At 72.5% G+C, this 56,063-nt stretch carries 55 protein-coding genes; 22 read left to right on the forward strand and 33 right to left on the reverse strand.

Going from position 1 to position 56,063, the window contains the following annotated elements:
* The first annotated feature begins 299 nt into the window (after positions 1-299).
* Entirely contained in the window at positions 300-563 is a 264-nt protein-coding gene (locus AC069K_RS33465) for a hypothetical protein (protein WP_365114594.1), read from the forward strand.
* A gap of 20 nt (positions 564-583) precedes the next feature.
* Here AC069K_RS33465 and AC069K_RS33470 read toward each other — a convergent pair whose 3' ends face one another.
* Positions 584-1,426, reverse strand: coding sequence for a ferritin-like fold-containing protein (locus tag AC069K_RS33470; RefSeq protein ID WP_478622378.1), 843 nt, complete (start codon positions 1,424-1,426; stop codon positions 584-586).
* 314 nt (positions 1,427-1,740) lie between these two features.
* Between AC069K_RS33470 and AC069K_RS33475 the strand changes: the two genes are divergently transcribed.
* A complete protein-coding gene (locus AC069K_RS33475; RefSeq protein ID WP_478622380.1) occupies positions 1,741-4,014 on the forward strand; it encodes a DEAD/DEAH box helicase in 2,274 nt (757 codons plus the stop codon).
* A gap of 101 nt (positions 4,015-4,115) precedes the next feature.
* Complete coding sequence (locus tag AC069K_RS33480) at positions 4,116-4,985, forward strand: alpha/beta fold hydrolase (RefSeq protein WP_478622382.1); 870 nt, start codon at positions 4,116-4,118, stop codon at positions 4,983-4,985.
* Positions 4,986-5,106: 121 nt separating this feature from the next.
* Here the strand turns inward: AC069K_RS33480 and AC069K_RS33485 are convergent, their stop codons facing one another.
* A complete protein-coding gene (locus AC069K_RS33485) occupies positions 5,107-6,114 on the reverse strand; it encodes an NYN domain-containing protein (RefSeq protein ID WP_478622384.1) in 1,008 nt (335 codons plus the stop codon).
* A gap of 198 nt (positions 6,115-6,312) precedes the next feature.
* Here AC069K_RS33485 and AC069K_RS33490 point away from each other — a divergent pair, with 198 nt between their 5' ends.
* Positions 6,313-6,465, forward strand: a complete 153-nt coding sequence (locus AC069K_RS33490) for a hypothetical protein (protein ID WP_365104832.1) — start codon at positions 6,313-6,315, stop codon at positions 6,463-6,465.
* A gap of 114 nt (positions 6,466-6,579) precedes the next feature.
* Here the strand turns inward: AC069K_RS33490 and AC069K_RS33495 are convergent, their stop codons facing one another.
* From AC069K_RS33495 to AC069K_RS33510, 4 genes are all read right to left on the reverse strand, one after another.
* Entirely contained in the window at positions 6,580-7,185 is a 606-nt protein-coding gene (locus AC069K_RS33495; protein WP_365104830.1) for a MarC family protein, read from the reverse strand.
* Between the two features lie 105 nt (positions 7,186-7,290).
* Entirely contained in the window at positions 7,291-8,154 is an 864-nt protein-coding gene (locus AC069K_RS33500; protein ID WP_478622387.1) for a PHP domain-containing protein, read from the reverse strand.
* 147 nt (positions 8,155-8,301) lie between these two features.
* A complete protein-coding gene (locus tag AC069K_RS33505; protein ID WP_358835407.1) occupies positions 8,302-8,952 on the reverse strand; it encodes a DUF6758 family protein in 651 nt (216 codons plus the stop codon).
* A gap of 143 nt (positions 8,953-9,095) precedes the next feature.
* On the reverse strand, positions 9,096-9,680 hold the full coding sequence (locus AC069K_RS33510; RefSeq protein WP_365104823.1) for a suppressor of fused domain protein: 585 nt from the start codon (positions 9,678-9,680) through the stop codon (positions 9,096-9,098).
* A 427-nt stretch (positions 9,681-10,107) separates the two neighbouring features.
* On the opposite strand from AC069K_RS33510, the gene AC069K_RS33515 reads away from it, so the two are divergent.
* Positions 10,108-11,235, forward strand: coding sequence for a magnesium and cobalt transport protein CorA (locus AC069K_RS33515; RefSeq protein WP_365104820.1), 1,128 nt, complete (start codon positions 10,108-10,110; stop codon positions 11,233-11,235).
* Here the strand turns inward: AC069K_RS33515 and AC069K_RS33520 are convergent.
* Positions 11,213-12,139: a DMT family transporter gene (locus AC069K_RS33520; RefSeq protein ID WP_478622390.1), complete on the reverse strand. Its 927-nt coding sequence runs from the start codon at positions 12,137-12,139 to the stop codon at positions 11,213-11,215. The genes AC069K_RS33515 and AC069K_RS33520 overlap by 23 nt on opposite strands.
* 99 nt (positions 12,140-12,238) lie before the next feature.
* Between AC069K_RS33520 and AC069K_RS33525 the strand changes: the two genes are divergently transcribed.
* Positions 12,239-12,760 carry a hypothetical protein gene (locus AC069K_RS33525; RefSeq protein ID WP_365104818.1) on the forward strand — a complete coding sequence of 174 codons (522 nt, stop codon included), beginning with the start codon at positions 12,239-12,241 and terminating at the stop codon, positions 12,758-12,760.
* Positions 12,761-12,921: 161 nt separating this feature from the next.
* Here the strand turns inward: AC069K_RS33525 and AC069K_RS33530 are convergent, their stop codons facing one another.
* Entirely contained in the window at positions 12,922-13,674 is a 753-nt protein-coding gene (locus tag AC069K_RS33530; RefSeq protein ID WP_365104816.1) for a hypothetical protein, read from the reverse strand.
* A 215-nt stretch (positions 13,675-13,889) separates the two neighbouring features.
* On the opposite strand from AC069K_RS33530, the gene AC069K_RS33535 reads away from it, so the two are divergent.
* The 3 genes from AC069K_RS33535 to AC069K_RS33545 are packed head-to-tail and all read left to right on the forward strand — an operon-like array spanning position 13,890 to position 16,909.
* Complete coding sequence (locus AC069K_RS33535) at positions 13,890-15,161, forward strand: magnesium transporter MgtE N-terminal domain-containing protein (RefSeq protein WP_358835412.1); 1,272 nt, start codon at positions 13,890-13,892, stop codon at positions 15,159-15,161.
* Positions 15,154-15,735: a DUF1003 domain-containing protein gene (locus AC069K_RS33540; protein WP_365104814.1), complete on the forward strand. Its 582-nt coding sequence runs from the start codon at positions 15,154-15,156 to the stop codon at positions 15,733-15,735. The genes AC069K_RS33535 and AC069K_RS33540 overlap by 8 nt, the downstream gene beginning before the upstream one ends.
* Before the next feature lie 40 nt (positions 15,736-15,775).
* The gene (locus tag AC069K_RS33545; RefSeq protein WP_365104812.1) at positions 15,776-16,909 is read left to right on the forward strand and encodes an Mrp/NBP35 family ATP-binding protein; all 1,134 of its coding nucleotides are present in this window, start codon (positions 15,776-15,778) and stop codon (positions 16,907-16,909) included.
* 167 nt (positions 16,910-17,076) lie between these two features.
* Here AC069K_RS33545 and AC069K_RS33550 read toward each other — a convergent pair whose 3' ends face one another.
* The 5 genes from AC069K_RS33550 to sigE all read right to left on the reverse strand — a co-directional run bounded on the left by AC069K_RS33550 (position 17,077) and on the right by sigE (position 22,441).
* Positions 17,077-17,760, reverse strand: a complete 684-nt coding sequence (locus AC069K_RS33550; RefSeq protein ID WP_365104810.1) for a hypothetical protein — start codon at positions 17,758-17,760, stop codon at positions 17,077-17,079.
* Positions 17,761-17,922: 162 nt separating this feature from the next.
* Positions 17,923-18,381 carry a sec-independent translocase gene (locus tag AC069K_RS33555; RefSeq protein ID WP_358835416.1) on the reverse strand — a complete coding sequence of 153 codons (459 nt, stop codon included), beginning with the start codon at positions 18,379-18,381 and terminating at the stop codon, positions 17,923-17,925.
* A gap of 167 nt (positions 18,382-18,548) precedes the next feature.
* Complete coding sequence (locus AC069K_RS33560; protein WP_478622395.1) at positions 18,549-20,606, reverse strand: S1C family serine protease; 2,058 nt, start codon at positions 20,604-20,606, stop codon at positions 18,549-18,551.
* Positions 20,607-20,693: 87 nt separating this feature from the next.
* A complete protein-coding gene (locus AC069K_RS33565) occupies positions 20,694-21,635 on the reverse strand; it encodes a zf-HC2 domain-containing protein (RefSeq protein WP_478622397.1) in 942 nt (313 codons plus the stop codon).
* A complete protein-coding gene (gene sigE / locus AC069K_RS33570) occupies positions 21,632-22,441 on the reverse strand; it encodes an RNA polymerase sigma factor SigE (protein ID WP_358834792.1) in 810 nt (269 codons plus the stop codon). The genes AC069K_RS33565 and sigE overlap by 4 nt, the downstream gene beginning before the upstream one ends.
* 151 nt (positions 22,442-22,592) lie before the next feature.
* Here sigE and AC069K_RS33575 point away from each other — a divergent pair, with 151 nt between their 5' ends.
* On the forward strand, positions 22,593-23,297 hold the full coding sequence (locus AC069K_RS33575; protein ID WP_478622433.1) for an O-methyltransferase: 705 nt from the start codon (positions 22,593-22,595) through the stop codon (positions 23,295-23,297).
* Positions 23,298-23,440: 143 nt separating this feature from the next.
* On the opposite strand, the gene AC069K_RS33580 is transcribed toward AC069K_RS33575, so the two are convergent.
* Entirely contained in the window at positions 23,441-23,608 is a 168-nt protein-coding gene (locus AC069K_RS33580; RefSeq protein WP_009997451.1) for a DUF3117 domain-containing protein, read from the reverse strand.
* Positions 23,609-23,917: 309 nt separating this feature from the next.
* On the opposite strand from AC069K_RS33580, the gene chcB reads away from it, so the two are divergent.
* Complete coding sequence (chcB, locus tag AC069K_RS33585; RefSeq protein ID WP_365104799.1) at positions 23,918-24,718, forward strand: 2-cyclohexenylcarbonyl CoA isomerase; 801 nt, start codon at positions 23,918-23,920, stop codon at positions 24,716-24,718.
* Positions 24,719-24,812: 94 nt separating this feature from the next.
* Here the strand turns inward: chcB and AC069K_RS33590 are convergent, their stop codons facing one another.
* Both AC069K_RS33590 and AC069K_RS33595 read right to left on the reverse strand, forming a co-directional pair.
* Positions 24,813-25,403 carry a DNA-3-methyladenine glycosylase I gene (locus tag AC069K_RS33590; RefSeq protein ID WP_478622401.1) on the reverse strand — a complete coding sequence of 197 codons (591 nt, stop codon included), beginning with the start codon at positions 25,401-25,403 and terminating at the stop codon, positions 24,813-24,815.
* Positions 25,400-25,720: a DivIVA domain-containing protein gene (locus AC069K_RS33595; protein ID WP_478622402.1), complete on the reverse strand. Its 321-nt coding sequence runs from the start codon at positions 25,718-25,720 to the stop codon at positions 25,400-25,402. The genes AC069K_RS33590 and AC069K_RS33595 overlap by 4 nt, the downstream gene beginning before the upstream one ends.
* 148 nt (positions 25,721-25,868) lie before the next feature.
* Here AC069K_RS33595 and folP point away from each other — a divergent pair, with 148 nt between their 5' ends.
* On the forward strand, positions 25,869-26,729 hold the full coding sequence (gene folP / locus AC069K_RS33600; protein WP_478622404.1) for a dihydropteroate synthase: 861 nt from the start codon (positions 25,869-25,871) through the stop codon (positions 26,727-26,729).
* Between the two features lie 45 nt (positions 26,730-26,774).
* Here folP and AC069K_RS33605 read toward each other — a convergent pair whose 3' ends face one another.
* Complete coding sequence (locus tag AC069K_RS33605) at positions 26,775-27,533, reverse strand: LOG family protein (protein ID WP_365104788.1); 759 nt, start codon at positions 27,531-27,533, stop codon at positions 26,775-26,777.
* 79 nt (positions 27,534-27,612) lie between these two features.
* Entirely contained in the window at positions 27,613-28,692 is a 1,080-nt protein-coding gene (dapE, locus tag AC069K_RS33610) for a succinyl-diaminopimelate desuccinylase (protein WP_478622407.1), read from the reverse strand.
* Between the two features lie 108 nt (positions 28,693-28,800).
* Between dapE and AC069K_RS33615 the strand changes: the two genes are divergently transcribed.
* Entirely contained in the window at positions 28,801-29,763 is a 963-nt protein-coding gene (locus tag AC069K_RS33615) for a VldE C-terminal domain-containing protein (RefSeq protein WP_478622409.1), read from the forward strand.
* Between the two features lie 289 nt (positions 29,764-30,052).
* Complete coding sequence (locus AC069K_RS33620) at positions 30,053-30,502, forward strand: ATP-binding protein (RefSeq protein WP_478622411.1); 450 nt, start codon at positions 30,053-30,055, stop codon at positions 30,500-30,502.
* A gap of 104 nt (positions 30,503-30,606) precedes the next feature.
* Here AC069K_RS33620 and dapC read toward each other — a convergent pair whose 3' ends face one another.
* The gene (gene dapC, locus AC069K_RS33625; RefSeq protein WP_478622413.1) at positions 30,607-31,701 is read right to left on the reverse strand and encodes a succinyldiaminopimelate transaminase; all 1,095 of its coding nucleotides are present in this window, start codon (positions 31,699-31,701) and stop codon (positions 30,607-30,609) included.
* A gap of 104 nt (positions 31,702-31,805) precedes the next feature.
* Positions 31,806-32,141 carry a ferredoxin gene (gene fdxA / locus AC069K_RS33630; RefSeq protein WP_067163693.1) on the reverse strand — a complete coding sequence of 112 codons (336 nt, stop codon included), beginning with the start codon at positions 32,139-32,141 and terminating at the stop codon, positions 31,806-31,808.
* 141 nt (positions 32,142-32,282) lie between these two features.
* Here fdxA and AC069K_RS33635 point away from each other — a divergent pair, with 141 nt between their 5' ends.
* Positions 32,283-33,278, forward strand: a complete 996-nt coding sequence (locus AC069K_RS33635) for a GNAT family N-acetyltransferase (protein WP_365104772.1) — start codon at positions 32,283-32,285, stop codon at positions 33,276-33,278.
* Positions 33,279-33,343: 65 nt separating this feature from the next.
* Positions 33,344-34,183, forward strand: coding sequence for a transglutaminase-like domain-containing protein (locus AC069K_RS33640; protein ID WP_365104769.1), 840 nt, complete (start codon positions 33,344-33,346; stop codon positions 34,181-34,183).
* Between the two features lie 13 nt (positions 34,184-34,196).
* On the opposite strand, the gene AC069K_RS33645 is transcribed toward AC069K_RS33640, so the two are convergent.
* From AC069K_RS33645 to AC069K_RS33680, 8 genes are all read right to left on the reverse strand, one after another.
* A complete protein-coding gene (locus tag AC069K_RS33645) occupies positions 34,197-34,802 on the reverse strand; it encodes a response regulator transcription factor (protein WP_365104766.1) in 606 nt (201 codons plus the stop codon).
* A 209-nt stretch (positions 34,803-35,011) separates the two neighbouring features.
* The gene (locus tag AC069K_RS33650; RefSeq protein ID WP_478622417.1) at positions 35,012-36,175 is read right to left on the reverse strand and encodes a sensor histidine kinase; all 1,164 of its coding nucleotides are present in this window, start codon (positions 36,173-36,175) and stop codon (positions 35,012-35,014) included.
* Positions 36,172-36,912, reverse strand: coding sequence for an ABC transporter permease (locus AC069K_RS33655; protein ID WP_365104763.1), 741 nt, complete (start codon positions 36,910-36,912; stop codon positions 36,172-36,174). Before AC069K_RS33655 ends, AC069K_RS33650 begins: the two co-directional genes overlap by 4 nt.
* Positions 36,909-37,829: an ABC transporter ATP-binding protein gene (locus AC069K_RS33660; RefSeq protein ID WP_478622419.1), complete on the reverse strand. Its 921-nt coding sequence runs from the start codon at positions 37,827-37,829 to the stop codon at positions 36,909-36,911. Before AC069K_RS33660 ends, AC069K_RS33655 begins: the two co-directional genes overlap by 4 nt.
* Before the next feature lie 136 nt (positions 37,830-37,965).
* Positions 37,966-40,128: a peptidoglycan binding domain-containing protein gene (locus AC069K_RS33665; protein WP_478622421.1), complete on the reverse strand. Its 2,163-nt coding sequence runs from the start codon at positions 40,126-40,128 to the stop codon at positions 37,966-37,968.
* A 165-nt stretch (positions 40,129-40,293) separates the two neighbouring features.
* Positions 40,294-40,716, reverse strand: coding sequence for a DUF6113 family protein (locus AC069K_RS33670; RefSeq protein ID WP_365104755.1), 423 nt, complete (start codon positions 40,714-40,716; stop codon positions 40,294-40,296).
* Positions 40,716-41,603, reverse strand: a complete 888-nt coding sequence (gene mshB, locus AC069K_RS33675; protein ID WP_478622423.1) for an N-acetyl-1-D-myo-inositol-2-amino-2-deoxy-alpha-D-glucopyranoside deacetylase — start codon at positions 41,601-41,603, stop codon at positions 40,716-40,718. The genes AC069K_RS33670 and mshB overlap by 1 nt, the downstream gene beginning before the upstream one ends.
* 76 nt (positions 41,604-41,679) lie before the next feature.
* Positions 41,680-41,874: an SH2 domain-containing protein gene (locus AC069K_RS33680; protein ID WP_101389912.1), complete on the reverse strand. Its 195-nt coding sequence runs from the start codon at positions 41,872-41,874 to the stop codon at positions 41,680-41,682.
* A 202-nt stretch (positions 41,875-42,076) separates the two neighbouring features.
* Between AC069K_RS33680 and AC069K_RS33685 the strand changes: the two genes are divergently transcribed.
* The gene (locus tag AC069K_RS33685) at positions 42,077-44,206 is read left to right on the forward strand and encodes a prolyl oligopeptidase family serine peptidase (protein WP_478622425.1); all 2,130 of its coding nucleotides are present in this window, start codon (positions 42,077-42,079) and stop codon (positions 44,204-44,206) included.
* Positions 44,207-44,232: 26 nt separating this feature from the next.
* Here the strand turns inward: AC069K_RS33685 and AC069K_RS33690 are convergent, their stop codons facing one another.
* A complete protein-coding gene (locus AC069K_RS33690; RefSeq protein WP_478622427.1) occupies positions 44,233-45,312 on the reverse strand; it encodes a hypothetical protein in 1,080 nt (359 codons plus the stop codon).
* Positions 45,313-45,756: 444 nt separating this feature from the next.
* On the opposite strand from AC069K_RS33690, the gene AC069K_RS33695 reads away from it, so the two are divergent.
* The 5 genes from AC069K_RS33695 to AC069K_RS33715 all read left to right on the forward strand — a co-directional run bounded on the left by AC069K_RS33695 (position 45,757) and on the right by AC069K_RS33715 (position 51,952).
* On the forward strand, positions 45,757-46,785 hold the full coding sequence (locus tag AC069K_RS33695; RefSeq protein WP_365104743.1) for an ABC transporter permease: 1,029 nt from the start codon (positions 45,757-45,759) through the stop codon (positions 46,783-46,785).
* A 29-nt stretch (positions 46,786-46,814) separates the two neighbouring features.
* Entirely contained in the window at positions 46,815-48,596 is a 1,782-nt protein-coding gene (locus AC069K_RS33700) for an ABC transporter substrate-binding protein (RefSeq protein ID WP_365104740.1), read from the forward strand.
* A 64-nt stretch (positions 48,597-48,660) separates the two neighbouring features.
* Complete coding sequence (locus tag AC069K_RS33705) at positions 48,661-49,638, forward strand: ABC transporter permease (protein WP_358836807.1); 978 nt, start codon at positions 48,661-48,663, stop codon at positions 49,636-49,638.
* Positions 49,639-49,703: 65 nt separating this feature from the next.
* Positions 49,704-50,771, forward strand: coding sequence for an ABC transporter ATP-binding protein (locus tag AC069K_RS33710; RefSeq protein WP_358836806.1), 1,068 nt, complete (start codon positions 49,704-49,706; stop codon positions 50,769-50,771).
* A gap of 26 nt (positions 50,772-50,797) precedes the next feature.
* Positions 50,798-51,952, forward strand: a complete 1,155-nt coding sequence (locus tag AC069K_RS33715; protein ID WP_365104736.1) for an ABC transporter ATP-binding protein — start codon at positions 50,798-50,800, stop codon at positions 51,950-51,952.
* Between the two features lie 111 nt (positions 51,953-52,063).
* Here AC069K_RS33715 and AC069K_RS33720 read toward each other — a convergent pair whose 3' ends face one another.
* Genes AC069K_RS33720 through AC069K_RS33735 form a run of 4 tightly spaced genes read right to left on the reverse strand, consistent with a single transcriptional unit; the run spans position 52,064 to position 56,008 of the window.
* Complete coding sequence (locus tag AC069K_RS33720) at positions 52,064-53,092, reverse strand: ABC transporter ATP-binding protein (RefSeq protein ID WP_365104733.1); 1,029 nt, start codon at positions 53,090-53,092, stop codon at positions 52,064-52,066.
* Positions 53,085-54,059: an ABC transporter ATP-binding protein gene (locus AC069K_RS33725; RefSeq protein ID WP_365104731.1), complete on the reverse strand. Its 975-nt coding sequence runs from the start codon at positions 54,057-54,059 to the stop codon at positions 53,085-53,087. Before AC069K_RS33725 ends, AC069K_RS33720 begins: the two co-directional genes overlap by 8 nt.
* A 13-nt stretch (positions 54,060-54,072) precedes the next feature.
* Entirely contained in the window at positions 54,073-55,092 is a 1,020-nt protein-coding gene (locus AC069K_RS33730) for an ABC transporter permease (protein WP_358835999.1), read from the reverse strand.
* Entirely contained in the window at positions 55,085-56,008 is a 924-nt protein-coding gene (locus AC069K_RS33735; RefSeq protein ID WP_358836000.1) for an ABC transporter permease, read from the reverse strand. Before AC069K_RS33735 ends, AC069K_RS33730 begins: the two co-directional genes overlap by 8 nt.
* Positions 56,009-56,063: the final 55 nt, after the last annotated feature.

A 56,063-nucleotide genomic window follows, 5' to 3' on the forward strand; every position in this document is an offset into this window, starting at 1 on the left:
CTTCCTTAGGTTTACAGGAATCTCCCCCCCCCCCCCTTTTCTGTACACTCTCTTCTAGCCTCCCCTCCCCCCCCCCCCCCCCCCCCCCCCCCCACCCCCCAACAACACCCCCCCCCCCCCCCCCCCCCCCCCCCCCCCCCCCTCTCCTGTGCGCGCCGCCCGCACTCCGTGCGCCGGGCGGGCGCTTCCCATGCCTCCGCTGTGCTCCACACGATGAGGTGAGGGTTGCGTTCCGCGAGCCTCGGGTAGGACGGCAGGTGACCCGATAGCCCTGGCCACACACCGCGGGAGGGACGTACATGCTCCTGGAAGCGCTCGGCTCCGTCGTGCTCGGAATCGTTCTCGCCTGGACTGCCGCGTCCCGTCTGCCACACCGTCTGCCAGAGCGGCGAACCGTTTTCGCGGTGGGCTCGCTCGGCGCCCTCTTCGGCGCCTTCCTGACCCACTCCGCGATCGGTCCGGGGCACGCGCTGACCACGATCGTCGGCGCCACCTTCATCGCGGTGGTCGCACTGTCGCTGCTGCTGCGCCCGAGGGGCCGTCTGCGCCGCTCAGCGGCGTAGACGGCGAAGCTCCGGCGTCCCTAGGCGGCGAGGCCCAGCGCGGCCATGCGCTTGGTGTGCGCCTTGGTGATACGGGCGAACATCTCGCCGACCGCGGCCAGATCGAAGCCGTCCGCCATGCCGCCGACCAGCATCGTCGACAGCGCGTCGCGCTCCGCGACCACGCGCTGGGCCTGCGAGAGGGCCTCGCCCATCAGCCGCCGCGCCCACAGCGCCAGCCGGCCGCCGAGCCGCGGGTCGGCCTCGATCGCGGCACGCACCTTCTCCACCGCGAAGTTGCCGTGGCCGGTGTCGTCGAGCACCGCGAGCACCAGGCCGCGGGTGTCGGAGTCGAGCCGGGCCGCCACCTCGCGGTAGAAGTCACTGGCGATCGAGTCGCCCACGTACGCCTTGACCAGGCCCTCCAGCCAGTCCGACGGCGCGGTCTGGTGGTGGAAGTCGTCCAGCGCCTTGGCGAACGGCTCCATCGCGGCGGTCGGCTCCGCGTCGATCTGGGCGAGACGGTCGCGCAGCCGCTCGAAATGGTGGAACTCGGCCGAGGCCATCTTCGCCAGCTCCGCCTTGTCGGCGAGCGAGGGCGCCAGCTTGGCGTCGTCGGCCAGGCGCTCGAAGGCCGCCAGCTCGCCGTACGCGAGGGCGCCGAGCAGGTCCACCACGGCGGCCCGGTACTGCGGCTCGGCCGAGGCCGTCGCCCAGTCCTGGGCGGCGATGCCGGTGGGTCCCGCGGTGGCCCCGGCGTCTCCCGTGTCCTCCGCGGGCCTCGCGTTCTCTGCGGGCTCCGTGCTCTTACCGGCGTCGGCAGCGGGCGCGGCGGCTTCGGTTCCGGCCGCGTTGGCGTTGTCAGGCGTCTCCATGCAGCGCACAATAGCCCGCTCCCGGCAGGGGGGAAGGGCCTGGTCAGCCAGAGCGCCCGACCGGTTCCCGGGAATTCGCCCGACACACATGCGCGAATCCGGGGTACAGTGGTAATGAGCCTGCCGAGGATCATGTATTCGGCGGGCGGCTTGATGAATGAGGATGCCCGGTCGGTCGCCCGGTCGGCTCCGACCCGACAGCCCTCCAGTGCGGCACGTGACATTACGTAACCGCAGATGAGGGACCCTCAGCGGCACGAGCGCTTGAGCGACGGCAGTGGTCCCGCGCCACCCGGCCCGGTCGATCCCCGACACCTGGCCGGATGGACCCACGGCACGGTAAGACCCGCCGCGTTCGCCTCCGTACCGCGTCTCACAGAAGAGGCAGCACCCTGACTGCGTTCCGAGACCTCGGGATCCTCCCCGAGACCGCCGAAGCCCTTGAGGCCGTCGGTATCGTGTCCCCGTTCCCCATCCAGGAGATGACGCTCCCCGTCGCGCTCTCCGGCTCCGACGTCATCGGCCAGGCCAAGACCGGCACCGGCAAGACGCTCGGCTTCGGTCTGCCGCTCCTGGAGCGCGTCACCGTCCCCGCGGACGTCGAGGCGGGCCGGGCCAGGCCCGACCAGCTCACCGACGCCCCGCAGGCGCTCGTCGTGGTCCCCACCCGCGAGCTCTGCACCCAGGTCACCAACGACCTGCTGACCGCCGGCAAGGTCCGCAACGTCCGCGTGCTCGCCATCTACGGCGGCCGGGCGTACGAGCCGCAGGTCGAGGCCCTCAAGAAGGGCGTCGACGTGATCGTCGGCACCCCCGGCCGGCTGCTCGACCTGGCGGGCCAGCGCAAGCTGGACCTCTCGCACGTCCGCGCGCTCGTCCTCGACGAGGCCGACGAGATGCTCGACCTGGGCTTCCTGCCCGACGTCGAGAAGATCATCAACATGCTTCCGGCGAAGCGCCAGACCATGCTGTTCTCGGCGACCATGCCGGGCGCCGTCATCGGCCTGGCCCGTCGCTACATGTCGCAGCCCACGCACATCAGCGCCACCTCGCCGGACGACGCGGGCGCCACCGTGGCCAACACCACGCAGCACGTCTTCCGCGCCCACTCGATGGACAAGCCGGAGCTCGTCGCGCGCATCCTCCAGGCCGAGGGCCGCGGACTCGCGATGATCTTCTGTCGTACGAAGCGGACGGCCGCCGACATCGCCGAGCAGCTCGCCAAGCGCGGCTTCGCCTCCGGCGCGGTCCACGGCGACCTCGGCCAGGGCGCCCGCGAGCAGGCGCTGCGCGCCTTCCGCAACGGCAAGGTCGACGTGCTGGTCTGCACCGACGTCGCCGCCCGCGGCATCGACGTCGAGGGCGTGACGCACGTCATCAACTACCAGTCGCCCGAGGAGGAGAAGACCTACCTCCACCGCATCGGCCGCACCGGCCGCGCGGGCAAGAAGGGCATCGCGGTCACGCTGGTGGACTGGGACGACATCCCGCGCTGGCAGCTGATCAACAAGGCGCTGGACCTGGGCTTCCCCGACCCGGTCGAGACGTACTCGACGTCGCCGCACCTGTTCGAGGAGCTCAACATCCCGGCGGGCACCAAGGGTGTCCTGCCCCGCGGCGAGCGGACCCGTGCGGGTCTGTCCGCCGAGGTGCTGGAGGACCTGGGCGAGACGGGCGGCCGCGGCCGCAAGTCCGCCGCCGCCGCGCCGGTCGCCACCGAGGAGCGCGCGCCGCGCACCCCGCGCCAGCGCCGCCGCACCCGGGGTGGCTCGTCGGCCGAGACGGACGCCCAGGCGCCCGTGGCCGCGGAGCCTGCCGCCGCGCCGGAGGCCGAGGCCGCCGCAAACACCGCGCACACCGAGAACACTGCGACCACCGAGAGCGCCGAGCCGCGCACCCCGCGCCGCCGTCGCCGCACCCGTGTGGGCGTGGCCCCGGTGGAGGCGGCTCCGGCCGCCGAGACCGTGACCGCCCCGGTGGCCGTCGCCGAGCCGGTGGCAGCACCGGCCGCGGAGGCCGTCGTGGAGGCCGCCGAGGCCGACACCAAGCCGCGCCGCACCCGGACCCGCAAGGCCGCGGCCGTCGCCGAGCCGGTGGCAGCACCGGCCGCCGAGGCCGTCGTGGAGGCCGCCGAGGCCGACACCACGCCGCGCCGCACCCGGACCCGCAAGGCCGTCGCCGAGGCGCCCGTCGTCCCGGCGCCCGCCGCCGAGGCTCCGCTCCCCGCCGCCGAGCCGGTGGCCGCCGCCCCGCGCCGCCGTACCCGCAAGGTGGCGGAGCAGGTCGTGGAGGCCGTCGTCGAGGCGCCGGTCAAGCCCCGTCGCCGGGTGCGCAAGGTGGCGTCCTCCTCCGAGGTCGGCTTCCTGACCCCGGAGTCGGCCGCCCTGGAGATCGCCGCCGCGAAGGCCGCCGAGGCCGCCGCCCCGGCCCGCTCGCGCAAGAAGGCCGCCGCGGCCGAGCCGGAGGCGTCCGTCGCCGCCGAGCCCAAGCCGCGTCGTACGCGCGCGAAGAAGACCGCGGAGGCCGCCCCCGAGGCGGCGGCGGAGCCCAAGCCCCGCCGTACCCGCACCCGCAAGGTCGCGGCGCCCGAGGCGTAAGCACACCGCTCGGTCGGCCCGGCATCCCCCACGGGGTGCCGGGCCGACGTGCGTCCCGGGGCGGTCCTCCGGAGCCCCCGCACCCCGGTTACGCTCGGCATATGAGCAAGCCCCGGTCCCTGGCCCTGCCCTCGGGCACCCGCGCGTACCCGCTGGAGACGCCCCGCGGCCGTTTCGCCGTACTCGACTGCGAGCCGTTCGGGACCCGGCTCGGGACGGCGCTGCTGCTGCCCGGTTTCACCGGCAGCAAGGAGGACTTCCTCGCCCTCCTGGAGCCGCTCGCGCGCGCCGGGTACCGGGCGGTGGCGGTCGACGGGCGCGGTCAGCACGAGAGCGCCGGGCCGCGCGGCGCGTCCGGCTACACGCCGCGCACCCTCGCCGAGGACGCCGTGGCCCAGGCGACGGCGCTCGGGGACGGGCCCGTGCACCTGGTCGGCCACTCCTTCGGCGGCCTGGTGGCGCGCGCGGCCGTCCGCCTCGCCCCGCGCTCCTTCGCGTCCCTGACGCTGCTGGCGTCCGGGCCCGGGCACGTCGGCCCCGAGCAGCGCGCCAGGATCCGGCTGCTGCGGGCCGCGCTGCCGGTGCTGCCACCGGCGGTGGTGTGGGCGGCGACGCGGTGGCTGGACAGCCGGGACCCGGCGTACGAGCCGGACACGGAGGAGGTCGCGGAGTTCCTGCGGCGGCGCTGGTTCAACACACGGCCGGGCCAACTCATCGCGGCGGGGCGCCAGTTGCGTACGGAGCCGGACCGCACCGAACAGATCGCCGCGCTTCCCGTGCCGCTGCATGTGGCGTACGGGGACGAGGAGATGGTGTGGACGGTGGAGGAACTGGCGGCGCTGGCCCGGGACACGGGGGCGCACCACACGGTGATCCCGGGCGCGGGCCACTCCCCCAATGTGACGCACGCGGAGGGGCTGGCGGGGGCCTTGACGGAATTCTGGGCGGGGGGGCGCGTGGGTTGCCGGTGACCCCGGCCCTGGGTGGGCTTCCGCCTGCGGGACGACTTCGACTGCGGGCCGGGGGTGGGCTGCCCGCCGGCAACGGGCAAGGGGCAAGAGCAAAGGACAGGCACCCCGTCCCGCCGGCCCCCTAGTACTGCGACTGCAAATGCTGCCAGAACCCGTCCCGCAGTGCCCGCCGCAGATCCGCGTGGCCCCGCAGCGACCGTTGGAGCAGGCGTTCCGCCTCCACCAGGAGGTCCTGGTCGACCGGGCCGGGGAGGTACGGGTGGCCCGGCAGCAGCTGGGCCAGGGACGCCCGGCCCCGCTCCGACAGCCACGTCGCCGCGATCCGCGCCCCCACGAACCGCACATCGTCCCGCGTCGGCGCCGGCCCGCTGTCCTCGTACATCGTCACCGGCCGCCGCGTGACGTACGGCTTGCAGAAGTCCAGGTCGAACGTGCGCTGGCTGTCGACCTCCCACAGCAGCGGCTCCGCCTGGTTGCGCCCCTCCGCCGCCTCGATCCCCCACAGGTGGACCCGCGCCCCGTACCCCTGCGCCGCCTCGACCGCCGAGACGAGGTCCTCGTCGCCGCCGATGAGCGCCGCGTCGCTGATCGCGCGGTGGCGGGCGAGGGACTCCAGGTCGGAGCGGATCAGGGAGTCGACGCCCTTCTGCTGGTTGTTGGCGTTGAGGTTGCCCAGCCGCACCTTCACGTCCGGCAGCTCGGCGATCGACTGCTGCTCGTTGGTGTGGATGCGCCGGCGCGCGCCGTCGTACCAGTACACCCGGAGCAGCCGGCTGTCCGCGAAGATCGTGCGGGCCTTGTCGATGAAGGCCTCGATCAGCCCCTCGGCGTCGAGGTCGAAGGCCCGGCGGTCCTCCGTCCCGGTGACCAGGAGGCCCGCCGCCGCGTAGACGTACCCCGCGTCCACGAAGATCGCGTGGGTGGAGGGCGTCTTCGCCACCTCGGCGAGCATCCGCCGCAGCAGCTGGTTGGTGCGCTCCAGCTGCGCGCCGATGCCGGCCAGACCGGGGCCGGGGGTGGGGGCGTCCGGACCACCGCCGGTGCCGCCCGGGACGCCCGGGACGCCCGGGACGCCGGGGCCGCCGACGCCGGGGATCTCGCTGCCTGAGGTGTCGCCTGCTTCGCTCATCGCCCCCATTCTCAGGGGCGTGAGCGAGCTCTCACAACCGGTGCCTTACCCGCCAGTATTTAGTTCGTGAAAAAATTTCCTTAGCGTAGGGAATGTTTGCCAAGGGCAACCCGTTGTAACAGTCGTAACGGGGCCCGCTCCCCGTACCACCAGCACCAAGCAGTTCTCCTTCAGGAGGATCAGACGAAGGGAGAAGCCATGCGCTTCGAAATCATGCGCCTCAACGACGTGGACGGCTCCGCCGTGGACAGCACCGTCGTGGACGCCGCCTCCGTCAACCGGATCGTGCAGCAGGCCGCCGCAGTCGGCCAGCGCATCTACATCCGCCCGGCCGAAAGCTCGGCTTCGTAACGCGTAAGGATCTTCTACGCGGCAAGCCGAAGCGCCCCCGCACCGGACACCGGTACGGGGGCGCTTTTCGCTGCGCGGGTGCGCGGCTGCGTGGCTGCGCGGCTGCGCGTGCGGTCACCCGCCCCGGATCACCTGGGTGACGCCGTTGATGATCTGCTGCACCGCGAGCGCGGAGAGCATCATGCCCGCGAGCCGCGTCACCAGGACCACCCCGCCGTCCTTGATGACCCGGATGATCAGCAGCGAGTACCGCATGACCAGCCACAGCACGACGTGCATGGCGAGGATCGCGGTCCACACCGCGACCTGCCCGCTCAGCGTGTCGTGGTTCTGGACCGCCAGGATCACCTGGACGATCGCGCCGGGACCGGCGAGCAGCGGCATGCCCAGCGGCACCAGCGCCACGTTGACGTCCTTGGTCTGCTTCGGCTCCTCCATCTTGCCGGTGAGCAGGTCGAGGGCGATGAGCAGGAGCAGCAGACCGCCCGCGATCATCAGCGCGGGCACCTCGATGTGCAGATACGCCAGGATCTGGTTGCCCACCAGGCCGAACACGGTGATCACGCCGAGGGCGACGGCAGCGGCCTGCCACGCCATCCTGCGCTGCACCTTGGCGGCGCGCCCGGAGGTCAGCGCGAGGAAGATCGGGGTGATCCCCGGGGGATCCATGATGACGAACAGAGTGAGGAAGAGGGAGCCGAAAACGGCAGCGTCGAACACGGTGGTGCCTTGCGGGAGAGGGTGTACGGAGCAGGGGAGGGCGCCGCACGGAGCGGAGCCCTATGGGGGAGGGTGAGGGGAAGGCGACGGGGGCCGGGGCCCGGGCTAGCGGCCGGTTCCGCCCGCGCCCGGGACGGGGAACGCGCCCGTCGCCCGGCGGGTGATCTCGCCGTAGATCTCGGGGTCGGTGGTGCACTCACCGAGCCGCACGGCCTTGCGGTCGCCGTGGTAGTCGCTGGAGCCGGTGGTCAGCAGGCCGAGTTCGGTGGCGAGCGAGCGCAGCTTCGCGCGCGAGGGCGCGTCGTGGTCGGTGTGGTCAACCTCGATGCCGTCGAGGCCGGCCGAGGCGAGCTCGGCTATCACCGACTCGGGCACGACCCGGCCGCGCTTGAGCGCCAGCGGGTGGGCGAGGACGGTGACTCCTCCGGCGGCCTTGACCAGCCGGATCGCCTCGAACGGGTCGAGCTCGTGCTTGCCCACGTACGCGCGTCCGCCGTCCGCCAGCCACTCGGGCACGAACGCCTCCGAGACCGACCCGACGACGCCCAGCTCGACCATCGCCTCGGCGACGTGCGGGCGGCCCACCGAGCCGTCGCCCGCGATCCGCGCCACCTGCTCCCAGGTGACCGGGACGCCCAGCTCCTGGAGCTTGGCGACCATGCCCCGGGCGCGCGGCACCCGGTCGTCGCGGACCAGCTCGCGCTCGCGCGCCAGCTCCGGCTCCTCGGGGTCGAAGAGGTACGCCAGCATGTGCAGGCCGATGCCGTCGATCCGGCAGGAGAGCTCGGCGCCGGTCACCAGGGTCAGGCCCGCGGGCAGCGCCGCGGCGGCCTGCGCGTGACCGCGGGTGGTGTCGTGGTCGGTGAGCGCGATGACGTCCAGTCCGGCGGCGGCCGCGTTGCGGACGAGCTCGGCCGGGGTGTCCGTGCCGTCGGACGCGGTGGAGTGGGTGTGCAGGTCGATGCGCACGCGTGACTCCAGGGCGTAAGGGCGGACGGTGGGGACAGTCAAGGATAACGGTGCGTGGCCCCCGTCCCGCCCGCCACGGCTGTGGCGGTCACCGCATCCCGGCCGACACGGCTGTGGCGGTCACCGCAGCCCGTCGCCCGGCACGGCTCACCGCATCCCGCCCGACAGGATGCGCGGCGAGAGCGCCCCGCACGGGACCAGCTCGACCTCGGCGCCCGCGTCGCGCAGATCGGTGAGGACCAGCTCGTCGTAGAGCAGCAGCCCCGACTGCTCCGGCCAGACGATCGCCCACAGCCACAGGCCGCGCGCCTCGCCCGCGAAGACCGCGCGGTCGTCGGGCGTGGCGGTGACGTGCCAGAGCGGGGTGGGGCGTCCGGCCGCGAGGACCTTGGCGTGGGGCGGTTTGTCGACGCTCATGTACGGGCCGGGGTCGGGGCCGTCGATGCCCGCGTACCGCGCGCCCAGGCCCACGCCCAGCTCCTCCGCCACGAGCAGCAGCTCACCGATGCCGCCGAGCGGCGCGGGGCCCGAGCAGGCCACGGCGGTCGCCCGCCCGCCGCTGCGGTCGTCGCCCGCGCACGCCACGCCGGTGAAGAGCCAGCCGATCGGCAGCGGCCACGGCATCCAGACGGGCACCTTCGCCCGGTGCACCGCGACGCCGAGCGCCTCGACGCTCGGCGGGACGACGGGCTGGAGCGGATGCACCGTGCCGTGCACGTCGCACTGCCAGGTGTCGGCGAAGAGACCGGGCGCCCGGACCCGGCCTCCGCACTTCGGGCAACTGGGTTCGCCCCTCATACATGCCAACGGTCCTCCCCGTCCCGCGCCGCGTCAAGGACGATCACCCGTCCGGCGTGTGGCAGAAGGGGCGGACGGGGGCGCCGGCACGCGCCCGCCCCGGCGCACCGGGGCGCCCTCGGTCCAGGCGGACGGCGGTATGCCTAGTCCAGGCGGACGGCGGTACGCAGCGGGTCGCGCAGGTCGGTCCCCTCGGCCAGCCAGCGCTCCTCCAGCTCGCGCGCCCCGTGCACCCGCTTCCAGGCCGCCTCGTTCGCCGTCATCGGCAGCAGCGGCAGGAAGCGGACCGGGTCCATCGGGTCGTCGAGTTCCAGGTCCTCGACCAGCCCGCCCGGCTCCGCGACCAGGACCGAGCTGAACGGCGCGCCCGGCCACAGCGGTTCCCCGATGTCCAGGGAGGCGCCGGGGGCCACCACCACGCCCTCGACCTGCGGGGTGGAGGCGAGGACGGCGAGCGGGCGCAGGACCTTGTCCGTGTCGGCGAGCCCGGCCCGTACGGACAGGACCAGCTCGGCGCGCGGGCCCTCGACCGGGTCGGCGAGGGCGGCGGCCGGGTCGGTCATCGGCCGGGCCGACATGCCGAGCGTGGCGTAGCGCACGATGTCCCCGTCGGCGAAGCGCAGCACCTCGACGCGGTCCGTACCGAGGAAGGTCACCGCGGCGCGCGCGTCCGGTTCACCGAGGGCGGTGCGCAGCCTGGCCTCGACGAGAGCAAGAACATCAACCATGAGTTGAGCATAGAAGCCGTATCGAACGGGCAAAGTACGGACTTGACACCTGCGCCGACTGATAGTCTTGGCCGCTGTTCAGGGCAGAAGTACGTCCCTCACGGGGGACCGGCCGGAGGAGGTGGGGCTGCGATGGATCGAAGTCGGCCTGGCAGTACCAACCGCTCTTCCGTGCGCCTTCGTTGTTCCCTGTGATCGAGACCTCCATACCCGGCCGTATCCCCGGGAAACATCCGAGTCTCATGGCATGTCGCACGGCGGAAGAGCATCTCGCCTCGCCCAGTCCGTTTCAGTAGCGAACGCCGTCACCGCACTCGCGGTGCCGCCCGCTTTGCGGACGTACGCAGATGTACGCAGTTCTCGCGTCACGTCCCCATTCCGGGCAGTGCCACGCTCGCCGGCGGCCTCTCCGTGAAGGAGTCCTGCCATGTCCATGATCCGTGACCTGCGCGCAGCGGTCCGCCCCTCCCTGCGTCCTTCGCTGCGCAAGAGCACCGCCCCGCACAACTCCTACGACCCCACCCGGGACCCCTCCGCGAGCAGCGCCGTCGTCGACTGCGCGGTCTACCGCGACGGACTGCGCAGCCAGGCCGACGCGTGCCTCACCCCGCGTGAGGCGATGCGGTACGTCCAGGAGGAGGGCGGCTTCGCCTGGATCGGACTGCACGAGCCGACCGAGGCCGAATTCGCCGGTATCGCCGCCGAGTTCGGGCTGCACCCGCTGGCCGTGGAGGACGCCGTCCACGCCCACCAGCGGCCCAAGCTGGAGCGGTACGACGACACGCTCTTCACCGTCTTCAAGACCGTCCACTACGTGGAGCACGCCGAACTCACCGCCACCAGCGAGGTCGTGGAGACCGGCGAGGTCATGTGCTTCACCGGCCGGGACTTCGTGATCACCGTCCGGCACGGCGGCCAGGGGTCGCTGCGGGCGCTGCGCAAGCGCCTCCAGGACGACCCCGAGTTGCTGGCCAAGGGCCCCTCGGCCGTGCTGCACGCCATCGCGGACCAGGTCGTGGACGGCTATCTGGCGGTCGTGGACGCGATGCAGGACGACATCGACGAGGTCGAGATCGACGTCTTCTCGGCGCCCTCCAAGGGCAGCCCGCGCGGCACGGACGCCGGCCGGATCTACCAACTCAAGCGCGAGGTACTGGAGTTCAAGCGGGCGGTCTCGCCGCTGCTGCGGCCCATGCAGCTGCTCAGCGAGCGGCCGATGCGGCTGGTCGACCCCGACATCCAGAAGTACTTCCGCGACGTGGCCGACCACCTCGCGCGCGTGCAGGAGCACGTGGTCGCCTTCGACGAGCTCCTGAACTCGATCCTCCAGGCCAATCTGGCGCAGGCGTCGTTCGCGCAGAACGAGGACATGCGCAAGATCACCTCATGGGCGGCGATCATCGCCGTACCGACGATGGTGTGCGGCGTGTACGGCATGAACTTCGACCACATGCCGGAGCTGCACTGGAAGTACGGCTACCCGATCGTGCTGGCCGCCATCGTCGGCAGCTGTCTGACCATCCACCGCACGCTCAAGCGGAACGGTTGGCTCTGACGACGAGGGCGAGCCCGCCGAGGATCACGACCAGGGCGGCCCAGGCCAGGGCGGGCGGTATCTGGCCCAGCCAGAGCGCGGCGATCAGCGCCGCGCCCGGGGTCTCCAGGAGGATCGCCGTGGACGTCACGGAGGCGCCCAGGCCCCGCACCACCCGGTTGAGCAGCGAGTGGCCCAGCAGCTGGGCCGCGACGGTGAGCGCGGCCAGCTTCGCCCAGGTCGCCCCGGAGTAGGAGCCGAGGTCCGCGCCGCTCGCCAGACAGGCGGCGAGCAGCCCGGCGGCGGCCGTCCCGTAGCAGAGGTAGGTGTACGGGACGGTGTCGACGGTCCGCCGGACCTCGGCCCCGAGCAGCACGTAACCGGCGGCGGCGACACCGCCGCCGAGCGCGAGGGCGTCACCCGCGAGGGCGCGCGGCGAGGTGGTCAGGTCGACGCCGGTGAGCATCACCACGCCCACGCACGCGACCAGCGTCCCGGCCCAGACCAGGGCGGGCGGGCGGTGGCCGCGCAGCCGCAGGGCGAGCGTGGTCCAGATCGGGGTGGTGGTGCACAGCGCGGTCGAGGAGGCCACCGACGTCATCCGCAGACTCGGCAGCCAGAGCCCGAAGTGCACCGCGAGCAGCGCCCCCGCGGCGACCGCGAGGCCCGCCTCCCGGCGGGTCAGCCCCCGCAACCGCTCCCGGTACCTCACCGCGACCAGCGGGGTGAGCGCGCCGACCGCCATGGCGTTGCGCCAGAACGCGATGGCCAGCGCGGGGGCCGCCGTCGCGGCGATCAGCGGCGCGGAGAGCGACACGCTGGCGATGGCGACGGCGAGCAGCGCGAAGTCGACCCGGGGGGCGGCCGCGGCGGCGGCCGGAGCCGGGGTCGCGGGTGCTGTGGTGGTGGGCGCGGTGGTGGGCACGGCATGAGGGTAAGGCGCTAAACATATTTTCGGAACTGTCGGACCATGCTGTGGACAACACCGTGGGCCGGGCCGGGGCCGTCCCATAAAGTGGCCCCCATGACACCTGCGCTGCTGGATCGGGCCCTCGTCGAGGAGGCCACCAAGAAGTCCGGGCTGATCTGGGTGCGGGGCACCGGGACCGCCGACCGCGCCCTGTGGCACGTGTGGCACGAGGGCGCGGCGTATGTGGTGGGCGGCGGCCCCGGCGAGCAGCCGCTGGAGGGCCTGGCCGACGGCGGCACCGCGGAGGTGACCGTCCGCAGCAAGGACAAGGGCGGGCGCCTGGTCGCCTGGACGGCCGCGGTGAGCGAGGTCGCGCCGCGGAGCGAGCTGTGGGAGGCGGTGGCCGCCGAGCTGAAGGCCAAGCGGCTGAACGCGCCGGACGGCGAGGCGGTGACGGGGCGCTGGGCGCGGGAGTGCCGGGTGCTGCGCCTGGCGCCGGCCGAGGTCCGCACGGAGATGCCCTCGGGCTCGCTGGCCGCGCCGCCCGTGGAGACCCCGGCCACCACGCGCGAGCCGGTCCCGGCGGCGCTGCCGCGCCTGCTGATGAAGCGCAAGCGGGGCCGCAAGCGGGGCTGAGGGGTGCCCGCTCCTCCCGGAGGCCGGTCCTCGTCTGCGAGCTGTGTGCGGCTGAGCGCGCGGTTCCCCGCGCCCCTGACTGCCCAGGGGCGCGGGGAACTGCGCGAGCAACCCACCACGGTCCGCAGGGGCCACGACACCGCATCCGGCACCGCGCGGCCCTACGTCTTGGGGAGCCTGCTCCCGTAGTCCACCGTCGCCCCCTTGGACGGCGCCGCCAGCGGGAAGTCCTGGTTCCAGTCGCCCAGTTCGAGCACGCCCGCGCCGCCCGCCCGCTCGAAGCGCAGCGGATAGGGCGTGCCCTGGAGCGAGACGTCGAGCGTGCCGCCCTCGCCGTCCTTGCCGGCCCTGACGCGGATGGTGCCCACCTCACCGACCTTGGACCGGTCGCCCTTGGAGAGCTCGCCCTGGAGCCCGAGCATCCCCTTCAGCAGCGCGCTCTTGTCCGTGAAGCCGCGCAGCTCCTGGTACGCGGGGTCGCCCGAGGGCACCTTGACGTACTTGTCGTCGAGCTGTCTGCCCGCGGCCGACGCGCTCCCCGAGCCGTGCTTGCCGTCCCGGTGCGCCCAGAACCCGGCGTCGGCCTTCAGATAGAGCTCGTCACCCACCCGCAGCAGCCCGAACGTGGTGTTCTTGGAGGTGACCGTGCCGGTGGCGCCGTTCTTCTTCAGCCGCATGTCGATCTTGTACGTGCCGCCCTTGCTGACCAGCGTGCCGCTGAGGTGCACCGCGTCGGCGCCGTCGGCCGCCGTGCGGGCCTTGCCCTCGATCTCGGTCGCGGAGAGCTTGCCGACGCCGTTGGTCCCCTCGTCCGGGTCCGAGGAGCACGCGGTGACGGCCGCGGCGAGCCCCGCGCAGAGCGCGACGGGCAGCGCGGCCCGGCGCGCCCGTACGGACAGGGAGCGTGTGGTCACCGGCACAGCCTTTCGTCGAAGCGCGCCGCGTGGGGGCGCGAAGTCGGGGTCGGCAGACCGCACCCTACCCGGGCCGTCCACCCCGCCCCGCGGAGAGCCGTACGGACCCCCCACAAGGGCGTACCGCGAGGGCACCGGCTAGCCTGAATCAGATATTCAGCGTCGTATTTCCGGCCGGGACAGGGTCGGACCACGCCCCAGAGGAGGCGCTCGGCATGGCGGCAGGCGCCCCCCGGATCTTCGTCTCGCACCTCTCCGGCGTCGCCGTCTTCGATCCCAACGGCGACCAGGTGGGCCGGGTGCGCGATCTGGTGGCGATCCTGCGCGTCGGCCGCCGTCCGCCCCGGCTGCTCGGCATCGTCGTCGAGGTGGCCGGCCGCCGGCTGATCTTCCTGCCGATGACCCGGGTCACCGGCGTCGAGTCCGGCCAGGTCATCACCACCGGCGTGGTCAACCTGCGCCGCTTCGAGCAGCGCCCCACCGAGCGCCTCGTCCTCGGTGAGCTGCTGGACCGCCGGGTCACCGTCGTCGAGAGCGGCGAGGAGGTGACGGTCCTGGACGTGGCCATCCAGCAGCTGCCCGCGCGCCGCGACTGGGAGATCGACAAGGTCTTCGTCCGCCGCGGCAAGGGCGGCGCCCTGCGGCGCAAGGGCGAGACGCTGACCGTCGAGTGGTCCGCCGTCACCGGCTTCTCGCTGGAGGAGCACGGCCAGGGCGCCGAGAACCTCCTCGCCACCTTCGAGCAGCTGCGCCCCGCCGACCTCGCCAACGTGCTGCACCACCTCTCCCCCAAGCGCCGCGCCGAGGTGGCCGCCGCCCTCGACGACGACCGGCTCGCGGACGTCATGGAGGAGCTGCCGGACGACGACCAGGTGGAGATCCTCGGCAAGCTGAAGGACGAACGGGCCGCCGACGTCCTGGAGGCGATGGACCCCGACGACGCCGCCGACCTGCTCTCCGAGCTGCCCGAGGAGGACAAGGAGCGCCTGCTCACCCTGATGCAGCCGGACGACGCGGCGGACGTGCGCAGGCTCCTGTCGTACGAGGAGCGCACCGCGGGCGGTCTGATGACCACCGAGCCGATCGTGCTGCGCCCGGACGCCACGGTCGCCGACGCCCTCGCGCGCGTACGCCAGCAGGACCTCTCGCCGGCGCTGGCCGCGCAGGTGTACGTGTGCCGGCCGCCCGACGAGACGCCGACCGGCAAGTACCTGGGCACGGTGCACTTCCAGCGGCTGCTGCGGGACCCGCCGTTCACCCTGGTCTCCTCGATCGTGGACACCGACCTGCCGCCGCTCTCCCCCGAGGCGCCGCTGCCCGCGGTGACCGCGTTCCTCGCCGCGTACAACATGGTCGCCGCGCCCGTCGTGGACGACAGCGGCTCCCTGCTGGGCGCGGTCACCGTCGACGACGTCCTCGACCACCTGCTGCCCGAGGACTGGCGCGAGGCGGAGTTCCACGGCGCCGAGGGGGGCACGGATGGCTGACCGCACCGAGGAGCGCGAGCGCACGCGCGCGGTGGGCGCGAGCGCCCTCTCACGCGGCCCGCGCGCCCGCCTGGACCAGCCGCGCGCGCCCCGGCGGCGGCTGCTGCCCGAGTACGACCCGGAGGCGTTCGGCCGGTTCTCCGAGAAGATCGCCCGCTTCCTGGGCACCGGGCGGTTCATCGTCTGGATGACCCTGGTGATCATCCTGTGGGTGGTCTGGAACATCTTCGCGCCGGCCGCGCTGCGCTTCGACGAGTACCCGTTCATCTTCCTGACGCTGGCCCTGTCCCTCCAGGCCTCGTACGCGGCCCCGCTGATCCTGCTCGCGCAGAACCGGCAGGACGACCGCGACCGGGTCAACCTGGAGCAGGACCGCAAGTCCAACGAGCGCTCCATCGCCGACACCGAGTACCTCACCCGGGAGATCGCCGCGCTGCGGATGGGCCTCGGCGAGGTGGCCACCCGCGACTGGATCCGCTCGGAACTTCAGGACCTGATCAAGGAGATGGAGGACCGGCGCGTGGTATTCCCGCCGGAGGCCCCGCACGGAAGTGACGAATCAGACCGCCGCTAGGGCTTTCCGGGGGCGGCACCCCGCGCCGTACCATCTCCGTATGGTTACGGATGACGCGGTGCGCGAGGCACTGGCGACGGTGAACGACCCAGAGATCCACCGCCCGATCACTGAGCTCGGCATGGTCAAGGCGGTCGAGATCGGGGCGGACGGGGCGGTCGCCGTCACGGTGTACCTCACGGTCTCCGGCTGCCCGATGCGCGAGACGATCACGAAGAACGTGACCGAGGCGGTCGAGCGGGTCGAGGGCGTCACGCGCGTCGACGTCTCGCTCGATGTGATGAGCGACGAACAGCGCAAGGAGCTCGCGGCGTCGCTGCGCGGCGGTACCGCCGAGCGCGAGGTGCCCTTCGCCAAGCCCGGCTCGCTGACCCGCGTCTACGCGGTGGCGTCCGGCAAGGGCGGCGTCGGCAAGTCCTCGGTGACGGTGAACCTCGCCGCGGCGATGGCGGCGGACGGGCTGAAGGTCGGTGTCGTCGACGCCGACATCTACGGGCACTCCGTGCCCCGCATGCTGGGCGTGGACGGCCGTCCCACCCAGGTCGAGAACATGATCATGCCGCCGTCGGCGAACGGCGTGAAGGTCATCTCCATCGGTATGTTCACCCCGGGCAACGCCCCCGTGGTCTGGCGCGGCCCGATGCTCCACCGCGCCCTCCAGCAGTTCCTGGCCGACGTCTACTGGGGTGACCTGGACGTCCTCCTGCTCGACCTGCCCCCGGGCACCGGCGACATCGCGATCTCGGTGGCCCAGCTGGTCCCGAACGCGGAGATCCTGGTCGTCACGACCCCCCAGCAGGCCGCCGCCGAGGTCGCCGAGCGGGCGGGCTCGATCGCGGTCCAGACCCACCAGAAGATCGTCGGCGTCGTCGAGAACATGGCGGGCCTCCCGTGCCCGCACTGCGACGAGATGGTCGACGTCTTCGGCACGGGCGGCGGCGAGAAGGTCGCCGAGGGCCTGACGAAGACGACCGGCACGAACGTGCCGGTGCTCGGCTCGATCCCGATCGACGTCCGCCTGCGCGAGGGCGGCGACGACGGCAGGCCGGTCGTCCTCTCCGACCCGGACTCCCCCGCGGGCGCCGCGCTGCGCGCGATCGCGGGCAAGCTGGGCGGCCGCCAGCGCGGCCTGTCGGGCATGTCGCTGGGGATCACTCCGCGCAACAAGTTCTGATCTGCGGGTTCTGATCCCCGGGTTCTGATCTGCCGGCCGTCTGTGGCTGGTCGCGCGGTTCCCCGCGCCCCTGGGAGGGCCCTTCGGGCCCCTCTCAGGAACGCGGGGGAACCGCGCGAGCAACCGCCCACAAGCTGCGGCCGCAAGTCGCCCCGGCCGACGTGGACCTAGGCGTACGACGTGATGTCCACCACCGCGAACCCGAGCCCGTACGCGCTCATCCCCCGCCCGTACGCCCCCAGGTGCACCCCGCCCCCGGCGGAGCCGGCCAGCACCCAGCCGAACTCGGACTCCCGGTAGTGGAACGGCGTCGCGACCCCGTCGACCGGCAGCGAGAGCGTGGTCCAGTCCGGCCCGGCGAGGTCGTCCGCCAGTTCCCACGCCGCCTCGGTCTGCTGGTCCAGCCACTCGTCGCGCAGCACGTGGTCCATCTGGGCGGGCCAGGTGAAGGAGAGCAGCCCGGACCCGGCCAGCCAGGCCGCGGAGGAGACCGTGGTGGCCTCCAGCACCCCCGTACCGTCGCCGCTGCGGCGCGTGGGGTTGGCCGGGACGCTCACGACCACCGCGAAGCGCTCGCGGTCGGCGGCGGAGCGGTCGGCCGTGTCTTCGCGGGCCGGCCGTATCGACGGCTCGTCGCCGTGGCCGGTGGAGCCGTACTGAACCGTGCCGTCGGCCGCCGTGGCCACCTGCATCAGCCAGCGCGGCCCGGTGAAGGCCTGGTCAAGGCCGTACCAGGCGAACGGTGCCCGCAGATAGCCGTCGACCGTACGCCGGGCCGCCGGCACCCCTTCTGGTGTGGACGGGGTGTCCTCCGTGGACCCCTGTGCCGAAACCCGACTCGTCGTCTCCACTGCCCGGCCGCCTCCTGTCCGTAGGTGTCCGCAGCGGCCCGCCCCCCTCGGGCGTCCTGGCTGCCGGACCTATGGAGGATAGCCACCCCGGTCGCGTCCACCGGGAATGACGGTGCGGACGTGGCTCGGATTGACGTCCCGTACGGAATTCGGGGGGTCGCGTCAGGTCGCGTCGGCGTCGAACGGGGGGCGCTCGCCCGGGTCGAGCTTCTCGCGCTTCTTGACGAGGTCGGGCGCGCCCGGCACACCGGCGGCCGAGCCGTTCGCGGCCGTCGTGGGGGCCGCGGAGGCGCTCTCGCGGCCGTGCACCGCGTCCGCGACCTCCTCCATGTCCTTGCGCAGGTCGAAGCTGTTGCGGATCTCCTTGAGACCCAGGTCGTCGTTGTCGAGCAGCTGCTTGCGCACGAACGTCTTCGGGTTCAGGTCCTCGAACTCGAAGTCCTTGAACTCGGGGCCGAGTTCGGCGCGGATGTCCGCCTTGGCGGTCTCCGAGAAGCTGCGGATCTTGCGGATGAACCCCGAGACGTCCTGGATCAGCTTGGGCAGTTTGTCCGGGCCGAAGACGAGCACGGCGAGGACCACGAGGGTGACGAGCTCCATGGGCCCTATGTCGTTGAACACCTGCTGCTCCTCGTGGCTCTGCTCCCGGGTCCAGTCATGGACCGCTCCACGGTACCCGTCGAAACTGTCGAAACGGTACCTACCCGGTGACCTTTGGCCGTCGCTCGCCCCCCGGGTGACCGATAGGTGACCCGGGGAGCGAGCCGCGGCGGTGGCCCGGGCGCAGGTCAGGACGTGGCGGAGCCCAGGATGAGGGTGAGGCGCTGCTCCTGGCCGCCGCGCCTGAGCGTCAGCTCCAGGCGGTCGCCGGGGCGGTGGGCGCGGATCTTGACGATCAGCTCCTCGGCGCTGTGCACCCGCTGGCCGTCCACCTTGGTGATCACGTCCTCGGGCCTGATGCCCGCGGTGGCGCCGGGGCCGCCGGGGGTCACGGAGGGCTTGCCGTCGGCGGCCTTGGCACCGACCCGGGCGCCGTCGCCGGAGAACTTCATGTCGAGGGTGACCCCGATGACCGGGTGGGTGGCCCGGCCGGTGTTGATCAGCTCCTCGGCGACCCGCTTGCCCTGGTTGACGGGGATGGCGAAGCCAAGCCCGATGGAACCGCCCTGGCCGCCGCTGTCGCTGCTGCCCGCGGCGCGGATCGCGCTGTTGATACCGACGACGTGGGCGCGCGAGTCGAGCAGGGGACCGCCCGAGTTGCCCGGGTTTATCGGGGCGTCGGTCTGGAGCGCGTCGACATAGCTGACGTCGCTGCCGTCGCCCTTCTCGCCGCCCGCCGTGATCGGACGCTCCTTGGCGCTGATGATGCCGGAGGTGACGGTGTTGGAGAGGTCGAAGGGGGCGCCGATGGCCACCACCGGGTCGCCGACCTGGACGTTGTCGGAGTTGCCGAGCGGGAGCGGCTTCAGCCCCGAGACACCGGTCACCCGGACCACGGCGAGGTCGTACCCGGAGTCGCGGCCGACCACCGTGGCGCGGGCGCTCTCGCCGCCGCTGAAGGTCACGCTGATGTCGCCGGACGAACCCGCGGGCTGGACGACGTGGTTGTTGGTGAGGATGTGCCCGGCGTTGTCGAGGACGAAGCCGGTGCCGGTGCCGGACTCGCTCTCCCCGCTGACGTGCAGCGTGACGACGCCCGGGAGGGCGCTGGCGGCGATCCCGGCGACGCTGTCGGGCGCCCGGCCGATGGGCCCCTTGCCGGCCTGCGGCAGGCTGACGTGGGTGGTGCCGGTCCGCTCGACGTACGCGCCGATGCCACCGCCGATACCGCCCGCGACCAGCGCGAGGACGACGGCCCCGAGGACGAGCGCCCCACGCCGGGGCCCGCGCCGGGCCGGTGCCCCCGCGGTGCTGAGCGGCTGCTGCCCGGCCGCGCCCCACGGGTCGTAGTGCACCCACTGGGACGAGGGCGGGACCGGCGGCACGGCCTCCGGTACGACGTACGGAGCCGGGGCCGGGGCCTCCGGCGCCGGGTACGCCCCCTGGGACGGCACGGCCGCGGCGGGCGGCACGGCACCCGGGAGCGGCGCGGGACGCTGCACCGGGGGCGCGGGCGCCCACGGCCCGGGACCGCCGTACGGCGGCGTCCCGTACGGATCGGGCGCGTGCAGGGGCCGCCGGAGCGGCACGGCACCGTCGGGCCCCTGGGCCGGACCGTCGCCGGGGCCCTCGGCCGCCGCCGCCGACGCCTGGGCGGTGGCCTCGGCCGCCGCAGAGGGCGCAGAGGGCTGGGAAGCGGTGGGCTCCGCCGGTGCCGAAGGCTGCAGAGCGGTGGGCTCCGCCGAGGCCGACAGTTGGGGAGCCGTGGGCTCCGCCGGTGCCGGCCCGGGGTCAACACCCTCGACGGGCGTGGGCCCGTGGCCGGGTTCGGCGGCAACCGCCTGCGCGGGGTCGGCCGGCGCCACCGGTCCCGGTTCGGCGGGGACCGCCTGCGCGGGCTCGGCGGGCGCCACCGGTCCGGGCTCGGCAGAATCCGCCTGCACGGGATCGGCGGCAACCGCCTGCGCGGAGTCGGCCGGTGCCGCCGGGGCGGGTGGGGCCAGTCGGTACGCGGACTCTTCCTCGACCGGGGCTCCCGGAGCCAGCGGGTACGGCACGTCCCGGGCGCCGGAACCTTCCGGCGCCGCGGCGGCCGGACCGTCCTGCGCACCCGGAGCGGACGCGTCCGGCGTCCCGCCCTCGGGCGGGGCCAGGTCGTACGTCTCCTCGGCCGCGGAGCCGTCCTCGCGCGGGGTGGGACGGCTCCACCATCTCGCCCTGGGCCCGGTGGGCTTCCCGTCGTTCATGCTCTCCCCGCAAATGTCCCGCGTGCCCCGGGGGCACCCCTCCCGGGGATTCAATCAGGTTTGCCGGGAGGAGCGCAGGGCAGGCGGTCAGTGCCGCGGAGCCGCCAGCCGCGTCGGGGACGAGGACGGACTCGCGCCCGGCAGCGCGGACAGCGGCGCGACCGGCCGTACCGCCGGGGTGGAGAGCACCGGCCGTATCAGCGGAGGCAGGGCCGAGCCGCTCAGCAGCGCCGCGCGGAACGGGTTGCCGAACTGCTGCGGCGCGGGCTGGGGCGGTATGCCGTTGAGCCCGGCCAGCCCCATCGGAGCCGGTGCCGCGCCGGTCTGCGGACCCACCGGCGCGCTCGCCGCGCCGCCGTGTCTGCGCTCCGCGTCCAGGGACAGCGGCACACCCGAAACAGCACCTGCGGGACCGGCCGACGGGCTCTGCGCCCGCACCGGCGTGACCCTGCTGCCCGAGCCCTCGCCCCGGGCGGTGGTGTCCGCCCCGGAGTCCGAGGGGATCGCGCCGCCGAGCGCGATCGCCGCCAGGGAGACCGCGCTGGCCGCGGCGAAGGCGATCCTGCGCCCGCGCCACGGCGAACCCGAACGCTCCTCGGCGCGGGCCACTTCATGGATGCGGAAGCCCCGCCCGGGCAACCCGCCACCGAGGACGGCCGCGTGCGCCCCGCCGGGCGCGTAGCCGAAGCGGCCCGCCGGGTCGCCCGGATCACTCAGGGCGCCGGGGGTGAAGACCCCCTCGGCGAGGCGGCCCCCGCCGAATGGTCCCCGACCGTCGTCGTCACCTCCGGGGCCCCCGGGCAGCCCCTGGAGCCGTGCCAGCAGCCCCTCGGAGGGGGTGGGCTGCGCCGTCTGCGCGAAGACGCTCTTGACGCGGCGCTGGGCGTCGGCCTCGGCCTTGCACTTGGGACAGGTGGCCAGATGCGAAAGGACGCGCTCGCGCGCGTCATGACTGAGCTCGCCGTCGACCAGGGCGGCGAGGCGGTCCCCCAGATGCTGCTCGGCGGGGGTCGGACCTGTGCCGGTCACGCCGTCCCCTCTCCGACCGCCCCCGGGGCGCCGGGCGCCACCCCCGCGAGGGCACGCTGCTGCTCGGCACGGGCCTCGGGCGAACGGTGCTTCAGCGCCTTGCGCAGATGCGAGCGGCCTCGGTGGATCCGGCTGCGCACGGTACCGAGCTTCACGCCGAGGGTGGCGGCGATCTCCTCGTACGACAGGCCCTCGATGTCGCAGAGGACGACGGCCGCGCGGAATTCGGGCGCGAGGGTGTCCAGCGCCTGCTGGACGTCGGCGTCGAAGTGCGCGTCGTTGAAGACCTGCTGGGGGGACGGGTCACGGCTGGGCAGCCGCTCGGCCGCGTCGTCGCCGAGCGCGTCGAAGCGGATGCGCTGGCGGCGGCGGACCATGTCCAGGAAGAGGTTGGTGGTGATGCGGTGCAGCCAGCCCTCGAAGGTGCCCGGCGTATACGTCGACAGGGAGCGGAAGACGCGGACGAAGACCTCCTGCGTGAGGTCCTCGGCGTCGTGCTGGTTGCCCGTCAGGCGGTAGGCGAGGCGGTAGACGCGGCCGCTGTGCGTGCTGACGATCTCCTCCCACGTGGGAGGGGTCCACGCCGGGGATTCCGCGTCGGCGAAGGTCGCGGTGGCTGCGGAAGGTGCGGCGTTGATGGGAGTCCCTCCCAGGCCGTTGAGGCCATGGGGGCGGTCAGCGGTCTCGGTCACGGATTTCGGCTCACCCGCCGACCTGAGAAAGCGCCGGAGCACTCCTCCCCGATCCACAGGCGCAGCCGCACCTCCCCTGTCGGCTCTGGTGGTGTCCAGCGGAGCCCCTACCATAGCCACCTCGCCCGTTAGCTCCGGATAAGAATCTTTACGCGCATTTGGGACCGGCTTCCCGCCCCCGCGACCGCGTTGCTTCCCGGACCCCTCGGAGACCGGGATTTCGTACTCGTCCATGTCACCCCCGCCCTTCATAACGCCTGGTCCCATCTGCGGGTTCCCGGGCGCAGCGGATACAGTCACCGTTGCGCGCCAACTACGGGGACAGGAGAGGGCCATTACCGCCAACCGGCAGACGAGCTGGGCGTTCGCCGACGCCTTTGTCGCCGAGGACGACGCGCTGCGCTGGGCCCGCGAGCGGTCCCGGGAGGCAGGACTGCGTTCGGTGTCCCCGGGGACGGGCGCCGCGCTGCGCCTGCTCGCTGCCACCGCGGACGCCAAGGCGGTGGCCGAGATCGGCACCGGAACGGGCGTCTCCGGGATCTATCTGCTCCAGGGCCTGCGGCCGGACGGCGTGCTGACCACCGTCGACCCCGAGGCGGACCGCCAGCAGTTCGCCAAGCAGGCCTTCCGCGCGGCGGGATTCGCCGGGAACCGGGCGCGCTTCATCCCCGGGAACGCCCTGGACGTCCTGCCTCGGCTGGCCGACGGCGGATACGACCTGGTGTTCTGCGACGGCGACCGGGCGGAGTCCCTGGACTACCTCGCTGAATCGTTGCGCCTGCTGCGGCCCGGCGGAATCGTCTGCTTCGAAGGGGTCTTCGCCGACGGCCGTACGGTCGACTCGGGCGTCCAGCCCGCCGAGGTGCTGCGGCTGCGGGACCTGCTGCGGACCGTCCGCGAAAGCCAGGAGCTGGTCGGGTCGCTGCTGCCGGTGGGCGACGGACTCCTGTGCGCGGTGAAGCGGCCCTGAGAGGGGCATGGGTGCGCCGCGGTTTCCTCGCCCCCTGGTCAGCCCCTGGTCACCCTTTGGTCGGCCCCGGAAAACACTCCGCCCCGGGCCGGTACCTGCGTACCGGCCCGGGGCGGGCACAGATGGGGGTCAAGCCTGCTGAATCAGCCGACGACCTTCTTGAGCGCGTCACCGAGCGCCTCGGCCTCGTCCGGGGTCAGCTCGACCACAAGCCGTCCACCGCCTTCGAGCGGAACGCGCATGACGATGCCCCGCCCCTCCTTGGTCACCTCGAGCGGGCCGTCGCCCGTCCGCGGCTTCATGGCCGCCATGCTGTTTCCCCTTCCTGAAACCAGCTCATCGCAGCCGGCGGCCCCATGACAGGCATGGTGTTACCGGCATCGAACACATTGCTTCCAGGTCATTATCCCGCATGGCAGGACCCGATGACCAACATCGGTCCGCATCGCTTGCGCAACGCGCTCTATCAAAACCACCCAATTCGGCGATCCGCCTGCGATACTTCGCCACCCCCGGTGCGGATGCCGACCGGGATTGTTTGACGCAGGTCACATGTGCGGCGCCGATGATCTCCGCCATGCTGGGCGGACACGACACCGCAACGGAGGGGATCCATCCCAATGGCCGACACCGTGCTCTACGAGGTGACCGACGGGCTCGCGACGATCACGCTCAACCGTCCCGACGCCATGAACGCCATGAACATCGAGGCCAAGGTCGCCCTGCGGGACGCGGTACGGGCGGCCGCGGCGGACCCGGCGGTACGGGCGGTCCTGCTCACCGCGACCGGCCGGGCGTTCTGCGTGGGCCAGGACCTCAAGGAGCACGTGAGCCTGCTCGCGGCGGACCGCGAGGCGGGCACCACGGTCACGATGAGCACGGTCCGCGAGCACTACAACCCGATCGTGCGCGCCCTCACCGAGATGCCCAAGCCGGTCGTGGCGGGGGTCAACGGCGTCGCGGCGGGCGCGGGCCTCGGCTTCGCGCTGGCGGCGGACTACCGGGTGGTCGCGGACACCGCCGCCTTCACCACCTCCTTCGCGGGGGTCGCGTTGACGGCCGACTCCGGCGTCTCCTGGACGCTGCCCCGCCTCATCGGCCAGTCGCGCGCCGCCGACCTGCTGCTCTTCCCGCGCTCGATCTCCGCGCGCGAGGCGTACGACCTCGGGATCGTGAACAAGCTCGTCCCGGCGGACGACCTGGCGGCCGAGGCCGCGGCCGTGGCGCGCGCGCTGGCCGACGGGCCGACCCTCGCGTACGCGGCGCTCAAGGAGTCACTGGCGTACGGGGCCGGGCACAGCTTGGCCGAGGCGCTGGAGAAGGAGGACGAACTCCAGACGCGTGCCGGGGCCTCCGAGGACCACGGCATCGCGGTGGCGGCGTTCCTGGCGAAGGAGAAGCCGAAGTACGTGGGGCGTTGAGCCGTTCGTGGTGACGTGACCTTCCGCGCGGCGGCCGCGGGCCCTTCGGGGCCCGCCGCGCGGCTCACCGCGCCCCTGGGGGCCCCGCCGCCCGTCAGGCGGCGCCGGCGCCGCCCCGGGACACGCAGTTCTCCAGGTGGTCGTCCACGAGCCCGCACGCCTGCATGAGGGCGTAGGCGGTGGTGGGGCCGATGAAGCGCAGGCCGCGCTTCTTGAGGGCCTTGGACAGCGCCGTCGACTCGTCGGTGACCGGGGGGACGTCGGCCAGGGTGCGGGGTGCCGGGCGGGTGGCGGGGTCCGGCGCGTACGACCAGATCAGCTCGTCCAGTTCGCCGGGGGCCCAGTCGGCCAGGACGCGCGCGTTGGCGAGGGTCGCCTCGATCTTGGCGCGGTTGCGGATGATCGACTCGTCGGTCAGCAGCCGCGCCGCGTCCTCGTCCGTGAACGCGGCCACCTCGGCGATCCGGAAGCCCGCGAAGGCGCGGCGGAAGCCCTCCCGGCGGCGCAGGATCGTGATCCACGACAGCCCCGACTGGAAGGCCTCCAGGCACAGCCGTTCGTAGAGGGCGTCGTCGCCGTGGACCGGGCGGCCCCACTCGGTGTCGTGGTAGGCCACGTAGTCCGCGGTGGACAGCCCCCATGGGCAGCGCGGCCGGCCGTCGGGGCCGGGGATGGCGGCGCTCACTGGCGGGGCTCCTCGTCGCGGCGGGCGTGGGCGGCGCTGAGCGCCTGCTGGAGGCCGGCGATCCGGGCGTCGCGCTCGGAGAGCTCCGCGGCGAGACGGCTCAGTACGTCGTCGACCTCGGCCATGCGGTAGCCGCGGGCGGCCACCGGGAGCCGCAGGGCGTCGATGTCCGCTCGCTCCACGGGCCGGTCCTCGGGCAGCGGGTCGGAGAGCCGCTCGGGGCCCGTCTCGGGCAGGACGGCGTCGTCGCCGCCCACCACGGCCAGCGTCACCGCGGCGACCACCACGACCATGGCGATCAGCAAGAACCAGAACACGCGCGAAGCCTCTCCCCGCCAGCCGGAAACCGTCGGGTCCGATCGTGCCATGCGGAGCCGGGAGTTAGGGTCTGTCGGTCGGCAAGGCCCGGCCCACCGGGCACGGAACCAGAGGTCACGGGCTTCTTACCCGAGGAGGAAACAGCGGATGCTGCGGCTGGGACGGCGCGAGTTCGACGCGTACGAGCCGGTGATCATGGCGATCGTCAACCGGACCCCGGACTCCTTCTACGACCAGGGCGCGACCTTCCACGACGAGCCCGCGCTGGCCCGCGTGGAGGAGGCGGTGTCCCAGGGGGCCGCCATCATCGACATCGGCGGGGTCAAGGCGGGCCCCGGCGAGGAGGTGACGGCCGAGGAGGAGGCGCGGCGCACGGTCGGCTTCGTGGCCGAGGTGCGGCGGCGGCATCCGGACGTGGTGATCAGCGTCGACACCTGGCGCCACGATGTCGCCGAGGCGGTCTGCGAGGCGGGCGCGGACGTGCTGAACGACGCGTGGGGCGGGGTCGACCCCAAGCTCGCGGAGGTCGCGGCGCGGTACGGGGCGGGGCTGGTGTGCACGCACGCGGGCGGCGTCGAGCCGCGCACCCGGCCGCACCGGATCGCGTACGAGGACGTGATGGAGGACATCCTGCGGGTCACCGTCGGCCTCGCGGAGCGGGCGGTCGCGCTCGGGGTGCGGCGGGACGGGATCATGATCGATCCCGGTCACGACTTCGGCAAGAACACCCGCCACAGCCTGGAGGCGACCCGGCGGCTCGGGGAGATGACGGCGACCGGGTGGCCGGTCCTGGTCTCCCTCTCCAACAAGGACTTCGTCGGGGAGACGCTGGACCGGCCGGTCAAGGAGCGGGTGATCGGGACGCTGGCCACGACCGCGGTGTCGGCGTGGCTGGGGGCGCGGGTGTACCGGGTGCACGAGGTCGCGGAGACGCGTCAGGTGCTGGACATGGTGGCGTCCATCGCGGGCCACCGGCCGCCCGCGGTGGCCCGGCGCGGGCTGGCCTGACCGGGCCCCGGCGGCACGGCGGCGGTGCGGGCGCGTCCGGCGCCCCTACCGCCCCACCTCCTTGGTCACCAGGGCCACCGCCTCCTCCACGCTGTCCGTGACGTGGAAGAGGAGCAGGTCGCTCTCGGAGGCCTTGCCGCCCGCGACCACCGTGTCGCGGAGCCAGTCGACCAGGCCCGTCCAGTACTCGGAGCCGAACAGGACGATCGGGAAGCGGGTCACCTTGCCGGTCTGGACGAGCGTGAGCGCCTCGAAGAGCTCGTCCAGCGTGCCGAGGCCGCCGGGCAGCACGACGAAGCCCTGCGCGTACTTCACGAACATCGTCTTGCGGACGAAGAAGTAGCGGAAGTTCACGCCGATGTCGACATGCGGATTGAGCCCCTGCTCGAAGGGGAGCTCGATGCCGAGGCCGACCGAGACGCCCCGCGCCTCGCGCGCGCCCCGGTTGGCCGCCTCCATCGCCCCCGGCCCACCACCGGTGATCACCGCGAAGCCCGCCTCGACCAGCGCCTGGCCGATGCGCACGCCCGCCTCGTACTCCAGCGAGTCCACCGGCGTGCGGGCCGAGCCGAAGACGCTGATGGCGCTGGGCAGTTCGGCGAGCGCGCCGAAGCCCTCGACGAACTCGGACTGGATGCGCATCACCCGCCAGGGGTCGGTGTGCACCCACTCCGAGTCGCCCTCGGTGTCCAGGAGCCGCTGGTCGGTGGTTCCGGGCTTCACCTGCTCGCGGCGGCGCAGCACCGGCCCGAGCCGCTGCTCCAGCCGCTGTTCGCCCGGAAACTCTCCCTCGGGATAGGCCATTGCGTGCTCCTTTCCGCTGACTCCAGTCATATGACGCGTCCGGCCAGGGTAGGACGACTTACGTGACGAATGATGAAATTCAGGCAGTCAGCCAGGCGTGAAGTCGCCGTTCGCAGTGGGTGATCCGGTCGACGGCCACGTGTTCGTCGCGCTTGTGCGCGTACAGGGCGTCCCCGGGGCCGTAATTGACGGCCGGGACGCCGAGCGCGCCGAAGCGGGAGACGTCGGTCCAGCCGAACTTGGGCTGCGGGGTGCCGCCGACCGCCGCCATGAAGGCCGCGGCGGCCGGGTGTGAGAGGCCGGGCCGGGCCGCGCCCGAGTGGTCGTCGACGACGAACGCCGTGACGCCGCAGTCCGCGAAGACCTCGTGGACGTGGGCCAGCGCCTCCTCGGCGGTGCGGTCCGGGGCGTAGCGGTAGTTGACGGTGACCGCGCACGCGTCGGGGATGACGTTGGTGGCGACGCCGCCCTCGATCCGTACGGCGTTCAGGCCCTCGTGGTACTCCAGCCCGTCGATCACCGGCCGGCGCGGCTCGTACGCGGCGAGCCGGGCCAGGATCGGGGCGGCGGCGTGGATGGCGTTGGAGCCCATCCAGCTGCGCGCGGAGTGGGCCCGCTCCCCTTCTGTGTGGAGGACGACCCGCAGGGTGCCCTGGCAGCCGCCCTCGACCTGGCCGTCGGAGGGCTCCAGGAGGACCGCGAAGTCGCCCTCGATCCAGTCGGGGTGCGCCTCGGCCACGTGCCCGAGCCCGTTGAGGTGGGCCGCGACCTCCTCGTTGTCGTAGAAGACGAAGGTCAGGTCGCGGTTGGGCTCGGGGACGGTCGCCGCGATGCGCAGCTGCACGGCCACGCCGGACTTCATGTCGGAGGTGCCGCAGCCCCACAGGACGCCGTTGTCGTCCAGGCGCGAGGGCACGTTGTCCGCGATCGGGACGGTGTCGATGTGCCCGGCGAGGACGACCCGCTCGGCGCGCCCCAGGTTCGTGCGCGCGACGACGTTGTTGCCGTGGCGGTCCACGGTCAGGTGCGGCAGCGTCCGCAGGGCCGCCTCGATCGCGTCCGCGAGCGGCTTCTCCGTTCCGCTCTCGGACGGGAAGTCGACGAGCCACGCGGTGAGCGCGGGGCCGTCCAGGGTCAGGTCGAGTGCGCTGTCTGCCATGGCCCCGACCCTAGCGCGCACCCCCCGACCAGGGCCGGGGCGTCCAGAAGCACACGAGTGGCGCCCGGCCCCGGGGGGCTCGCCCCGCCCTCCAGTACGGTGGTCCCCGTGTCCCAGCCCCGCACTCCCGAACGACCCGCACGGCGCGGCCGTCTCTTCCGTTTCGTGGCCGCGGCCGTCGTGCTGCTCGCCGTGGCCGGCTATCTGGTGGTGCAGTACCTGAGCGGGGGGCCGGGGGCGCCGAGATGCACGGTGGGGTCGGGGGACGACACCTACCGGCTCAGCCCCGAGCAGGCCGAGAACGCGGCGACGATCTCCGCGGTCGGCACCACGCGCGGGATGCCCGAGCGGGCGGTCACCATCGCGCTGGCCACCGCGCTCCAGGAGTCGGGCCTGCGCAACATCACGCACGGCGACCGCGACTCGGTCGGGCTCTTCCAGCAGCGGCCCTCGCAGGGCTGGGGCACCGTGCGGGAGATCATGGATCCGGTGTACTCGGCCGGGAAGTTCTACCAGCGCCTGGCCGAGGTGCCCGGCTACTCGCGGCTGCCGCTGACCGTGGCCGCGCAGCGGGTGCAGCGCAGCGGCTTCCCGCAGGCGTACGCCAAGCACGAGCCGGACGCGGCGCTGCTCACGGCCGCGCTCACCGGCCGCAGTCCCGCCTCGCTGACCTGCACCATCGCCAAGGACACCCGCCCGGGCGACCCGGCGCGGGTGCGCGCCGAGCTGACCCGCGCGTTCGGCGCCGGGGTGGTCCCGGACAGGGGCGAGGGGCGCGAGGTGACCGTGCCGGTGCGCACGCCCGCGCGCGCGGGCGCGGACGCCGAGGGCGGCGCCGCGCAGCACGGCTGGGAGCTGGCCCACTGGGCGGTCGCGCACGCCGCGGCCTTCCGGGTGGAGCGGGTGTCGTACGCGGGGCACACCTGGCGCGCGGACGGCTCCCGCAAGGGCTGGCACACCGACGACGCCCGGGCGGACGCGGACGCCACCAGCGGGGACACCGCCGACGCGGCGAACGGCGCGGGGAGTTCCGGCGCCTTCGGCCAGGTCCGTATCCAGCTCACCCCTTAGCGCGCGACAGCCGTTCGGGCGGCCACCCGTACGGGGCACAGACGCCTTTCACGTACACCGTTTCGTACACCCACCCCCGCGCCCTTCCGGAGAAACGTCAATTCCCTTGGGAACACGGGGATGCGGCGGTGCTCGGCAGAGGGGTGCCGCAGCTCGTTTGCCCGTTTTTATCCGAACCCGATAATGCGACGCATTGCGAACTCTTTACCCGGGCCCTCCGCAACCTGAGCCGCACCCCGAGGAGTTGTCACAGCGTCCGAACGCCGTTCCTCCCGTCTCAAGGAGCATCATGTCCCTCCCCCTGACCCGTCGGATCGCCCGTGCCGCGCTGCTCATCGCGGCGGGTGCAGTTCCCGTGGTCGGCGCGGCCGGCGCGGCGAGCGCCGCCGCGCTTCCGGAGACTGCGAACCTGGGCGGTCTGACCGCCCTCGACGGCGCGAACCTCGGCAACACGGTCGACGGTGCCGCGCAGCAGGCCACCGGCCTGGCGGGCGACACCGGCAGCAAGGCCGTCAAGCAGGCCGTCCCCGCCGCGGGCAAGACCGTCGGCAAGACCGGGAAGACGGCGACCCCGGCGGCCCAGAAGACGGCGGGCGACGCCGCGGGCAACGCGGGCGACCTGCTGGGCACCACCGCCAAGTCGGCCAGCCTGGACGGCCTTCCGGCCGGCGGCCAGCTGCCCACCCAGGGCCTGTCCTCCACCGACCAGCTGCCGCTCAAGGGCCTGCCCGTCGGCTGAGCCGCACCGACCGCCGCGCCTCCCGCGCGGGCGACGCCGAAGGGGCCCCGGGATCCTGTCCCCGGGGCCCCTTCGCGGTACCCGTGCTCCGATGTCCGTACGCCCTAGCCCAGGCGCTTCACGGCCGCCTCGACGCGCTCGTCGGTCGCCGTGAAGGCGACCCGTACGAACCGCGCGCCCGCCTCGCCGTAGAAGTCGCCGGGCGCCACCAGGATGCCGAGCTCGGCGAGGTGGGCCACGGTCTGCCAGCAGCCCTCGTCGCGGGTCGCCCACAGGTAGAGGCTGGCCTCGCTGTGCTCGATGCGGAAGCCGTGCTTGACCAGCGCCTCGCGCAGGGCGGCGCGGCGGGCCGCGTAGCGCGCCCGCTGCTCGTGTACGTGGACGTCGTCGCCCAGCGCCGCCACGGTGGCCGCCTGGACGGGCGCGGCGGTCATCATCCCGCCGTGCTTGCGGATCAGGAGCAGCTCGCCGAGGACGGCCTCGTCGCCCGCGATGAACGCGGCGCGGTAGCCGGCCAGGTTGGAGCGCTTGGAGAGCGAGTGGACGGCGACGAGGCCCTCGTACGTACCGCCGCAGACGTCCGGGTGCAGCACCGAGACGGGCTCGGCCTCCCAGCCCAGCTCCAGGTAGCACTCGTCGGAGACGAGCAGGACGCCGTGCTCGCGCGCCCAGGCGACGATCCGGACCAGCTCCTCCTTGGGCAGGACCCGGCCGGTCGGGTTGGACGGCGAGTTCAGCCAGAGGAGCTTGAGCCCGGCCGGGTCGAGCGCGGTCGGGTCCTCGTACGCGACGGGCTCCGCGCCGCAGAGCCGGGCGCCCACCTCGTACGTCGGGTACGCCAGGCGCGGGTGGGCGACCTTGTCGCCCGGGCCGAGGCCGAGCTGGGTCGGCAGCCAGGCCACCAGCTCCTTGGACCCGACCACCGGCAGCACGTTGCGGTGGCCGACGCCGACCGCGCCGAGCCGGCGTCCGAGCCATCCGGTGAGCGCGTCACGCAGCTCCGCGGTCCCCCACACCGTCGGATAGCCCGGCGAGTCCGCGGCCCCGGCCAGTGCCTCGCGGATCAGCTCCGGGACGGGGTCGACCGGGGTGCCCACGGACAGGTCCACGATGCCGTCCGGATGGGCCGCGGCCGTCGCCTTGTACGGCTCCAGCTTGTCCCAGGGGAAGACGGGCAGGCGTGCGGAGACTGCGCCCACGGAAGGTGCTCACTTTCTTCTGCGGAATGCCGTGCCGGGCAAACGCCTCGGTCCCGCAGGGCTAAGGACGCCGTACGGGACCGGGCGGACACGCGGTGCGGGTGTCAGTGCTCGCTGTCGGCGTTGATGTCGGCGGGCAGCGCGGCGATGAAGGGGTGGTCGCGCTCGATCAGGCCGAGCTTGGAGGCGCCACCGGGCGAACCGAGCTCGTCGAAGAACTCGACGTTCGCCTTGTAGTAGTCCTTCCACTCCTCCGGGGTGTCGTCCTCGTAGAAGATGGCCTCGACCGGGCAGACCGGCTCACAGGCACCGCAGTCGACACATTCGTCCGGGTGGATGTAGAGGGACCGCTTGCCCTCATAGATGCAGTCGACCGGGCACTCTTCGATGCATGCCTTGTCCTTAAGGTCGACACAAGGCTCCGCAATGACGTAGGTCACGCTGTCGTTCCTCCTCGATAGGGCGCGGCGGGCCGGTCTGCGGCTCCGTCCACGTGGCGCGCGGGAGCGCGGCGTCGTCGATGCCCACACCTAGTATCTCCGTTCCGGGGCGGGATCCGAACAGGAGGGGCGAAGAGAGCTGTGGAGTTCACCACCGGCGGACGGCTGGTCGTCAGAATCACGCCGGAAGATCAGGGCAAACGCGTATCAGTCAGACACCTGGCGAGGCCGGGGGAACAGGGCGCGAAGTTCACCGACACGGTCGGCGTTCTCACATCGTGGGATGCCGGAGTGCTGTCGATCGTCCGCAGGAACGGGGAGGCGGTCCGCGTCCCGGAGGGCGAGATGGTCGCGGGCAAGGTCATCCCGGCCGAGCCCGCCCGGCGCCGCGGTCCGGCCGCCACCTTCCGGGAGTTGGCGCTGGTCAGCGCACGTGCCTGGCAGCCCGTGGAGAGCGAGGCGCTGGGCGGCTGGACCCTGCGGGCGGCCGGCGGATTCACCCGGCGGGCCAATTCGGTACTGCCGCTGGGCGAGCCCGGGATGCCCCTGGAGGACGCCCTCGCGTACGCGCGCGCCTGGTACACCGCCCGTGGTCTTCCCACCTACGTACAGACGTCCACGGGTGCCGAGGGGACCCAGGAGGCGCTCTGTGTCGATCTTGAAAACTTTGGGTGGGTTCGCGAGGTAAGCGCCCAACTGCGGATCGCCGCACTTGCCCCGATCGGGGACCTCGACGCGGACGTCTCCCAGGTCGTCCTCGGCCGTTCCGTCCAGCCCGGCTGGCTCGCCCGCTACCAGCGCGCCGGCACCCCCGGGCCCCAGGTGCGCGCGGTACTGGAGAGCGGCCCCTCCACGTGGTTCGCCACCGTGGCCGGGGACGGGGAGGTGCCCGCCGCCATCGGCCGGTGCGTCATCGACGGCCGCTGGGCGGGGTTCATGGCCGTCGAGGTGGACCCGGCGCAGCGCCGCCGGGGACTCGCCACGGCCGTGATGACCGCGCTGGCCCGCCAGGCGCTCTCCGAGGGAGCCTCGGCGGCGTGGCTCCAGGTCGAGGCGGACAATGAGGGGGCCCGGGCCCTCTACGACGCCCAGGGCTTCGCCACCCACCACACCTACCACCACTTCCGGCAGGGCTGAGCGCCCCGGGCGGGCCCCGGGTCCGCGCCGGACTTTCCGATCCCACCAACGGGTACGAGGCGGTTATGGACCCCGAAAGCCCCGGCGCCGAGGACTGGCGGCGGCAGTTCACCGAGGAGGCCCGGTCGGTACGGCCGGACCTGGCGACGCTGTGCCTGCTGATCGGCGCGGTGGCCGATCCCGGCCTCGGCCGGCCCGGCCTGGACGCGGCGCAGATGGAGCTGGACCGGCTGGCCGGCCTGCTTCCCCACGGCGTCACCGGGGCCCGCCCCTGGGCGCTGGCCCTGGCCGAACTGCTCGGCGGCGGCTGCGGCTTCCGCGGCGGCCCGGCCGAGTACCAGCGGCTGGAGTCCTCCCTGCTGCCCCAGGTGCTGCGGCGCCGCAGGGGACTGCCGATCCTGCTGTCGGTGGTCTGGATGGAGGTGGCGCGCAGGGCCGGCGCCCCGGTGTACGGGGTGGCCCTGCCCGGCCACTTCGTGGTGGGCCTCGGCAGCCCCGAGGAGCGGGTGCTCGCGGATCCGTTCGACGGGGGGCGGCCGCTGACCGGTGCTGATGCGGAACTCCTGGTGGCCGGGGCCACCGGCGCCCCGCTCGACCCGTCGACGATCACCCCGGCCGACCCGTTGGCGGTCGTGCTGCGCGTCCTCAACAACATCCGCGCCTGGGCCGCGGCCCGCCCGGAGCGCAGCGACGTGGCCCTGTGGGCACTGGACCTGTCCCTGCTGCTGCCCACGCACCCGGCCCGGCTGCGCTACGACCGGGCCGAGCTCCTGGTCCGGCGCGGCGACTACCTCGCGGGCGCGGCGGAGTTCGAGGATTACGCGGACATCCTGGAGCCGGTGGAGCCCGGCACCGCCGAGACCGTCCGGAGCCGGGCGCGGGCGGCGCGGGCGATGCTGAACTGACGCCCGGCCGGGGTCAGAGCCAGCCCTTCTCGCGGGCGATGCCCACCGCCTCCGCGCGGTTGCGGGCCGCCAGCTTCTGGATGGCCATGGAGAGGTAGTTGCGGACCGTGCCCTGGGAGAGGCAGAGGACGCGGGCGAGTTCGGCGTTGGTGGCGCCGTTCGCCGCCGCGCGCAGGACGTCGCGTTCGCGGTCGGTCAGCGGGTTGGCGCCCTCGGCGAGCGCGGCGGCTGCCAGCGTCGGGTCGATCACCCGCTCCCCCGCCAGCACCTTGCGCACCGCCGCCGCGAGCTGGGCGGCCGGGGCGTCCTTCACCAGGAAGGCGGCGGCGCCCGACTCCATCGCGCTGCGCAGATAGCCGGGGCGTCCGAAGGTCGTCAGGATCACGATCCTCAGCTCCGGCAGCTCGCGGTGGAGGACCGCGGCGGCCTCGATGCCGGTCATCCCGGGCATCTCGATGTCCAGGAGCGCCACATCGGGGGCGCAGGCGCGGGCCGCGTCCAGCACCTCGTCGCCCCGGGCCACCTGGGCGACCACGTCGAAGTCCGGCTCCAGGCCGAGCAGGGCCGCGAGGGCTTCGCGGACCATGGACTGGTCTTCGGCCAGGAGTAGGCGGGGCATGGTCGGATTCTAAGGGGGTTGCGGGCTTGCGGTTTTCGGCTGCGGGCCGGTGGCTGGTCGCGCCCACGTGGTGGAGCCACACATGTCACAGCCCCGCGCCCCTATAGGTGCCGCTCCGCGGCAATCCCCTGGGCGCCCCGCAGGGGCGCATCCACGGCCGCGGGGAACTGCGCGAGCAACCCACCACTCACCCGCAGACAAACACCGGGCTAAAGAAGCGGCACCCTCGCCGTCAGCGTGAAGCCCCTGCCCTTGTGCGCCGAGGGCTCCAGGGTGCCGTCCACCTCCGACAGCCGTTCCGCCAGGCCCGTCAGGCCGTTGCCGGCCGTGACGGCGCAGGCGCCCCGGCCGTCGTCGGCGACCTTCAGCTCCAGGAAGCGGCCGTCCAGGGTCTGGCACTCCCCGAGGGTGATGGCGCACCTGCGGGCGGCGCTGTGCCGGACCACGTTGGTGACGGCCTCCCGGACCACCCAGGCCAGCGCCTCCCCCGCGCCCGGGGGCAGGCCGGGCGGGAGGTCGGCCGCCACCGGCAGGTCCGCGGCCACCCCGGCCGCCGTCAACGCGGTGCGCGCGCCCGCCAGTTCCCCGGCGAGGGTCGCCCTGCGGTAGCCGGTGACCGCTTCCCGTACGTCCACCAGGGCCTGGCGGCTGACCTGTTCGATGTCGGCGACCTGCTGGGCCGCCTGGTCGGGGCGGTCCGGGAGCATCCGGCCCGCCAGCTCGCTCTTGAGGGTGATCAGGGAGAGCGAGTGCCCCATCAGGTCGTGCAGGTCGCGGGCGAGGCGCAGCCGCTCCTCGTTGGCCGCGAGCTGCGCCACGGTGGCCCTGGCCTGGCGCAGCTCCACGGTCGTACGCACGAGATGGCGCACCCCGGTCATGGCGAAGCCGCCGAGCAGCGCCGGGATCGCCAGGCCCGGCACGAAGTCGCCCCAGTCGCCGCGGGTGGTCAGGCCGATCAGGGCCATCACGGCCGTGGCGCCCGGGATCGCCCAGCGGGCGAGCGGCAGCGGCAGCACCGCCCCGCAGCCCACCGACACGTACACGAAGAGCACCAGCCAGGGCGCGTCCAGGGTCAGCGAGGTGGCCACCGCGATGCCGGTGAGGAAGGCCAGCATCGAGGCGACCGTGACGCGGGCGAAGGGGCGCGCGGTGTGGCGGAAGACCAGGGCCAGATAGACCCCGACGAACGCCACCAGGGCGAGCCAGCCGAGCGCGGTGGCCGACGCGGTGTGCTCCTCCTTGAGGAGGTCGGTGACCGGGGCGCCGAGGAACGCCAGCCAGATGCCGATCCACAGCAGCTTGCGCAGCGCCTCCTGACGGTTCGTCGGCGGGCGGCCCGGGAGGGGGCCGCGGTCTTCCCTCACGCTCGTCACGCCTTCAGGGTGTCCTTCCGGTACAGCCAGGCCGCGCCGCCCGCGAAGAGCAGGAAGTAGGCGACGAGGACGGCCACGTCCTTGGTGTGCGGGGCGTTGCCCGCCTCGATGGCCTGCCCGAGCGCAGCGTACGCGTGGGTGGGCAGCCAGGTGGCGAGCGACCGCAGCCAGGGCGCGAACGTCGTGGTGGGCATCCACAGGCCGCCCAGGATGGAGAGGCCGAAGTAGATGATCATCGTGATGGGGCGGACCGCGTCACCGCTGGCGAGGTAGCCGATGGCCACGCCGAGGGCGGCGAAGCAGAGCGAGCCCGCCCAGATGGCGCCGGTCAGCGCCAGCCACTGCCAGGCCGCGAACCGTACGTCCTTGACGGTGGCGGCCACCAGGAAGACCACCAGGATGCACGGCAGGGTGACCACCGCGGCGCTCGCGATCTTCGCCAGGACGTAGCCGCGGCCGGGCAGCGCGGTCAGCCGCAGCTGGCGCACCCAGCCCTTCTCGCGCTCCTTGGCGATCTTCTCGCTGTTGCCCATCAGGACGGCGGTGATCGCGCCGAACGAGGCCATGGAGACCATGAAGAAGGCGGGGAAGGTCAGACCGGTGCCGCCGATGGTGTCCGTGGTGCTCTGCGAGCCGGAGATCAGCAGGTACAGCGCGGACGGGTACATGACCGAGAAGAACATGAACTTCTTGTTCCGCAGGGTGCGGGCGATTTCGAGCTTGATCAGGGTGTTCACGCGGTCCTGGCCTCCTCGGCCTCGGTGATGGCGACGAAGGCCTGCTCCAGGCCGAGGCCCGCGACTTCGAGGTTGCGGGGGTACAGACCGAGCCCGTACACCGCGTGGACGGTGGCGTCGGCGTCGGTCGACTGGAGGCGGACCGTGCGGCCGGAGACGTCCAGGCCCGCCAGGAACGGCAGTCCGCGCAGGAGCGCCTCGTCGATCGCGCCCTCCAGGTCGAAGGCGATCCGGCGGGCGCCGGCCTTCGCCTTGATCTCGGAGGCGGTGCCGTCGGCGAGGAGGCGGCCCTTGTGGAGCACCAGGACGCGGTCGGCGATCGCGTCCGCCTCCTCCAGGTAGTGGGTGGCGAACAGGACCGTACGGCCCTGCTGCGCCTGCTCGCGCATGGTCGCCCAGAACGCCTGGCGGGCGGTGACGTCCATGCCCGTGGTCGGCTCGTCCAGGACGATCAGGTCGTTGGCGCCGGCGGTGGCGAGCGCGAAGCGCACGCGCTGCTCCTGGCCGCCGGAGAGCTTGTTGACCATCCGGTCGGCGATCTGCGCGATGCCGGCGCGGTCCAGGACCTCCTCGACCGGGTGCGGCCGCGGGTGCAGGGCGCAGGCTAGCCGGACCAGTTCGCGGACCCTGACCTCCTCCATCAGACCGCCGCTCTGGAGCATCGCGCCGACCCGGCCGTCCTTGATGGCCTGCTCGGGCGTGGTGCCGAACAGGCGCACCGCGCCCGCGTCGGCCTTGCGCAGTCCGAGCAGCAGGTCGAGCGTGGAGGACTTGCCGGCGCCGTTCGGCCCCAGGAGCGCGACCGTCTCGCCAGGGTGCAGCTCCAGGGAGAGGTCCGCGACGGCGCGGACGTCCCCGTAGCTCTTGCTCACGCGCTCGAAGCTCACCACGGACGTGGTGGTGGAGGTGGTGGTCATGCCCCAAGGTTCGCCCGCGGGGCCGGTCGGGAGGCAGTGCCGGGTGTCGTGACTGTGGGATGACAGATGTCATGCGGACGGCATGACACGGCCCCCGGACGCCGGGGCGTACGGGGGCCGAGGGGCGGACCGCGGGTCAGCTCGGGTTCAGGTCGATCGTCACGATCCGCTGCGCGGGAGTCTTGCCGCGCAGCGCGCTCTGCATCGCCTTGGCCACGTCGTCCGAGGTCAGCTGGTGCTTCTGACCGTCACCCTTCATGATCATCACGCCGTTGAAGGCGCTGCCCATCAGCTGGTCGATGGCCTTCTTGTCGTAGACCTCGACGAGCTTCCCCTCGATCGGCTTCATGGAGAGGATCTTCGGGAGCGACTTCACCGGACCGAAGTCGATCTTCTTGCCGCCCGCCTTGATGGTGATCAGACCCGACATCGCGGGCTTGGCGAACTCGTTCATCGCCCGGTCGATCTCGGCCTGGGTGACGGTCGGGCGGCGTCCGGTGACCGGCAGCCGCACCTCGTTGGGCCTGCCCGTCTGGACCTGCGCCCGGTACGCGTCCTTGACCGCGATCATCGAGCGGGCGACGTCGAGGCTCTTGCCCGCCCTGCCCGGTACGGCCACGGCCTTGCCGGGGACGAACTTGATCGTGCCCTCGACCGCCGAGCCCGAGGCGCCCGCGAGGTCGGTGAGCGCGACGCCCAGCTTCTCCTCGTCGACCGGGATGACCGGTTCGGCGACCCGCTTGCCGCCGAAGAGCGAGGAGATGACGGAGACGGGGTTGTAGTCGCTGCCCGCCGCGTTGCGCACGGTCGTCTGGCTGTCCAGGGACAGGCCCGCCTTGTCCGGGGCGAGCGTCTCCTTCTTGCCGTCGACGGTGAGCCGCAGCGGCTGGGCCGCGCGCTTGCCGAGCGTGGCGTCGAGCTTGGCGACCGCCTGCTCCTTGCTGCCGCCGCCGATGTCGACACCGAGGACCGTGGTGCCCTTGGGGACCTCGGAGTGGTTGAGCAGCAGACCCGCGCCGTACGCGACGACCGCGGCGCCGACGGCCGCGACCGCGAGCAGGACCAGCTTGGAGCGGCCCTTCTTCTTCTTGGCGGGCGGCGTGCTCGTACGGGCCGGGGCGGGCGGCTCCTGGACCGGGCGCGGCCCGTCCGGCGCCGGCGTCCCCGGACCGAGGTCGGGACCAGCGCCCGCGCCGGGCGGGAACGAGGAACGGTTCTCCTCGGACACGACGGGGATCCCACTGGTCAGCGTGTCCCCGGAGACGTGGCCCGCCGCCGGGGGCGCGCCGACGCCCCGGGCACCCGGCACCGGGGCCGGGGTCTGCGGGGTCAGGATCGCGGTGTCGTCGGACAGCTGCGGCACCGGCGCGACCGGGCCGGGCCGCACGCCGGGCGGGCCCACGACCGGGGTGCCGTGGCTGGGCGTACCGCCGGGGCCGGGCGCGCCCGGGAACGGGGTGCCGTGGCTCGGCGTGCCCTGACCCGGCGTACCGGGGCCGGGGCCCTGGGCGCCCGGCGCGCCGCCGAGGCGCTGCTGGCCCTTGCGGGGGCCGACCGGGCGGGTGGGCAGCGCGGAGGTGCCGGTGACGGGGCCGGTGGTGGGTCCGGCGGGGCCGCCGTTCCCGCCGTTGCCGCCGAGGGAGGCGCGGCCGGAGCCGTTGGCCGAGGCCGGACCGGGGCGGAAGCCGCCGGTGGCGTCGGGGCCGCCGGAGGCGAAGCCGTGGTCCTCGGGGCCGCCGGATCCGCCGGGTCCGGCCGGGCCGGAGGCGAAGCCGCGGCCGTCGCTGCCGCCCGCGTTCGCGAACGGGTCGCCTTCGCCGTCGTGACCCTGGCGCGCGAAGGAGCCCGTGGCCGAGCCGTCGGCGGGCGCGGCCTGCGGGCCGTCCGAGAAGTACGGGAGGTCCGCGCGCGGGGTGCCGGCGGGCGGGGTCGCGCCGGAGCCCGCCTTGCGGGGCGCGAACCAGTCGCTGGTCTTCTCCTCGGCCGCGGCGGCGGGCGGCGCCTCCTCGGCCTCCTCGGCGGCGGCTCTCTCCCGCTCGCTCCGGGCGGCGGACGCCTTGTCGGCCTCGCTCACCGGCGTTCTCATCACGACCGGCGGGATGGGCCGGGACCCGGGGATGTTGATCCGGATACGCGTCGTCAGCGTGGTCTCGGTCTTCGGCTCGTCCGGCTGGGCGGCGGCTTCCGGGGCGTCGTGCGCCGGAGAGTGCGGCGTTCCGTACGGCGGGGTACCCGACGGGTACGCGGCTCCGCCGCGCCCCTGGGGGCCGGAGGTCGAACTGTCAGTTTCACGACTCAAGGCAGGTTCTCTCCCGATCGGCTCCGCCACCCGCTCTTGTCTCGTGTGCCTGTGCGCGGACGGCTCGGCGGCGCGCACCACCATACTGGCCGCCGTCGGTACGCACCGGTCGGCCCGGGCAAGCGGGGCGCCACGACCTGTACTGCGCCGCCGGAGCCGCGCACGTCACTGGCCCGTTCGGACCGAATCCCCGGGCGGCCGGACGAGGTTGCCGACCGTGGCACAGATCACAGCCGCGGCCATCCCGCCGAGCAGGAAGACGTACGAGCCGAGCCCCGCGCCGAAGACGAAGTCGCCCTCGGGTCGGGTGGCCGTCAGGAACAGCACCGCGACCAGCCAGCCGGCGCCCGCCGAACCGACCCCGGCGCGGCTGCCCGTCAGGGCGGTACCGGTCCAGAAGAGTCCGGCGGCGGCGGCCAGCGAGAGCAGCAACCCGCCGGGGAACCAGGCGGCTTGGAGGAGGGCCCCCGCGGCCCCGGTGAGCGCGCCGAGCACGAACAGGCCCAGGAAGGCGGCGATCCGCCCGGGGCGGGCGCCCGCCGTACGGGAGTTGACGGACGGAGGGGACGTACGGGACGTAGCGCTCATCACACGCCCAGCCCGGCGAAGAGGTCGTGCTCGCGCTCGCCGGCGGGGGCACCGGACTCGCCGTCCACCAACTCGTAGTACTCGACCGTGAAGAGCGGCTGGGCCAGGTCGTTGGAGAGCGCGAAGAACGGGCCGTCCACCGTGATCTGGGTCGCGTGCGCGCGCATCGCGGCGGCCTTGGCCTCCGCGTGGGCGGCGCCGTCGATCTCGGCGGTGATCCGCCCGTCCTCGACCACGCCCGGGACGTCGGACACGTCGGCGACGCCGGGGAAGGAGGTCCCGGACTCCCGCAGCCGCGCGAAGCCGGCCTCGGCCACCGAGCGCGGCACCCGGTTCCAGTAGGTCTTGGCGATGGTGTGCGGCTCGCCCAGGTCGGGGCGGTGGGCGGGGTCGGCGGCGAGCTCGGCGGCGCGCATCGCGACCCGGTGGGCCTGGATGTGGTCGGGGTGGCCGTAGCCGCCGTCCGGGTCGTAGGCCACCAGGACCTGGGGGCGGACCTCGCGGATCACCTCGACCAGGTGGGGGGCGGCGTCGTCGACGTCGGTGCTCCAGAAGGCGCCGGGGCGGTGGTTCTGCTCCAGGCCCGTCATCCCGGAATCGCGGAAGCGGCCGGGGCCGCCGAGGAAGCGGTGGTCGGTGACCCCCAGCTCCTTCATGGCGGCCGCGAGTTCCTGGACGCGGTGGGCGCCGAGGCGGTCCTCCCGGTCGGCGGTCAGGTGCGCGAGGTCGGCCGGGATGACCTCGCCCTCCTCGCCGAGGGTGCAGGTCACCAGCGTGACCAGCGCGCCTTCGGCGGCGTAGCGGGCCATGGTGGCGCCGTTGTTGATCGACTCGTCGTCGGGGTGGGCGTGCACCAGGAGCAGCCGCCGGGCGGGGAGATCCGTCATACGGGACAGCCTACGAGGCATGCCGCACGGCGGCATGCCTCGGATCCCCCGGCCGCGCCGGGCGGCGGCGATGCCCTCAGAACTTGATGTCGCTGATCATGCCTGCGACGTTGTTGCTGAGGTCGTTGATGGTGGGCGCCATGGACGAACTGGCGAGGTAGAACCCGAGCAAGGTGCAGACCACCGCGTGTCCGGCCTTCAGTCCGGACTTCCTGACCAGCAGGAAGACGATGATCGCCAGCAGCACCACCGCCGAAATCGAGAGTGCCACGGCGGTTCACCTCCATCTGTCGGTCGGGCAGAGCCAGTCGGTCGGGCGGAACAGCGTGCCAGGGGGCATGCAGATGTCATACCCACCCCCCACTATGGATCATAACTATCCGGCGGAACGCATTGATCGGTGCACGGGCGCACAAGGGGCGCACACCCCCCACGTACGAGCAGGTGCGAGCGGGTGCCGCTAGGTTCGCCCCATGACCTCAATTGCCCCCGGAACGACCTCGTTTCCCCGTCAGTACGCCAGGACCCAGCGCTTCACGCTCGGTGCGCCCCGCGCCTTCACGGTGGCCCCGGACGGCAGCCGGGTGGCCTTTCTGCGGGCTCCTGGGGGTACGGATCCGGCCAACAGCCTCTGGGTGCTCGACCTGGCGGATGGCGCGCGCGAACGGCTCGCGGCCGACCCCCGCGCGCTCCTGGGCGGAGCCTCGGAGGAGCTGTCGGACGAGGAGCGGGCGCGGCGCGAGCGCAGCCGCGAGGGCGCGGCGGGCATCGTGGGGTACGCGACGGACGCGGCCGTGGAGCTGGCCGCCTTCACGCTCTCGGGGCGCCTCTTCACGGCCGAGCTGCGCGCCGGGACCACCCGGGAACTCCCCGTTCCCGGACCGGTGATCGACCCGAGGCCCTCGCCCGACGGCCGGCTCGTCGCCTATGTGGCGCGGGGCGTCCTGCGGGTCACCGGGGCCGGCGGCGAGGGCGACCGGGCGCTCGCGGAGCCGGAGGCGCCCGAGGTCACCTATGGGCTGGCGGAGTTCATCGCGGCCGAGGAGATGGACCGCGCCCGGGGCTTCTGGTGGTCGCCGGAGTCGGACGCGCTCCTGGTGGCGCGGGCCGACGAGAGCCCGGTGCGGCGCTGGTGGATCTCCGACCCGGCCAACCCCGACCGTGAGCCGCAGCGGGTCGCCTATCCGGCCGCGGGCACGCCCAACGCCGAGGTGCGGCTGTTCCGGTACGGGCTCGACGGGACCCGGACCGAGATCGTCTGGGACCGGACGCGCTATCCGTACCTGGCCCGGGTGCACTGGTCGGCGGCGGGCGCACCGCTGCTCCTGGTGCAGGCCCGGGACCAGCGCGTCCAGCTGCACCTGGCCGTGGACACCGCCTCGGGGACGACCCGGACGGTCCACGCGGACGAGGACGCGGTGTGGCTGGATCTCTTCCCCGGCGTTCCGGCCTGGGCGCCGGACGGCCGGCTGGTGCGGATCGCGGACGAGGGCGGGGCGCGCGTCCTGGCGGTGGGCGACCGTCCGCTGACCGGGGAGCAGGTGCAGATCCGGGCCGTGCTCGACATCGGGGACGACGACATCCTGGTCTCGGCGTCGGCCGGGGAGGCGGCCCGTGCACCCGAAACCGGGGAGATCCATGTGTACCGGGTCAACGAGCTGGGTATCGAGCGGGTTTCGGAGGGCGCCGGGGTGCACTCGGCCATCCGGGGCGGACCGGTGACGGTACTCACTTCGGCCCGTCCGGACAGCCCGGGCACCACGGTCCGGGTCGAGCGGGACGGCAAGACGGTCGCGGTGGTCGACTCGTACGCCGAGACCCCGGTGCTCACGGCCCGGGTGCGGCTGACCGAGGGGGGCGCGCGGCGCATCCCGTGCGCCGTACTGCTCCCCACCGATTACTCGGAATCGGACGGTCCCCTTCCTGTGCTGATGGATCCGTACGGCGGGCCCCACGGCCCCCGCGTCCACGCCGCGCACAACGCCCATCTCACCTCGCAGTGGTTCGCGGACCAGGGCTTCGCGGTGGTCGTGGCCGACGGCCGCGGCGCCCCCGGCCGCTCACCCGGCTGGGAGAAGGCGATCCGGGACGACTTCACCCTCACCCTCGACGACCAGATCGAGGCGCTGCACGGCCTGGCGGGCGCCTTCCCGCTGGATCTGGGGCGGGTGGCGATGCGCGGCTGGTCCTACGGCGGCTACCTCTCGGCGCTGGCGGTGCTGCGCCGCCCCGACGTCTTCCACGCGGGCATCGCGGGCGCCCCGGTGACCGACTGGCGGCTCTACGACACCCACTACACCGAGCGCTATCTGGGCGACCCGCAGGGCAGCCCCTCGGTCTACGAGGCGAACTCGCTGGTCAGCGACGCCGGTCTGGTCCAGCCGGCCGAGCAGCACCGGCCGTTGATGATCATCCACGGTCTGGCGGACGACAACGTGGTGGCCGCCCACACCCTGCGGCTCTCCTCGGCCCTGCTCGCGGCGGGCCGCCCCCATGAGGTGCTGCCCCTGACGGGCGTGACCCATATGACCCCGCAGGAACAGGTGGCGGAGAACCTGCTGCTGCTCCAGGTGGACTTCCTGAAGCGCTCGCTGGGGATCTGACGCCCCGCTTCCCCGCCGCCCCGCGCTCACCAGCCCGGCGGCGGCGAGGAGGGCGGCGGGGGCGGCCCGAAGCCCGGCGGCGGCGGGCCGAAGCCGCCGCCGTGGGCGTCGTGCGGGGCCTGGGGCGAGTACGGCGAGTAGGGCGAGTACGGCGAGTACGGCGGATAACCCGGGGCCCACGGCGCCCCGGGCGTGCCCGCCGGGTCCTCGGGCCCGCGCCGGGCGAGCACCGGCACCAGCAGGAGCCCGGCCACCAGCTGGAAGAACCACGTCACGATCTGCAACTGGGGCGCGGTGTCCAGGTCCCCGAAGCGGTCGAGCAGCTCGAACCGCGCGGCCAGCGCCACCCCGGAGGCGCCCGCGGCGACGAGGACCGCGGCGGTGATCAGCCCCAGGGGACGGACGTACGGGGCCCGGGACGGGCCGCCGGCCGCGGCCGCCAGCGCGATCACCGCGAGGACGACGGCCACCCAGCCGCCGGGCAGCCACAGCAGCGGCAGACGCGCCCCGGCGAACCGCGCCCGGTACTCCTCGCCGGGCAGTTGCACGGCCCAGTAGATCTCCCAGGCGACCATCACCAGTCCGGCCGCGCCCAGCACCAGCAGCGCGGTGGTGGCCGCGCCCGGGCCCGGGCGGCCCCGCGGTCCCGGCGCGGGACCGGGGCGGCGTCCGGCGGCGGCCGTGATCACCAGGGCCAGCCCGGCGGCCAGCGCCGCGAAGGTGCTGAGCAGGGCCCGGCGGTGCAGATCGTGCAGGGCGGTCGAGTCCGTCCAGTCGTCGTGGTGGAGCACCCACAGCGAGGAGACCCGCAGCAGCGCGGTGACGGCCCCGACACAGCTCAGCACGGCGGCGGCCGAGGGCGCGCGCGGGACGACCGCGGCCGCCACCGCGTACACCAGCAGCAGGACGGGGTCGAGGATGCCGGTGGTCAGCGGGGTGCGGCTGCCGCCCCGGGACGTGCCGGACCAGAACCACCACAGGTCCGGCAGGCTCCTGGCGGCGTGGATGTCGCGGGCCAGCCAGGCGGCCGTGATCAGCGCGAGCAGGGCGCACAGGACGGCACCGGTCAGCCGGGCTCCGGCCGTGAGTGTCTGTGGCTGCGTCATGCCCCTTGGCCGTCCCCCCGGTTGGCGTGCGAGCACCTGCTGGGCGAATCCTCCACCCGCGGTGCGCGGATGGACAAGAGGGATGCGTGGCAAGGGCGTTGAGCGGGCGGCCTGCCGGGGCGGTCCGACCGCCCCGGCAGGCTTACGGCACCCGCACGGCCGTACGGTGTTCAGCGTGGCGCGTTCGTATATCGGTGTTGCTTCAGTCAAGTTGCCTGCTTGTTAACGAAATTGATGGGCATTTATGGAGCCATGTCGCCCGCTCCGCCGCCCTGTCAAGCACGCAGTCGCCTCGATGTGCGAAATCTTGTGCCAAGTTCTCCCGTGATCGCACACCAGCATGCGCCAACCTCTTGACGCACAAGGCCGGGCCCATGAATGTTCCGGTCAATCAATGACGCCTTCGGGCGCCGTTCGACTCTCTCGGTGCGGGGGCTATGCGCGATGACGAGTTCAACCCAGGCCGCCACTGAACCAACCGATCCCCTTCCTTCCGGAGGGGAACCGGGCACGGGCACGGGACTGACGGCGACCGAACTCATGGGACGCTCTCCCGGCCGCCTCGCATGGGCGCGGTTCAAACGCGACCGGGTGGGTATCGCCTGTGCCGTCACGGTGCTCGCGTTCATTCTCATCGCCTTCGCGGCACCCTTGATCGCGAAGCTGTACGGAAAGGATCCCTATCAGCTCTACGGGCAGGACCGCGGGCTGCTGAACAGCTACGGCATTCCGCTCAAGCCCAACGGCGGGATCGACGCGGACTTCTGGTTCGGCGTCGAGCCGAACCTGGGCCGCGACGTGTTCACGCTGCTGATCTACGGGATCCGGACCTCGCTGTTCATCTCGCTGGCCGTCACCGTGGTCTCGGTGGCCACCGGCGTGCTGATCGGCCTGGTCCAGGGCTATCTGCACGGCAAGGTCGACTACTTCCTGGGCCGGTTCTCGGACCTGATGCTGTCGTTCCCGCAGCAGTTGTTCTTCATCGCCTTCACCCCGGTGATCGTGGCGCTCTTCGTCTCCCCGCGCGACGAGGAGCCCACCTATGTGCGGATCGTGGCGCTGATCCTGGTGCAGTTCCTGCTCGGGTGGATGGTGGTGGGCCGGCTGGTGCGCGCCCAGGTGCTCTCGCTGCGCGAGCGCGAGTTCATCGAGGCGGCCCGGCTCAGCGGCGCGTCGAACTGGCGGATCATTCGAAAAGAGATCTTGCCGAACATCTGGTCGACGGTCCTCGTCCAGTCCACACTCCTCCTTCCGGCCAATGTCACGGCGGAGGCGGGACTTTCCTTTCTGGGTGTCGGCATTCAGCCGCCGACCCCCGACTGGGGACTGCTTTTCCAGTCGGGCGCCTCGTACTTCGAGTCCGACGTCACCTTCATGTTCTTCCCCGGCATCGCGATGCTGATCTTCGTCGTCGCCTTCAATCTGCTCGGGGATTCGGTCCGGGACGCACTCGACCCCAAGACCGTCCGCTGAACCGTCCACATCCTGACAGGCAGGAATCAATGAGAATTCGCAAGGCGCGCTACGCCTCCGCGTTTCTGGCGGTGGGTGCTCTGACGCTGTCCGCTGCGTGCAGCAGCGGCGGGGCCGACGACGGGAAGAAACCCGCGGGCGACGAGAAGAAGGCGTCGGTGCAGAACTTCGGCCTGGGCACCAAGGCCGACTCCACCGGTCCCGCGGCGCCCGTCGCGGGCGCCAAACCGGGGGGCACGGCCTACGACCTGGACCAGGCGGGCTTCGACTACCTCGACCCCGGCCAGCAGTACGTGAGCGACATGCTCTCGCTCCAGCTGCTCTACAACCGCACGCTGACCGGCTACAAGATCGACGCCAAGACCGGCAAAACGATTCTGGTGGGCGACCTCGCCACCGACACCGGCACCTCGTCGGACGGCGCCAAGACCTGGACGTACACCCTCAAGGACAACCTGAAGTTCGAGGACGGTACGCCCATCACGTCCAAGGACGTCAAGTACGGCATCGAGCGGCTCTTCGCGGACTACCAGACGCAGGGCCCGCAGTACGTCCAGAAGTGGATGCTGGGCACCGACTACCGCAAGGCCTACAAGGGCCCGTACGAGGGCAAGGAGCTGCCCGACACGGCCCTGGCGACTCCGGACGACAAGACCGTCGTCTTCCACTTCAAGGAGCCGCACGCGGACGCCCCGTACGCGATGTCCATGCCGAACGTCTCGCCGGTGCCCAAGGCCAAGGACGACAAGCAGAAGTACAACAACCACCCGGTCGCCTCGGGGCCGTACCGGATCGCGGACTACAAGCCCGGCAAGTCCCTCTCCTTCGTGCGCAACACCAACTGGGACCCCAAGAGCGACCCGATCCGCAACGCCTACCCCGACAAGTGGGAGTTCCAGCTCGGGATAGCCGAGCCGGGTCTGACCAACCGGATGGCCGCCCAGTCCGGGCCCGACAAGTACGCCGTGAACATGTCCGGCTCCGCCGACCCGTCGAAGATGCAGACGCTGACGACGGACGCGCAGTACAAGTCGCGGATCGTCAACGAGTACCAGCCGTACGTCGAGGTCATCAACATCAACACCAAGCGGATCACCAACCCCAAGGTCCGCCAGGCGATCATGTACGCCTTCCCGATGCAGCAGATCCAGCAGGCCTTCGGCGGCGGCGCGCAGGGTGAGCTCGGCACCACGCTGATCAGCCCGACGGTGGCCGGCTGGAAGAAGTTCGACCCGTTCGGCAAGCTCGACAAGCCCATGGGCGACCCGGAGAAGGCCAAGGAGCTCCTGAAGGAGGCCGGGGTCACCACCCCGGTCAAGCTCTCCTACGCCTACGCCAACACCCCGCGCTGGCAGAACGTCTCCCTCACCCTCGCCAAGGCGCTGGAGAAGGCCGGCTTCCAGGTGGAGCGCAAGGCCATCGACCCGACCTCGTACTACACGGTGGTCGGCAAGGTGAACACGCCGTACGACATCTACCGCACCGGCTGGGGCGCCGACTGGCCGAGCGCCTCCACCGTGGTGCCGCCGACCATGGACGGGCGCAACCTCCAGGACGGCACCAACAACTACGCGTTCCTGAACGACCCGAAGGTGAACTCCGAGATCGACCGGATCATGGCGCTCACCGACATCACCCAGCAGAACGACGAGTGGCGCAAGCTCTCCGAGTACGTGCTCCGGACCGACACGTCGCAGATCCCGTTCATCTACGACAAGTACTTCAACCTGCACGGCGACGGCCTCGGCGGCGTCACCTACAACCAGGTCTACGGCACCATCAACCCGAGCACCATCTTCGTGAAGCAGTAGCAGTGGCGGCCCGGTCCCCGGCCCGCCTCACGGGCCGGGGACCGCATACAGACGGAAGAGTCCGATGCTCCGTTTCCTCGTGCGACGACTGCTCGGCGCCGCGGTCATCCTGCTGCTGATCAGCGCCATCACGTACTTCCTGTTCTTCTTCCTGCCCTCCGACCCGGCGCTGCTGTCCTGCGGCAAGAACTGCGACCCGCAGAACGTCGCCCTGATCCGCAAGAACCTCGGGCTCGACCGGCCGATCTGGGTCCAGTACTGGCACTTCATGACCGGCATCTTCGCCGGGCGCGACATGCCCGTCGGCCACTGCCCCGCGCCCTGCTTCGGCTACTCCTTCGCCGACCAGCAACTGGTGTGGAGCACCATCTCCGACCGCTATCCCACGACGCTCTCGCTGGGCGTCGGCGGCGCGGCGATCTTCCTGACCGTCGGCGTCGGCCTCGGCCTGGTCTCCGCCTGGCAGCAGGGCCGGCTCTTCGACCGGATCGCCAGCGCGGCCTCCCTGCTCGGCCAGTCCGTGCAGATCTACTTCATCGGCCCCATCGCCATCCTGCTGCTCTCCACCAAGATGCACCTGCTCGACCGCGGCCACGACCCGCACTGGACCAGCGACCCGGCCGACTCGGTGTCGGGGCTGCTGCTGCCCTGTCTGATCCTCTCGGTGATCTTCTGGTCCAACTACAGCCGGCAGACGCGCTCGCTGATGGTCGAGCAGATGTCGGAGGACCATATCCGCGCGGCCCGCGCCAAGGGCATGAGCTCCCGCTACGTCTTCCTGCGGTACGCGCTGCGCGGCGCGATGGCCACCGTCGTCACCATCTTCGGCGTCGACCTCAGCGCGGTGCTCGGTGGCGCGATCATCACCGAGGTCACCTTCGGCCTCCACGGCCTCGGCTCGCTCTCGGTGCAGGCCGTGCTCCGCAGCGACCTGCCGCTGGAGATGGCGGTGATGCTCATCGGCGCCACGATCATCGTCCTCTGCAACATCGTCGTCGACATGGCCTACGCCTTCATCGACCCGCGGATCCGGCTCTCCTGAGAGCACGTCGTCCCTCACGGTCCCGGAACCCCGGGACCCAGGCACCTGCGGAGGAGAAACCGTCCGTGAGCACCCTCAGCAAGCCCGGGGCGAGGCCGTCCGCCGACGCGTCCCGCGGCTTCCTCTCGGTCCGTGACCTGTACGTCCACTTCGCCACCGAGGACGGTGTCGTCAAGGCCGTCGACGGGCTCTCCTTCGACCTGGAGCGCGGCTCGACCCTGGGCATCGTCGGCGAGTCCGGTTCGGGCAAGTCGGTCACCAACCTCGCCGTCCTCGGACTGCACAACCCGCGCAACACCACGATCCGGGGCGAGATCCTGCTCGACGGGCAGGAGCTGACCGGGGCCTCGGAGCGCCGGCTCTCGCAGCTGCGCGGCAAGAAGATGGCGATGATCTTCCAGGACTCCCTCGCCGCGCTCTCGCCGTACTACACCGTGGGCCGCCAGATCGCCGAGCCGTACATGAAGCACATGGGCGCCTCCCGCAAGGAGGCCAGGGAGCGGGCCGTGCAGATGCTCGGCAAGGTCGGCATCCCGCAGCCGAGGCTGCGGGTCGACGACTATCCGCACCAGTTCTCCGGCGGGATGCGCCAGCGCGCGATGATCGCGATGGCGCTGGTCTGCGATCCCGAGCTGATCATCGCGGACGAGCCGACCACCGCGCTCGACGTCACCGTCCAGGCGCAGATCCTCGACCTGCTCAAGGACCTCCAGCAGGAGACCGGGTCGGCGATCGTCATCATCACGCACGACCTGGGCGTGGTGGCGAAGACCGCGGACCGGGTGATGGTGATGTACGCGGGGCGCTGTGTGGAGCGCGGCACGGTACGGGAGATCATGCGCACCCCGCGCCACCCCTACACCTGGGGGCTGCTCGGCTCGATCCCCCGGCTCGACTCCCCGGTCGACCTGCCGCTGGTGCCGATCCCCGGCACCCCGCCGAGCCTGCTCGCGCCGCCGCCGGGGTGCCCCTTCCATCCGCGGTGCGCCTTTCCCGACCGGGTGCCGGGCGGGGCGTGCGGCTCGGTGCGTCCGGTGATCGAGGAGGGCGAGCCGCACGGGTCGGCCTGCCATCTGACGCCCGACCAGAAAACCACCCTCTTCGCCGAGCAGATCCGGCCGCGGCTGCGCTGACCCCGAGCAGGAGTCGAGAACACATCATGAGCGAACAGCTGAGCCTCACCAAGGTGCCGGGGCCCCGCGACGAGGGCGGCGAGCAGGGCGGCGGCCAGGGCCCGGAGCCGTCCGCGCCGCTGCTGGAAGTGGCCGGGCTCGTCAAGTACTTCCCGATCACCAGCGGTCTCGTCCTCAGGCGCCATGTCGGGGACGTACGGGCGGTGGACGGTGTCGACTTCACCATCGGGCAGGGCGAGAGCCTGGGCCTGGTCGGCGAGTCGGGGTGCGGCAAGTCGACCACCGGGCGGCTGATCACCCGCCTCCTCGAACCGACCCGGGGCACCATCACGTACGACGGGCGCGACATCAGCCACGCCTCGCGCAAGGAGCTGGCGCCGATCCGGTCCGAGATCCAGATGATCTTCCAGGACCCGTTCGCCTCGCTCAACCCGCGCCAGACCGTGGGCGACATCATCTCCAACCCGATGGCCGTCAACGGCGTCAGTCCGCCGGGCGGCCGGGAGAAGCGGGTGCGCGAGCTCCTGGAGATCGTCGGGCTCAACCCCGAGCACTACAACCGCTTCCCGCACGAGTTCTCCGGCGGGCAGCGCCAGCGCATCGGGGTGGCGCGGGCGCTGGGGCTCAAACCGCGGCTGATCGTCGCGGACGAGCCGGTCTCCGCGCTCGACGTGTCGATCCAGGCGCAGGTGGTCAACCTGCTCCAGAACCTCCAGCGGGAGATGGGGATCGCGTTCCTGTTCGTCGCCCACGACCTGGCGATCGTGCGGCACTTCTCGCAGCGGGTGGCGGTGATGTACCTGGGCCGGATCGTGGAGATCGGCGACCGGGACTCCATCTACCACCGGCCCCGCCACCCCTATACGCACGCGCTGCTGTCCGCCGTGCCGGAGGCGGTGGTGGACGACGAGGGCGAGGGGCGCGAGCGGATCCGGCTCGCCGGTGACGTGCCGTCGCCGATCGACCCGCCGTCGGGGTGCCGGTTCCGTACGCGGTGCTGGAAGGCGGCGGAGCGGTGCGCCACCGAGACGCCGCCGCTGGTGCGTCTCGAGGGGAACCGGGAGGGGCATCTGACCGCGTGCCACTTCCCCGAGGAACCGACGGTCGCGGCGCGGGGGGCGGACGTGGTGCTCGATCCCGCGCTCGCCGCGATCGAGGAGGCGGCGGATACGGCCCCTTGACCCGAGCGGCCATGCCTCCCCGTCGGAACCGGGCCCGCGTCCGTACACCCCGCCGCACCCGGACGCGGGCCCCTCACCACCCCTCGCTTCACCGCGGCCCGGTGCAGAGATCTACTCCGGTGGCACCACCTGCTTCTCCTCCGCGAAGTGGCACGCCGACGGATGGTGTGCCGGACCCGCCGCGAGGCGGAACACCGCCGGGACCGCCAGTTCCGGCACCTCCAGCGCGCACCGCTCCCGCGCCTTCCAGCACCGCGTTCGGAACCGGCACCCGGAGGGGATGTTCGCCGGGGACGGCACGTCCCCGGTGAGGATGATCCGCTCGCGGTGCTCCCGCGCGGACGGATCCGGCACCGGCACCGCCGACAGCAGCGCCTGCGTGTACGGATGCGTCGGATGGTCGTAGATCTCCTCGTCCCGCCCGATCTCCACGATCCGGCCGAGGTACATCACCCCGACCCGGTCGGAGATGTGCCGCACGATCGACAGGTCGTGCGCGATGAACACGTACGACAGCGAGAACTCGTCCTGCAGGCGCTCCAGCAGATTGACCACCTGTGCCTGCACCGACACGTCGAGCGCGGAGACCGGCTCGTCCGCCACGATGACCTCGGGCCGCAGGGCGAGCCCCCGCGCGATCCCGATGCGCTGGCGCTGGCCGCCGCTGAACTGGTGCGGGTACCGGTTGATGTACTCGGGGTTGAGCCCCACCACGTCGAGCAGGTCCTGCACCTTGCGGCGCCGGTCGCCCTTGGGCGCCACCTCGGGGTGGATCTCGTACGGCTCCCCGATGATGTCCCCGACCGTCATCCGGGGGTTCAGGGACGTGTACGGGTCCTGGAACACCATCTGGATGTTGCGGCGGACCGCCCGCAGCGCCTTGCCGGACATCTTCGTGATGTCCGTGCCCTTGTACTTGATCTGCCCCGCCGTCGGCCGCTCCAGGTTCACCAGCATCCTGGCGACCGTCGACTTGCCGCACCCCGACTCCCCGACGATGCCCAGCGTCTCGCCGGCCGCGAGGTCGAAGGAGACCCCGTCGACCGCCCGCACCGCGCCGATCTGCTTCTTGAAGAGGATGCCCCGGGTCAGCGGGTAGTGCTTGACCAGGTCGCGCACTTCCAGAATCGCCTCAGTCATCCAGGCACTCCTTCCAGAAGTGGCACGCGCTCCTGCGGGTCTCGGAGACGACCGCCAGCGGGGGGACGTCGGTACGGCACACGTCCCGCGCCATCGGGCAGCGCGGATGGAAGGCGCAGCCGGGCGGGATGTGCATCAGGTTCGGCGGCAGGCCCCGGATCGCGTACAGCTCGCGCCCCTTCTGGTCCAGGCGCGGGATCGACCGGAGCAGGCCCTTGGTGTACGGGTGCGCCGGTGCCTTGTAGATCTCGTGGACCGGGGCCTCCTCGACGATCCGGCCCGCGTACATCACCGCGATGCGGTCCGCGACGTCCGCGACCACCCCGAGGTCGTGGGTGATGAGGATCAGCCCCATGTTCATCTCGCGCTGGAGCTCCGCGAGCAGGTCCATGACCTGGGCCTGGACGGTCACGTCGAGCGCGGTGGTCGGCTCGTCCGCGATGATCAGCGCGGGCTCCAGCGCCATCGCCATGGCGATCATGATGCGCTGGCGCATACCGCCGGAGAACTGGTGCGGGTACTGGTTGACCCGCTCCTTGGCGGCCGGGATGCGCACCCGGTCCATCAGCTCGACGGCCCTGGCCCTGGCGTCCGTCCGGGACATCCCCCGGTGCACGGTGAACATCTCGGCGAGCTGCGCCCCCACGCTCAGCACCGGATTGAGCGAGGACAGCGCGTCCTGGAAGATCATCGCCATCCCGGACCCGCGGATCCCGCGCCGCTGGTCCTCCTTGAGGGTGAGCAGGTCCCGGCCCTGGAAGACGATCTCGCCGCCGGTGATCCGGCCCGGCGGCATGTCCAGGATGCCCATCACCGCCTGCGCGGTCACCGACTTGCCCGAGCCGGACTCGCCGAGCACGGCCAGCGTCTCGCCGGCCGCGACCGAGTACGTCACCCCGTTGACGGCCCTGGCGACGCCGTCCCGCGTCCTGAACTCGACCTGGAGGTCGCGCACTTCGAGCAGCATGGTGTCCAACTCCTCAGCGCAGCTTGGGGTCGAGGGCGTCGCGCACCGCGTCGCCGAGCATGATGAACGCCAGCACCGTGATCGCCAGCGCCCCGGCCGGCCACAGCAGCATGTGCGGGGCGTTGCGGATGTACTGGGAGGCGGCCGAGATGTCGATGCCCCAGGAGACGGACGGCGGCTTCAGCCCGACGCCGAGGTAGGAGAGCGTGGCCTCCAGGGAGATGTACGTACCGAGCGCGATGGTCGCCACGACGATCACCGGGGCCACCGCGTTGGGCGCGATGTGCCGCAGCAGCATCCGGGAGTTGGAGGCGCCGAGCGCGCGGGCCGCCTGGACGTAGTCGTTCTGTTTGGCGGTGATCACCGAGCCGCGCGCGATACGGGCGATCTGCGGCCAGCCCAGCAGGATCATGAAGCCGATCACCGGCCAGACGGTCGTCGAGGTGACCACGGAGAGGAAGACCAGACCGCCGAGCACCACGGGGATGCCGAAGAAGATGTCGGTGATCCGGGAGAGCAGCGCGTCCCAGCCGCCGCCGAAGAACCCGGCCAGCCCGCCCAGGACCGAGCCGAAGAGGGCGACCCCGAGGGTGGTGCAGACGCCGACGGTGACCGAGGTGCGGGCGCCGTAGACGGTCCGGGTGTAGACGTCGCAGCCCTGGCCGTCGTAGCCGAAGGGGTGGCCGGGCCGGGAGCCCAGCTGGGCCTTGGAGAGGTCGCAGGTGAGGGGGTTGCCGGAGGCGATCAGGGACGGCCACAGCGAGATGACGGCCAGGAAGAGGATGATCAGGCCGGAGATGAGGAAGACGGGATTGCGCCGCAGGTCCCGCCAGGCGTCGCCCCACAGGCTGCGGGGCCTGCCCGTCGGGCCGGTGCCCTCCGGACCGCCGGAGGCCCGCTTCTCCAGGGTCGCGCCCTCGCTGATCGCGAGGTCCATCGCGCCGCTGGTGCCGGTGGGGGCGATGGCTCCCTCGTCGACACCGCCCGCACCGGTCGCGGCGACCGAACGTTCGTCGAAGTCGGGCTCAGGCATAGCGGATCCTCGGGTCGAGTACGGCGTAGAGGAGGTCGACGACGAGATTCGCCACCAGGAACACCAGCACCAGCACGGTCACGAAGCCGACGACGGTCTGGGTGCTCTGGCGCAGGATGCCCTGGTAGAGCTGGTAGCCGACGCCGTGGATGTTGAAGATCCGCTCGGTCACGATCGCCCCGCCCATCAGGGCGCCCACGTCCGTACCGATGAAGGTGACCACCGGGATCAGCGAGTTGCGCAGCAGGTGCCGGGTGATCACCCGGCGCCGGGGCAGGCCCTTGGCGACGGCGGTACGGACGTAGTCGGCGCGCGAGTTCTCCGCGATCGAGGTCCGGGTGAGCCGGGTGACGTACGCGAGCGAGACCGAGGCGAGGACCAGGCCCGGCAGCAGCAGCTCGTCGAAGGGGGCCTCCGGGGAGACCGAGGGCTTGATCCACCCCCACTCGACGCCGAGCAGCAGCTGGAGCACCAGACCGGTGACGAAGGTGGGGATCGCGATGACCACCAGGGTCAGGATCAGTACCGCGGTGTCGACCGGCCTGCCGCGCCGCAGACCGGTGATGACGCCGAGGGTGATGCCGATGACGATCTCGAAGAGGATCGCGATGATCGTGAGCCGGATGGTGACGGGGAAGGCGGTCGACATCAGCTCGGTGACCTTCTGACCGTTGAACGCGGTCCCGAAGTCACCGGTGAACACGTTCCCCATGTACGTCGTGTATTGCTGCCAGACCGGCTTGTCGAGGCCGAACTCCCGCTTGAGCCGGGTCGCGGTCGACGGGTCGCACGCCTTGTCGCCGCAGAGCCCCGCGATGGGGTCGCCCATCACGTTGACCATGAGGAAGATCAGCAGTGTGGCGCCGAAGAAGACCGGGATCATCTGCAGCAGACGCCGGATCACATACCGTCCCATGAACCGCTCCGAGAGTCGGGGAAGGGGCCGGGCCCGGCGCGGGGCGCGCGCCGGG

This window comes from Streptomyces sp. NPDC043908 (assembly GCF_056435525.1).

Coding starts and splice junctions, on each gene's coding strand:
- AC069K_RS33725 (WP_365104731.1), bottom strand. CDS start 54,059: ATGCTGCTCGAAGTGCGCGACCTCCAGGTCGAGTTCAGGACGCGGGAC.
- AC069K_RS33475 (WP_478622380.1), top strand. CDS start 1,741: ATGGACCCACGGCACGGTAAGACCCGCCGCGTTCGCCTCCGTACCGCG.
- AC069K_RS33645 (WP_365104766.1), bottom strand. CDS start 34,802: ATGCCCCGCCTACTCCTGGCCGAAGACCAGTCCATGGTCCGCGAAGCC.
- AC069K_RS33735 (WP_358836000.1), bottom strand. CDS start 56,008: ATGGGACGGTATGTGATCCGGCGTCTGCTGCAGATGATCCCGGTCTTC.
- AC069K_RS33730 (WP_358835999.1), bottom strand. CDS start 55,092: ATGCCTGAGCCCGACTTCGACGAACGTTCGGTCGCCGCGACCGGTGCG.
- AC069K_RS33695 (WP_365104743.1), top strand. CDS start 45,757: ATGACGAGTTCAACCCAGGCCGCCACTGAACCAACCGATCCCCTTCCT.
- AC069K_RS33640 (WP_365104769.1), top strand. CDS start 33,344: ATGGACCCCGAAAGCCCCGGCGCCGAGGACTGGCGGCGGCAGTTCACC.
- AC069K_RS33700 (WP_365104740.1), top strand. CDS start 46,815: ATGAGAATTCGCAAGGCGCGCTACGCCTCCGCGTTTCTGGCGGTGGGT.
- AC069K_RS33690 (WP_478622427.1), bottom strand. CDS start 45,312: ATGACGCAGCCACAGACACTCACGGCCGGAGCCCGGCTGACCGGTGCC.
- dapE (WP_478622407.1), bottom strand. CDS start 28,692: ATGGCAGACAGCGCACTCGACCTGACCCTGGACGGCCCCGCGCTCACC.
- folP (WP_478622404.1), top strand. CDS start 25,869: ATGCTGCGGCTGGGACGGCGCGAGTTCGACGCGTACGAGCCGGTGATC.
- AC069K_RS33685 (WP_478622425.1), top strand. CDS start 42,077: ATGACCTCAATTGCCCCCGGAACGACCTCGTTTCCCCGTCAGTACGCC.
- AC069K_RS33505 (WP_358835407.1), bottom strand. CDS start 8,952: ATGAGGGGCGAACCCAGTTGCCCGAAGTGCGGAGGCCGGGTCCGGGCG.
- AC069K_RS33480 (WP_478622382.1), top strand. CDS start 4,116: ATGAGCAAGCCCCGGTCCCTGGCCCTGCCCTCGGGCACCCGCGCGTAC.
- AC069K_RS33510 (WP_365104823.1), bottom strand. CDS start 9,680: ATGGTTGATGTTCTTGCTCTCGTCGAGGCCAGGCTGCGCACCGCCCTC.
- AC069K_RS33605 (WP_365104788.1), bottom strand. CDS start 27,533: ATGGCCTATCCCGAGGGAGAGTTTCCGGGCGAACAGCGGCTGGAGCAG.
- AC069K_RS33540 (WP_365104814.1), top strand. CDS start 15,154: ATGGCTGACCGCACCGAGGAGCGCGAGCGCACGCGCGCGGTGGGCGCG.
- AC069K_RS33545 (WP_365104812.1), top strand. CDS start 15,776: ATGGTTACGGATGACGCGGTGCGCGAGGCACTGGCGACGGTGAACGAC.
- AC069K_RS33525 (WP_365104818.1), top strand. CDS start 12,239: ATGACACCTGCGCTGCTGGATCGGGCCCTCGTCGAGGAGGCCACCAAG.
- mshB (WP_478622423.1), bottom strand. CDS start 41,603: ATGACGGATCTCCCCGCCCGGCGGCTGCTCCTGGTGCACGCCCACCCC.
- AC069K_RS33620 (WP_478622411.1), top strand. CDS start 30,053: ATGTCCCTCCCCCTGACCCGTCGGATCGCCCGTGCCGCGCTGCTCATC.
- AC069K_RS33705 (WP_358836807.1), top strand. CDS start 48,661: ATGCTCCGTTTCCTCGTGCGACGACTGCTCGGCGCCGCGGTCATCCTG.
- chcB (WP_365104799.1), top strand. CDS start 23,918: ATGGCCGACACCGTGCTCTACGAGGTGACCGACGGGCTCGCGACGATC.
- AC069K_RS33485 (WP_478622384.1), bottom strand. CDS start 6,114: ATGAGCGAAGCAGGCGACACCTCAGGCAGCGAGATCCCCGGCGTCGGC.
- AC069K_RS33560 (WP_478622395.1), bottom strand. CDS start 20,606: ATGAACGACGGGAAGCCCACCGGGCCCAGGGCGAGATGGTGGAGCCGT.
- AC069K_RS33490 (WP_365104832.1), top strand. CDS start 6,313: ATGCGCTTCGAAATCATGCGCCTCAACGACGTGGACGGCTCCGCCGTG.
- AC069K_RS33535 (WP_358835412.1), top strand. CDS start 13,890: ATGGCGGCAGGCGCCCCCCGGATCTTCGTCTCGCACCTCTCCGGCGTC.
- sigE (WP_358834792.1), bottom strand. CDS start 22,441: ATGGTAGGGGCTCCGCTGGACACCACCAGAGCCGACAGGGGAGGTGCG.
- AC069K_RS33720 (WP_365104733.1), bottom strand. CDS start 53,092: ATGACTGAGGCGATTCTGGAAGTGCGCGACCTGGTCAAGCACTACCCG.
- AC069K_RS33465 (WP_365114594.1), top strand. CDS start 300: ATGCTCCTGGAAGCGCTCGGCTCCGTCGTGCTCGGAATCGTTCTCGCC.
- AC069K_RS33580 (WP_009997451.1), bottom strand. CDS start 23,608: ATGGCGGCCATGAAGCCGCGGACGGGCGACGGCCCGCTCGAGGTGACC.
- AC069K_RS33515 (WP_365104820.1), top strand. CDS start 10,108: ATGTCCATGATCCGTGACCTGCGCGCAGCGGTCCGCCCCTCCCTGCGT.
- AC069K_RS33670 (WP_365104755.1), bottom strand. CDS start 40,716: ATGAGCGCTACGTCCCGTACGTCCCCTCCGTCCGTCAACTCCCGTACG.
- AC069K_RS33660 (WP_478622419.1), bottom strand. CDS start 37,829: ATGACCACCACCTCCACCACCACGTCCGTGGTGAGCTTCGAGCGCGTG.
- AC069K_RS33715 (WP_365104736.1), top strand. CDS start 50,798: ATGAGCGAACAGCTGAGCCTCACCAAGGTGCCGGGGCCCCGCGACGAG.